Origin of the sequence: Flavihumibacter stibioxidans (assembly GCF_014332695.1) — a bacterium.
Lineage (GTDB): Bacteria > Bacteroidota > Bacteroidia > Chitinophagales > Chitinophagaceae > Flavihumibacter > Flavihumibacter stibioxidans.
In genome coordinates, this window is record NZ_MBUA01000030.1 from 57,672 (window position 1) to 115,342 (window position 57,671).

Here is a 57,671-nt window from a genome sequence, read left to right on the forward strand (position 1 = left end):
CATGATAGCGGTAATACTTTGCGGTGGCGAAAGTAGTCGCATGGGTAGCGACAAGGGCCTGCTGACACTGCAGTCGGACACCTGGGCCCGGACGATAGCCAATCAAATGGCAGCGGCAGTACCGGTACCGGTATATGTATCTGTCAGGCCTGACCAATATGAATTTTACAGGGCTGATTTCCCTGAATCACAGATCATTTCGGACAGCTATAAAATTAAAGTGAAGGGACCGTTAAAGGGCTTGTTGAGTGTGCATGAAAAATTCCCTGGCGAGGACCTGCTGGTAGTCGCCTGCGATATGCCTTTGATGAATGCAGCAACGATCCGGATATTATATGAAGCATACCTGGCCAATCCAGATCACGATGCCTGGATATTTACCAATGATGCGGAACCGGAACCCCTGTGTGCCATTTATGGTGCGGGCGGGTTGTCGCGAATATTCCGGTTGGGCCGTTCCGGTTCGCTTGAAAAACAGAGTATGAAATACGTCATCAGCCTGTTATTCAGCCATGCCATCCCGATAAAACCCGAATGGCTGAAATTTTTTCAAAACTTCAACGCGCCATCTGATTTGAACGAGCTCTGAATGGTTCGCCAGTGATTGATTCAGTCGAAGGCCGGTTTTAGCGACAGTTGAAATCAAAAACAAAGGGTGTTCGATTATGCTGCGAGCCGGCTGATCAAAACCATATATGGATCCTGGCGCAGGAGCCGGACCATCGCATCGTATAGTTCAGGCAGTTCATGCCGGAACCGGATGCTGTCCTCAAAAAACACTTCCACACTTACTGCCCAGAACTCATGATAGTTGGTTGCAGCATATTCGCCCAGGATGGTTTTACGGCCCCTTTGCATTTCCTGGAATACGGGCCTGGCCACTTTTGAGAAGGCATAAAATTCTTTCTTGAAGTGTTTATCCTCGTCGGTTTTGGTAATAAAATTCACATATGCAAGGGCATGGGCCATTTCATGCAATCCCACATTGCTGTTGTCCTGCACACTGCGGATACCTTGCAGGAAATTATCCCAGGAGAGATAAATGCCAGAACTGTCTACATGCCCCATAAACGGAAGGGAATAAAATCCGTAGTGGTAATCATGCTGCAATACATAAATATCATGGAAATAGTTAAGTGAAAAACTCTCCAGTCCAAGGGTTAGCTGCGCGGCTGTAGCGCTGATAAGAACCGGCATTTCATCGGTTTTTTCAACGCCGACATAATGGAATTTTTTGGACCGGAAAATCAGGTAGGTGCGAAACAGCCATTTTTGCTGCACTTCCATATCCACATAATTAAAATAGCGGATATTGGAGGCGATGATCGAACGAAAATAGGTTTCATGCTGCTCGAAACCTTTCCGGCGGCGGTAAAGCAGGAAGTTCTGCAGGCGTCCGTTTAGCAAATCAAACGCGAAAATGGTACAGAACACCAGCAAACAAATGAATACGATTTCCATAAGGGTTTTCTTTTTGGTAAAGAAAATCGAAGCTGTCTTGCTGGTTAAACACAGTTTTGGATGCTCGTCGGTCTTTCGGAGAGGAGATCGGTACGGATTATAGGACGAGGGCGTAGGGGTAGTGATACAATTAACTAATAACAAGATATGAATTACAACTGGTTTTTGAAAGTATTTCGCCAACAAATCCAGTCAAAAAGTAGATTTACTAAAGGCCTTTCGAACTTATACGGGCTTGATTGTCATGATTTCAACAGGGTCCTGGTTGAGCAGGTCACAGAGGGTTCGGTAAAGTTCCGGTTCGGCCGTTTTGAGGAGGATCGGCTTTTCAAAAAAAGTCTCCACTGACACCGCCCAGAATTCATGGAAACTTGTGGCTGCGTACCGGTCCAGCACGCTGTCTCCCCCTGCCCTCATCCTTTTATAAACAGGGCTGGCAACCTTATAATATTCCCTGAACCGGCTCCTGAAAGTCTTGTCCATGCTGGCTTTTCCCATTAATGCGCCATAGGTGAGCGCATGGGCCATCTCATGCAGGCCCAGATTATGGGCATCATCATAATGGCGGTAACCGTGGTAAAAATGCTCCCAGCTCAGGTAAATCCCCTGCAGGCTTACATGGCCCTGGAAAGCCTGCTTGTGCCAGTGTACCTGGTAAGCAGAGCCCGACACATATATTTTATCGAAAAAATCGAGTCTGAAATCATTCAGCCCGAAGGTGAGCTGGATGGCAGCAGAACTGATCAGCAGGGGGATAAAGGGATCGGGGTCGAGGTCTACATACTTGAATTCCTTGTAACGCATAAAATCCATCACCCTGCGCAGGAAACGGGCCTGGTTATGGAGGTTCAGGGATCGGTAATAGGTGTTGTGGATCCTCAGCCAGTCGTGGTGCTGCGCCCATTCGGGCAACAATAGTCCGGTCCCTTCCGGCTCGGGATGTTTGCTATCCCTGATCATCCGCCGGTAGTCGTACCGGAACCTTTCCCAGCTCCAGATGATAAAAACAAGCAGGCTGCTGCCTCCTAATATGGTAATTACTGTAATCATGCTACATTTGCACCTCACCGGAAGACCGAAAATATAAATTCTATATGTATAGATCACATACTTGTGGAGAACTTAGAGAAAGCAATATCGGACAGGAAGTTACCCTTGCAGGCTGGGTGCAGACTGTACGGAAATTTGGCAGTATCACTTTTATTGACCTGCGCGACAGGTATGGCATTACCCAGCTCCTGTTTGGCGAAACCCTGAATAAGGAACTTGACGAGCAGCCCCTTGGCAGAGAATTTGTGATCCAGGTTTCAGGAAACGTGTTGGAAAGGACCAATAAGAATCCAAATATTCCTACCGGCGACATTGAAATTGAAGTAAGTAAATTCAACATACTTAACAAGGCGGTCACGCCCCCTTTTACCATCCAGGATGACACCGATGGCGGCGATGACCTGCGCATGAAGTTCCGGTACCTGGACCTGCGCCGCAATGCGGTAAAGCGCAATATCGAACTGCGTTACGCAGTTAACAGGTCCGCCCGGAACTACCTCCATGAAAATCATTTCATGGACATCGAAACGCCTTTCCTGATCAAAAGTACTCCGGAAGGCGCACGCGATTTCGTAGTGCCATCCCGCATGAACCCCGGACAATTTTATGCTTTACCACAAAGTCCCCAGACCTTTAAGCAATTGCTGATGGTAAGTGGCTACGACCGCTATTACCAGGTGGTGAAATGCTTCCGCGATGAGGACCTGCGCGCCGACCGCCAGCCCGAGTTCACGCAGATCGACTGCGAGATGAGCTTTGTGGCTCAGGAAGACATCCTGCAGATGTTTGAGGGGCTCATCAAGCGGATTTTCAAGGATGTGAAGGGGATTGATTATACAGATGAGGTGGAGCGAATGAGCTGGAACGATGCAATGCTGCGTTATGGCAATGACAAGCCTGATATCCGATTTGGAATGGAGCTGGTAAACCTGAAAACAGTATTTGAAGGTGAAAGCGGCAACCTGGCAGCCCAGGCAATTTTTGAAGCAAGTGGATTTAAAGTATTGACTGAAGCTGAAACCGTGCTGGCTATTTCAGTACCCGGTTGCAGTGAATATACCCGCAAACAAACCGACGAATTAACGGAGTGGGTTAAGCGCCCGCAAATAGGAATGAACGGGCTTATTTTCATCAAATGCAATGCCGACGGAACTTTCAAGAGCAGTGCAGACAAGTTTTTTGACGAGGAGAAACTGAAGAACCTGGCTGCGATCTGCGGGGCAAAAGCGGGGGACCTGATCCTGATACTGGCGGGGCGTGAGGAGCGCACCCGTAAAGCGACCAGTGAGTTGCGCCTTGAAATGGGTGAACGCCTGGGAATGCGCCGCAAGGATGAATTCAAACTGCTGTGGGTACTTGATTTCCCGCTGTTCGAATATGCCGAGGAAGAGAATCGCTGGGTAGCAAGGCACCATCCCTTTACCTCACCCAAGCCCGACCATATTCCAGTTATGATCGGCAATGACCCTGCCATTAAGGATGCTGCGAACTACCTCAGCCACCCTTATGCGAATATTAAGGCGAATGCCTATGATATGGTACTCAACGGAAATGAAATTGGCGGTGGCTCGATCAGGATTTACCAGCGTGAGCTGCAGGAGAAGATGTTTGATGCGCTGGGCATGAGCAAGGAAGAGGCGCAGCATAAGTTTGGTTTCCTGCTGGGTGCGTTTGAATACGGTGCACCCCCGCACGGAGGAATCGCCTTCGGCTTCGACCGCTTGTGCGCCATCCTGGGAGGGTCTGAAAGCATCCGCGATTTCATTGCGTTCCCCAAGAACAACAGTGGTCGTGATGTGATGCTGGATGCCCCGGCTTCCATCGATGACAAGCAGTTGAATGAGCTGAGTATTACCCTAAGCGTCTGACATGCGTCTGACGTTCGTCTGACGTACGTCAGACGCATCAAAAAAAAGTAGCATGAAAACCCTGATGATATACCGGATCATTACCTATCTGTTGTTTGCGGTAGGTGGATTTATGGCCCTGATGCTGCTGACCATGCTCATGGCGGCACTTACCAACCCGGTATTGTTGTTGCCCGTATTCCTGGTGGCCTGTGTGGTAATCTATACCTATAGCAGCTGGCGTTTCCTGACCAGGGGAATAGATGCACATATGTACTGCAAGCCATCCCTGCGAGACCTTATCAAAGTAAATGGCTATGGCACCATGGCTTTTGCCGTGATGACCCTGATCCAGTGCCTTACCCTGATATTGAACCCGGCACTGCTGAATGATATTCTTGAACAGGCCATGTCCATGCAGAAAGCGTCTGTGGAAGGGATGGAGGAAATGATGAGTAAATTCATGCATTTCCTGCTCAGGTTCTTACTGGTATATTGCAGCATTCTGCTATTACATATATTCCAGACATTTAAATTGGTTCGGCAGCATGCTGATGCATTTCAGCAGCCGCCGAACACATGAGACTGACCTTCTCATTTAACACCGAAGTCGTACACTTTCGGATTGTCCACTCCGTTCACACTCATGGACCCTGCCAGCGTATATAAGGCTGTTTTTGCCCGGCCCTGAAGCGATTATCCCACTCAGTTAATGCCTGCACCAGGCCATAAAAAAGCAGGTTGATTATTGCAAGCCCATTGTTTATAATTCATACCATTTGAGCAGGAATATTGTGTACCAACAATCCAATTCCTTATATTTGATCAAAGGGTTGCTTGCTCCAGGTGTGGAGCAGGCAACCCTTTTTTATTTACCTAACCGAAATCTATGATCGATGATTCCGTTTTCAGTAATTATTGCATGATACCCGATTCCTGGGATGAAATGTGCGATGGAACGGGCATCCGGCAACCTTATCAGCAGGTATTCCAGGCGCTGAACCAGCTTTCACCGGCCACGCTGGCCGACAAAGACAAACTGGCCGGAGAGTTATTCCTGAACCAGGGAATCACGTTTACCGTGTACACCGATAACGAGGGTATTGAACGCATCTTCCCCTTTGACATCATTCCCAGGATCATTCCCGGTCATGAGTGGTCGCAGATCGAAGCCGGCATTGCACAAAGGCTGAAAGCGCTGAACATGTTTCTGCGGGATATCTATTCGGAACAGCAGATACTGAAAGACAAGGTAATCCCTTCCTCACTCATTGCCTCCTGCCAGCACTTTACCCGGGAAGTATATGGCATCAGGCCGCCGCACGACCTCCACGTACACATTTCAGGCATTGACCTGATCAGGGGTGGAGACGGCAGTTATTACGTGCTGGAAGACAACCTGAGAACACCGTCGGGCGTATCGTATATGCTGGAAAACAGGGAGGTCACCAAGCGCCTGTTCCCGGATCTGCTTAGCGCCAATAAAGTGAGGATGGTAAACAATTATCCGCTGGAACTTTATAATATCCTGGTATCACTGGCACCCAGGCAAATCACCCATCCAACAGTGGTATTGCTCACACCAGGGATATTCAATTCAGCTTATTACGAACATACATTTCTCGCCAGGACGATGGGCATTCCGTTGGTAGAGGGACGGGACCTGATGGTAGACAACCACAAAGTGTTTATGAAAACAACTTTGGGCTTACAGCAGGTTGATGTTATTTACCGCAGGATTGACGATGATTATATGGATCCGCTGGCATTTCGACCCGACAGCACCCTTGGCATTCCGGGTATTCTGGGGGCCTACAGGAAAGGAAATATTGCCATCGTCAACGCGCTGGGAAATGGCGTGGCCGACGACAAGGCCGTGTATGCCTATGTACCGGATATGATCAGGTATTACCTCAACGAAAATCCTATTCTTCCCAATGTGCCCACCTATCAGCTCGCAGATGGTGATGCCAGGAATTTCACGTTCGACAATGTGCACAAGATGGTGATCAAGCGAACCAATCAATCCGGCGGTTATGGCATGCTGATGGGAAATTCTGCCAGCGATGAAGAAATCTCCCAAATGCTGCAGGCGGTAAGCGAGGACCCGAGAAGTTACATCGCGCAGCCCATCATCAACATATCAACCGTTCCCTGTTTTATCAATAACCAGTTCCAGCCCCGCCATGTTGACCTGCGGCCATTTGCACTCTGCGGGCCAGATGGCATCAAAATCGTTCCCGGTGGACTCACCCGTGTAGCGCTTCGGGAAGGCTCGCTGGTGGTGAACTCATCGCAAGGCGGCGGAAGCAAGGATACCTGGATTCTGAACAACCAATAACATAACACTGACCCACACCCGAAGAATATGCTAAGCAGAATTGCCGATTCACTTTTCTGGCTCAACAGGTACCTTGAAAGAGGAGATGCCATGTTGCGGGCCATGCACATCAATTATACCCTCTGGCTGGACAAGGGAGAATATTCAAATCAAAACTGGAAGATGCTCTCCAATATGTTCAGCTCTGCGGAGGAACAGAAACGAGTGTCACTGGAGCAGGAACCGCTTCGGCTGGTTCAGCACCTTATATATGACACTTCCAACGGCAATGCGATCCGTGCCATGATCATCAAAGCGAGGGAGAACGCCAGAGGCGCACAGGACCATATTACCAAGGAAGTATGGGAACAGGTGAACCAGATATACCACCTGATCAACAACCCCATGCTGGAGCAAAAGCTCATGCGGAATGATGCACTGGCCGTATTGCAGGAGGTTGCCACCCAGTTGCTGCTTTATCATGGAGTATCAGACAGCACCATGCCCAGGAATATGGGCTGGAATTTCATGACGATCGGGAAATTTACGGAACGCTGCATCATCAGCCTTGAACTGGCCGACCGTTTTTTTGCGGAAACGGCTTATGACCTGGACCAGACCAGGGATGTATTATACTGGAGAAACCTGCTGCTTTCGCTTTCAGGATATGAACTCTACCTGAAAACCTACCGGAGCCCGCAGCATAACCTGAATGTGATCGACCAGGTTTTATTCAATAAGGCCTTCAACCGCTCGGCAGCCTATTGCCTCGACAGAATCGGGTTCTACCTGCAGAAAGTCAGTGTGCACAATACAAGCGAGGATTCCCGGGGACTGCTCAAAAATTTTGGCCGCTTGCACAGCAGCATAGAATTTTCGGATATGAATACGATCCGGGAAAAGGGATTACAGCCCTATCTTCAGGAAATCAAAACAGACCTGCTTCAGTTTAACCAGAAATTTAACCAGCTTTTCTTTTCATACGCGTAAGCCATCATATGTCCACATTCAGCATACACCATATTACCAGTTATGAGTACGATCGTGCGGTTACCGAAAGCGTTAATGAAATAAGGATATTCCCCTACCAGTGCGCGGAACAGGAAGTGCTGCAACACGACCTGATCATATCAGGGCAACCTGATCTTCATATTTTTACCGACTACTGGGGAAACCGTGCCGGCCTTTTCAACCTGAACGCATCCCATACAGAACTGGTCATTGAAAGTCGCCTACTGGTGAGGGCCAAGGCTCCTGCGGAGAGGCCCCTGAATTTCAATACCGGATTGGATGCCCTGGAGGGGGAAGTGCCGGATAATATACTTCTCGTTGATCTGGGAAGGCCTGAGAAAATCAGCAACCAGGCAGCGATAGACGAAATTGTGCAACAAATATTTCAACCATGGAAATCTGTGGCGGCTATTGTACAGGATTGTTGCCAGTTTATCTACCGGCACTTTACCTATATTAAGGGAATCACAGATATTGAAACCACTGTGGATGAAATCATTGACCACCGTTCGGGAGTATGCCAGGATTTTGCCCATCTGATGTTACAGGTGTTGCGTACCATGCAAATCCCCAGCCGTTATGTCAGCGGGTATATTTGTCCCAATAAAAATGGCTTAAGGGGTGAAGGTGCCACGCATGCCTGGGTGGAAGCATGGATTCCGGGTTTTGGCTGGGCGGGCATTGATCCCACCAATAATATCTGGGTTTCCAACACCCACATAAAGCTGGCTGTTGGACGAAACTTCAAAGATTGCTCACCTGTAAAGGGAACCTTTAAGGGGCCGGCCCACCAGAAAATGTTTGTATATGTTTCGGTGGGATATGAGGATGGACATCATTTTGAAGAAAAAAGCCTGGTGAAGTTACCAGACACATTTGACCAGCAGGTACTCCTGCAGGAATCAGACCTGAGGGCCATGCAGCAATAAGGAGGGGATGATTTGATTGGGCACATTTTCCTAATTTCACATCCCACAACAGGAACATGCCCACACCACTTGCAGAAAGACTTCGCCCCGTATCGCTCGATGACCTGGCCGGACAGGAACACCTGACCGGGAAAGGCAGCATTCTGCGAAAGGCAATTGACCAGGGCGTGGTTCCTTCCATGATTTTGTGGGGCCCGCCGGGAGTAGGTAAAACCACCATTGCCAATATCATTGCGCATACCCTGGACACACCTTTTTATACTTTAAGCGCCATTTCTTCCGGGGTAAAGGAAGTGAGGGAAGTCATTGAAGCCGCCCGCAGGCAGGATAAAGCCATTTTGTTCATTGACGAAATACACCGGTTCAATAAATCACAGCAGGATGCTCTTCTGGGGGCCGTCGAAAAAGGAACCATTACGCTGATAGGTGCCACAACGGAAAACCCTTCCTTTGAAGTAAACAGTGCCCTCCTGAGCCGATGCCAGGTGTATGTACTGAAACCGCTGGAGGAGAAACACCTGGTCGCATTGCTGCAACATGCCATTGAAAAAGACGAATGGTTAATGCAACAATCGGTCACCTTGAAAGAAACGGAAGCGATGATCAGGATTTCGGGTGGGGATGCCCGTAAGCTGCTCAATCTTCTTGAACTGGTGGTTCAATCTGCGGGTGCAAATCCCCCCATTATCATAACCGACGACCTGGTGATGCTGGTGGCCCAGCAGAAAGTGGCGATGTATGACAAACAGGGCGAGCAACACTACGATATCATTTCCGCCTTTATAAAATCAGTACGGGGCAGCGATCCCAATGGTGCCGTTTATTGGCTGGCAAGGATGCTTGAGGGTGGGGAAGACGTAAAATTTATCGCCCGCCGGATGGTTATCCTGGCAAGTGAAGATATCGGCAATGCCAATCCCAATGCCCTACTGCTGGCGAATGCCGCATTTGATGCCGTTAACAAGATCGGACCTCCCGAATCGAGGATCATCCTGTCGCAATGCGCTGTTTACCTGGCCACATCACCAAAGAGTAATGCCAGCTATCTGGCTATAGATGAGGCTTTGGCCATGGTGAGACAAACAGGCGATCTTCCTGTTCCGATGCACCTTCGCAACGCACCAACACAACTAATGAAGAACCAGGGCTACGCGAAAGGGTACCAGTATTCGCACAATTTTGAAAACAATTTCTCACCACAGGAATACCTTCCCGATGCCATTCGCGGACATGCTTTTTTCAAGCCTGGAAAAAATGCGAGGGAAGAAGATATAAGGAAGTTTTTATTGCAACGCTGGAAAGAAAAATACAATTACTGAAATGAAAAAAACTCTGATTATTGCCAGTTTTATACTGGGTAGCAATTGCGTTCAGTCGCAAACAATGGTGGTACGTGATCCTTCCATTGAACAGATGGTAAAGCAGGTTTCCGCTGATTCACTCCGCGCCTACATCAACCAGCTTGTATCCTACGGAACCCGACATACCATGAGTTCCGTCACAGACCAGAAAACAGGAATCGGCGCCGCCCGCAACTGGGTGCTGAAAAAATTCAATGAATTTGCAAGCCACAGTAACGGAAGGATGACTGCCTTCGTTGACACAACAACGTTAGAGCCTGACGGCCGCCGCATCAACAAGCGGGTGAACCTGGGCAATGCCATGGCCATTCTGAAGGGAACCGATCCGGCTGACAAAAGGATATTCATGATCAGCGGGCATATTGACAGCAGGGTAACGGATGTGATGAACGCCAATGCCGAAGCACCTGGTGCGAATGATGATGGCAGCGGTGTGGCGGCAGTGGTGGAAGCGGCCCGAATCATGAGTCACTCTTCTTTTCCGGCAACCATCATTTTCGTGGCAGTAAGCGGTGAGGAGCAGGGGTTGCTGGGAGCCGGATACCTGGCAGAAAAAGCCAAAAAGGAAAACTGGCAGCTTGAAGCTTTGCTGAATAATGATATCATGGGCAGCAATAACAGCAATGAAACCAATATCATTGACAATACCAGGTTACGTGTATTCAGTGAAGGACTGCCTGCGTTCGAACTCGACAAGCAGGCTGCGGGCATCAGGGGGCTTGGCATGGAAAATGACGGACGCTCACGCCAGCTTGCCCGATATGTAAAAGAAGTGGGTGAAAGATATGTGGATCACCTGGAAATAAAACTGATTTACCGCAACGACCGATTCCTTCGTGGTGGCGACCATACTCCTTTTGTACAAAGAGGATTTGCTGCAGTCCGCCTGACTGAGATGAATGAGAATTTCAATCACCAGCACCAGGACCTGAGAAAGGAGAATGGCATTCAATACGGAGACCTTCCTGAATTTATGGATTTTGAGTACCTCCGCAAGAATACTGCCGTTAACCTGGCTTGCCTGGCGAATCTTGCCAGCTCACCAGCCGCGCCGCAGGAAGTAAAAATAGATGTGAAAAACCTGACAAACTCATCCCTTTTATATTGGAAAGCTCCAGCACATGGAAAAGTGAAAGGTTACTATATATTGATGCGGGAAACCAGCTCCGGACACTGGGAAAAGAAATTCTTCACCACTGAAACATCCCTGCGTCTGCCTTATTCTAAAGACAATTATTTCTTCGCAGTTCAAAGTGTCAGTGAATCAGGAAATGAAAGCCTGGCCATTTCACCGGCTGTTGGCAGATAAAATAACGACGATGAACATTCAATGGGAGTTAAAAAAATTTGCCGATCTGTCGCCTCATGAGTTGTACCAATTGTTGAGGCTGCGGAGCGAAGTATTCGTTGTGGAACAAAATTGTGTATTCCTGGACATGGATAACAAGGACCAGCAGTGCTGGCATTTACTGGGCTGGAAGGGCAACCTTCTGGCCGCTTCCACCAGGCTGGTGCCGCCGGGCTTATCCTATGAAGAGATGTCCATCGGCAGGGTGGTAAGTTCGCCACAGGTCAGGGGTGAAGGAATTGGCCGCGAGCTGATGAAGGAATCCGTCAAAGCCTGCCATCAACTGTTTGGCCATCATCCCATCAGGATCGGGGCCCAGCTTTACCTGGAAAAATTCTACACATTACTCGGTTTTAACACCGATGGGGAAGTTTACCTGGAAGATGGCATTGAACACGTAGAGATGCTAATGCCGGCATAGTAATATCAGCAGGTAGTTTTACGAAGGTTAAAAAAAAGATTACGAAAGCTATACGAGGAAGATATTCTTCATCGTTTCTAACTGTAATCCATGTAACCGTTCGAAAACAAAATCTGATATTCATGAAACAGCATTTACCTCATTTCCTGCGTAAATGTGCCTTATCCATCCTAGCACTAGCAATCACTCAGGCATCTTTCAGCCAGTCTGGAATTTTCACTGAAGTTGAGGCCGGCATTACTTTTGGACCGTCAAATTTCCTTGGAGATCTTGGAGGCACCAGAGGTATAGGAAGGGGATTTCTGAAAGACAATAACTTTCCCATGACCAGGTTCATGGTAGGCGCGCACATTACGGCACACACTTCCCCCCTGCTGGCATTTCGCCTGGCAGCCAATTATGGAACCATCTCCGGAAAAGACGAGATCATTAAAGGCCAGGGAGGATGGGAAGAAGCCAGGAAGTTCCGCAATTCCGATTTCCGTTCCAGGATAATCGAAGGGATGTTGGTTGCTGAAGTATATCCGACAGTTTTCCTGGAATGGGATGTGGAAGATTTATACAGGAAATTCAGGCCCTATGGTGTAATCGGTGTGGGTGTATTCAACTTCAACCCCCAGGGAACGGATCCGCTGACCGGGCAATATGTAAACCTGAAGGACCTGAGCACCGAAGGACAGGGCTTCCCTGAATATGCGGACCGCAAGCCGTACAAACTGACCCAGATGAATATTCCGATGGGACTTGGTGTAAAGTATTTCGTGAGTGAAAGGACCAGTATTGCACTGGAAATAATCCACCGCAAAACCTTTACAGACTACATCGATGATGTGAGCACTACTTACATTGACCCGAATTTATTTGACCAGTATTTTGGAGTTGGATCCCAGAAAGCACAATTAGCCAGGAGGATGGCCAACAAAACAGACCAGAGCGGCAGTGCCAATGCGGGATATGGTCCTGGTGACAAGAGGGGAACATCCAGCAACATGGACTCATACTATTCTTTTGGTTTCAAGCTGAACTTTAAGCTGCAGAGATCTGAGGATGATTACAAACGAATAAAGTGTCCGACTATGCGCTTCTAAACCCTATATTCATTTAATCCGAACCCATGAAGCAAATGTTCAATTACAGACAACTGCTTGTGATCATGGTGATGTTTGTGGGCAGTTTGTCAGCCCGGGCAGGTGAGTCCCACCCAACTTACCGAACAGACAGTATTATTATTCAAAAATTAAACAACGACAAAAGACATACGGTAAATATTTACACAAACGCTTCCAACAAGGTACTCTTCTTTTCTGCCAGTGGCGAGGAAGGACGCACCTACCAATTGTTCCTGTTCCGTGAAAAAGGAAAGCTTGTAAAGCAAGCCAAAATCAGGAACCGTGAAACCACCGTAGTCAGCAAACCAGACAAAGGAAACTATTATTTCGAAGTATTCAGTGATGAGATCCGCATTGAAAGCGGCACCATCCTGGTATTATAATGATCTTTAACTGATGACCAATAAGCGGCAGGGAAATTGATAAAATCCAATTATCCGGTTATTTATTAACACGATCCGTTCCCTATTTCTCAGTACCCTTTCTAAACAGATTTTATTAAGACTACCTGCCACTGCTTATTGGGTTATCAATTATGTTTTGTCTTATCCAGTATCCACAACTGCCGGCGATGAGTAATTGCCGGCAGTTTGTTTTTTGCGGCGGCCGCGTCCGGGGGACCAGCCGTCTGACGTTTGGGATAGATGAATACCGCAATCTTAAACGTTAGACGGCTTTCACGTCCGGGGGACCAGCCGTCTGACGTTTGGGATAGATGAATACCGCAATCTTAAACGTCAGACGGCTTTCGCGTCCGGGGGATCAGCCGTCTGACGTTTGGGATAGATGAATACCGCAATCTTAAACGTCAGACGGCTTTCACGTCCGGGGGACCAGCCGTCTGACGTTTGGGATAGATGAATACCGCAATCTTAAACGTCAGACGGCTTTCACGTCCGGGGGATCAGCCGTCTGACGTTTGGGTTTGGTGAATACCGCAATTCTAAACGTCAGACGGCTTTCACGTCCGGGGGATCAGCCGTCTGACGTTTGGGATAGATGAATACCGCAATCTTAAACGTCAGACGGCTTTCACGTCCGGGGGATCAGCCGTCTGACGTTTGGGTTTGGTGAATACCGCAATTCTAAACGTCAGACGGCTTTCGCGTCAGACGGCTTTCAGCTCGATTTTCAGGAATTTTGCAGTGTGGCTTTCCTTTACGTTCACCATCTCTTCAGGAGTACCTTCAAAGAGCAGGCGTCCGCCACCGTCACCGCCTTCAGGGCCGATATCGATGATATGGTCGGCCACTTTGATTACATCCAGGTTGTGTTCAATCACCAGCACCGTGTTGCCGCGATCAACCAGTTTGTTCAGCACATCCAGCAAATGCTGGATATCCTGGAAATGCAGCCCTGTGGTGGGTTCATCAAGAATATAAAAAGTTTTGCCGGTATCTTTTTTGGAAAGCTCTGTAGCCAGTTTGACCCTTTGGGCTTCTCCCCCGCTCAGCGTCACAGCGCTTTGTCCCAAGGTTATATAACCCAGACCCACTTCCTGTAAGACTTTAATTTTACGGAAGAGATAGGGTACCGCCTGGAAAAACTCAACGGCCTCATCCACTGTCATATCGAGTACATCGCTGATGGATTTCCCTTTGTAACGGATTTCCAGTGTTTCGCGATTGTACCTTTTTCCGTTACATTTTTCACAATGCACATATACATCCGGCAGGAAGTTCATTTCAATGACCCGCATACCACCGCCTTCACAGGCATCACACCGGCCTCCTTTGACGTTGAACGAAAAACGACCAGCCGCATAGCCCCTGATTTTCGCTTCAGGAACAGCAGCAAACAATTGCCTTATCTCAGTAAAGAATCCGCAATAGGTAGCCGGATTGCTTCGAGGCGTACGACCAATGGGTGACTGGTCAATTTCGATCACCTTGTCCACATGCTCCAAGCCCTTTATCGATTTGTATTCAAGCGGTTTCTGTTTGGAATCATAACAATGCTTTGAAAGGATCGGGTAAAGGGTTTCATTGATAAGAGTGGACTTGCCACTGCCACTGACACCGGTAACCAGAATCAGTTTACCAAGAGGGAAACCCACATTCAGGTTTTTCAGGTTATTGCCTTTGGCGCCTTTCAGTTCAAGAGACTTCCCGTTCCCCTTCCTTCTTGCAGCCGGCACATCGATGCGTTTTTCACCGTTCAGGTATTGTGCAGTATCAGAATGGGATGCCAGCACTTCCTGCGGAGTACCCTGCGCAACAATCCGGCCACCAAATTTACCTGCACGGGGACCGATATCCACGAGGTGATCCGCCGCCATCATAATATCCTTATCATGTTCTACCACCAGCACACTGTTTCCGATATCGCGAAGGTTCTGAAGAGCGGTGATCAGGCGGTGATTATCGCGCTGGTGCAAACCGATACTTGGCTCATCCAGCACATAGGTGATTCCCTGCAATTGGGAACCTATCTGGGTTGCCAGCCTGATGCGCTGTGACTCGCCCCCGCTAAGGGTTTTAGAACTCCGGTTGAGGGTCAGGTAAGTAAGGCCGACATCTATCAGGAATTGTAATCGTTCACGGATTTCCTTCAGGATATCCTTTGCGATAATCTGTTGCTTGCCGGACAATCGTTTTTCAATATTGGTAAACCATGCCAGCAGCTTATCGAGGTCATACTCGCTCAGTTCAGAAATATTCTTTCCGTCCACCCTGAACCAGAGGCTTTCCTTTTTCAAACGGGCACCATCACACGAAGAACATGTATTCAGTTCCATAAAACTTTCGGCCCATTCGCGCACCGGTTCCGAACTGCCGGTCCCGAACCATCTTTTCAGCTGCGGTATGATACCTTCAAACTCTTCGGCATACACGCGGTCTGATGTATTGTACTGGTCAAAATCTATATCGGTATCATCGCTGCCATTCTCATTTCCATACAGGATGATATTCAGTGATGCCTCAGGCAGATCTCTCAGGGGTTTTTTCAGGTCAACCTTGTATTTTCGTGCGACCTGCTGCACCTGGCGGAAAACATAGGCATCCCGTTCTTCGCCCAGCGGCGCAATGCCACCGTCTTTAATACTTTTATCCCAGTCGGGAATAACCTTCTCCATGCTGACCTGGTATACCGTACCAAGCCCCTTGCAGGTCGGACAGGCGCCATAGGGAGAATTGAATGAAAATGCGTTGGGCGATGGTTCCTCATAGCTGATGCCGGTATCTTCGCACATCAACTGACGGCTGTACTGTATCACCTGGTTGTTATCGTTGAGCAACAGGAACATCAGCCCCTTACCCACCTGCATGGATTTCTGTATACTCTGGCTCAGCCGCAGTTTCAAATCGGGAGTCACCGCCATCCGGTCAACCACCACTTCGATGTCATGGATCTTATATCTGTCCACCTGCATTTTGGGAACAAGGTCTTTTACCTCGCCATCCACCCTCACCTTGAGATATCCTTTTTTGCGGATGTCCTCAAAAAGTTCACGGTAATGGCCTTTCCGTCCCCGAACCAGCGGAGCCAGCAGGCTGATCTTTTTATGACTATATTTTTCGTAAATATTCTCCACGATCTCCTCTTCGGAAAATTTTGTCATCCGCTTGCCGGTATTGTAAGAGTATGCATCGGAGGCACGCGCGAAGAGCAGGCGGAGAAAATCATATACTTCAGTGATGGTGCCTACCGTTGACCGGGGATTCTTGCTGGTGGTCTTTTGTTCTATGGAAATCACCGGTGAAAGGCCGGTGATCCTGTCGACATCGGGTCTTTCCATATCGCCCACAAACTGCCTTGCATAGGCGCTGAAGCTTTCCATGTAGCGGCGCTGCCCTTCATTATAGATGGTATCAAAAGCAAGGGAGGATTTCCCGCTGCCGCTTACCCCGGTAAATACCACCAGCCTGTTTTTCGGGATGGTGATGTCAATATTTTTCAGGTTATGTTCACGTGCTCCGACCACTTCGATGACATCCGGCGGCAAAACGTCCGCTGCAACGGCTTTTTTCTTCTTCATACTATGACAAATGTAAGAGGTGTCTGACACATGTTAAACACTTGTTATGACATCCATTCCAGCCGGTGTCGAAACCTGCATATTTACAGTCATTTAAACATTTAAACTAACAGGTGTTTACTGCCTGGGACCTTGTGTTTTTGCAGCGACGCGCACTGTTTATTGCAACGACACGCACTGTTAATTGCTGAAGCACGCAGTCTTTTGGCAACCGGATTCAGAATTTCCCGCACCTTCACCAGGATTTCCGGCGTGTCCGACTTCTGTTTAACACATGTCAGACACCTAAAGTTGCCCGGTAAAAGCGGGGGGAGGAAAATATTTTTTTGGCAGTTTAAATTCTTCCACCCTACCTTTGCACCAGTTCTTTAGAGCATCGCTTATCAAGAAAGGCAGAGGGAAATGGCCCGATGAAGCCTTGACAACCTGTTTCGTGTGAACAACACGGAGTAAGGTGCCAAATCCACCCCGCATGGCGGGATAGATAAGTCAGATGAATGGCTTTTGCAGAAATACAACTTCTTCATATAGCTCTTCTGATGATTTATCGGAAGAGCTTTTTTATTTTAAGCCCTTCCGATTCAACTTGGTAGGTGGTGTCGCTGACAACCTGTTTTTCAAACGAAAAAAACTGTTTAACATGCAAGCGACAACACAATTATTGCACAGCATCCCGGTGGATGCACAAACCGGCGCCATTGCCGTTCCGATTTACCAGACCAGCACCTACGTGCAGGAAGCACCCGGTGTCAACAAGGGATTTGATTACAGCAGAACCAACAATCCAACCCGCCAGGAACTGGAAAAAATCATTGCCAAACTGGAAGGTGGCACCGTGGCTGCAGCCTTCGCCAGCGGACTGGCTGCCATCGATGCCGTGATCAAACTGCTGGAAACGGGAGATGAAATCGTAGCCGTGGATGATATCTATGGCGGCGCGTTTCGGCTCTTCGAAAAAGTGTACAAAAAATTCGGCATCAGCGTGACCTATGTAGACACTACCGATCTGGGGGCCATCAACCGGGCCATTACCAGCAAGACCCGCCTGATCTGGCTCGAAAGTCCGACCAACCCAACCCTGAAGGTTTCTGACATCCAGGCCATTGCGGCTATTGCTGACCGTTACAAGATACTCCTGGCCGTTGATAACACTTTCGCCTCACCTGTACTGCAGCAGCCCTTATTAAATGGAGCCGATATCGTGGTACACAGCGCTACCAAATACATTGGCGGACATTGTGATGTTATTGCCGGCCTCGTTGTAACCAGGGACCCGGACCTGGGTGCACAGATCAAATTCTACCAGAATGCATGCGGTGCTGTACTTGGACCCTTCGACAGCTTCCTGCTGATTCGCGGACTGGAAACACTGCATCTCCGCATCGGACAGCACTGCCGTAATGCGGCCACCATTGCGGCTTACCTGCAACAGCATCCTGCGATTGACAAAGTTTATTATCCTGGATTGTTAACACACCCGAATCATGACGTTGCAAAAAAACAGCAAAAGGATTTCGGGGGCGTGGTATCGTTCAGTCTCAGGGATGACACAGAAGCGGCAGCCCGTCAATTTGTAACCAGCACGGAATTATTCCACCTGGCAGAAAGCCTGGGCGGGGTAAAAAGCCTGGTCAGCCACCCGGCCAGCATGACCCATAAGACGATAGATGCAGATAAAAGGAAAGCCGCAGGCGTAACAGACAGCCTGATCAGGCTGAGTGTGGGACTGGAAGATGCGCAGGACCTGATCAATGACATTGAAACAGCGTTGACCATTGTTTCCGCAACCAGTCAAACTGTAAGCAATAAACGAAAACAGAAGAGCACCATTTGTTAACAAGCAAGTAAACACATAGAGATGAGTTATCACAAACAACTGACCATAGGTCTTTTCGGATTCGGAGTAGTAGGAGAAGGATTGTACAAGGTATTGCAGCAAACGCCTTCCCTCAGCGCAACGATCAAAAAAGTATGTATCAAAGATCCAGGCAAGAAGCGGAACGCGCCGGATGCGCTGTTCACCACCGAGCGGGATGACTTGCTGAATGATGAGGAGATCAATGTTATTGTTGAAGTGATCAACGAATCAGAAGCTGCCTTTGAAATTGTAAGCACCGCTCTGCGTAATGGGAAAGCCGTGGTAAGCGCCAGCAAAAAAATGATCGCCGAGCATCTCCCGGAAATACTGGCCTTGCAGCAGGAAACAGGGCAGAGCCTGTTGTACGAAGCAGCAGCCTGCGCTTCCATCCCGGTGATTCGCAACCTGGAAGAATATTATGACAACGATCTTCTGCATGGCATCAAAGCCATCGTGAACGGATCCACTAATTTCATTCTTACCAAAATGTTCGAAGATAAACTGGATTTCCAGCAGGCACTGCTCCTCGCCCAGCAGCTGGGATTCGCGGAATCAGATCCAAAGTTGGATGTGGAGGGATATGATGCCGTGAATAAATGGGCCTTCCTGTTAACGCATGCTTATGGCATCATTGAGCATCCGGACAATCTCCTGTTCACCGGGATCCAGAATATAAATGCCATGGATGCCAAAGTGGCGGCAGAAAAAAACCAGCAGATCAAACTGGTTGCGCAGGCACAGAAGCTCACAAACGGAAAGGTTGCGAGTTTTGTGATCCCGCAGTTTGTACCACAGGACGATCACCTTGCATTTGTGAAAAACGAATACAATGGGGTTGTTATTGAGAGCGGATTTTCCGACAAGCAATTTTTCTATGGTAAAGGTGCGGGCAGTTTTCCAACTGCCTCTGCCGTGCTGAGTGATTTGTCTGCCTTACGCTATGATTACAAGTACGAGTATAAGAAACTATACCATCACGAACCAAACGCATTAACAAACGATTACTACCTGCGCGTGTACGTTAGCTTCACCGACTGGAAATACATACCCCGCGAAAAATTCGAATGGATTGAAGAGTGGCACGCCAGGGAAGAAAGGAAATACCTTGTTGGCGTTCTGGCTGTAAAGGAGCTGATTGAAAACGACTGGTGGAAGACCAACGGCACTTCCCTGATCCTGACACCTGATCCGATCATTGAAGATGTTGCCATCCAGCAACTGAAGAAGAAGAGCCTGGAACTGGCGGGTGTTGCGTTTTAGAAAGGATCAGGAAATAAAAAGTGAGGCGGAAGACAGCCGCTTCACTCTTTCCCTTTACCCCAATCCTTTATTACCCTTTGCGCAGCATGATAACCACACATGCCGTGAACACCGCCACCCGGCGGAGTGGAAGAAGAACAGATATAGATCCCTTTTGAACTCGTCCTGTATGGAGACCAACGAAGCGCGGGTCGTGTAAAAAGTTGTGCGAGGTCCTGCAGCCCGCCGTTGATATCGCCCCCGATATAATTTGCATTATACTCTTCCATGGCCATGGTATTCATTACATGCCGGGCCAAAATACGATCCCGAAATCCCGGTGCAAATCTTTCCACCTGTTTTTCAATGGCATCAGTCATATCTTTTTCGGATCCATTCGGAACATGGCAATAGGCCCATGCAACCTCTTTCCCGGCAGGAGCCCGGCCTGGGTCAAACAGGCTTTGCTGGGCCAGCAATACAAAGGGCTTCTCCGCATGCCGCCCCCGGGAGACCTGCCATTCAGAGAAAGCAATATCTTCCATCGTATTACCCAGATGAACTGTACCAGCATAACGGCAAAGCTCATCCGTAAAAGGTATCGGCCCATCAAGTGCCCAGTCTATCTTGAAAACGCCCATCCCGTAGCGGTATCTTTCCAGCTGCCATTTGTACAGCGGTGAAAACCGATGACCGGCAATCTTCAGAAGCTGGCGGGGGGTAAGATCAAACAACACTGCTTTTGCTGATGGCAACTGCTCCAGACTTTTCACTTCAATACCTGTTTCAATTTTTCCACCCAGTGAGGTAAAATATGCACCCATCGCATCTGCAATGGATTGTGCCCCGCCAACAGGTATCGGCCATCCGGAAGCATGCCCCGCTGCCAGTAATACCATCGCAAATGCCGATGTGGAAAGATTTGACAAGGGCTGCATTCCATGGGCAGCCATCCCTGCCAATAAGGCCCGGGCTTCAGTAGTGTTAAAACCAGCAGCAAGTCTGTTGGCGGATGATAAAGCGGATATGCCAAACCGTAACAAACCAAGCGGGTGGGATGGCCATCTTAACGGGCCCAGCAGGTCGCCGATCAATGCCGGCCAATCGTCAACCAGCGAAGACATCAGGCCAATGTAAGCTTCGGCATCGATGCCCATACCTGCAGCAGTGGCCGTCAGGGAAGGATACAGCGCTATGGTTTTGCCTCCCTCCAGTGGATGTGCTGCACAAACCGGAGGCCGGACAAATTCCAGTCCATACTGCTGCAGCGGAATACCGTTAAAAAACGGGGAGCTTAATACCAGGGGATGGATGGCGGAACAGATATCATGTTTGAATCCGGGCAGGGTAAGTTCGGCTGTGCGCATCCCGCCGCCAATGGTTGGTTTAGCTTCCAGCAAGAGTACCTTCCAGCCAGCCTGCTGCAGGGTGATAGCTGCTGCCAGGCCATTGGGGCCAGATCCCACAACAACTGCATCCACATCTGTAATTACCGGTTTCAATCAGGTTATTGAAGATGATTTAAAATTGTTTCAAAAGCTTTCACTTCCTTCCCCCAATCAACAATGAATTTGGAAAGCTGTGTTGCGGCTCTTTCTCAAGGGAAGTCTCCGGTGAATGCTATTGCATGATTTATAATTAAAGATAATCCGAATTTGTACGAACACAGGATGAATTCAAACAGGTTCTGAACGATGGCGCCGGGATTATCAGGCTCCTTTAGCGCCTTTGAGGAGATAAATAAGCTGCGGAAAATTATTGATATTGTTTTTCTGTAACATGCGCCGGCGATGGGTTTTAACCGTTTCCTCGCTGATGAATAACTGTCCGGCAATTTGTTTGGAAGAAAGCCCCTGTCCCACCAGTTGCGCAATTTCCATTTCGCGACTGGTCAGCTGCAATGAAGTATTCCTCACCGGCAACTGGCTCTTATACAACCGGTGAAAAGCCATCTGCACAGCTACCAGCAACTGCCTGTCGTTAAAAGGTTTGACCACATACATCACAGGATCAACAGCAGCAGCCGATTCAACCGTATTCGTATCGGTGTATGCGGTAAGAAAAATCACCTGGCTGTTGTATAATGTCCTGATTTGTTTTGCCAGCTCAATACCATTGAGTTCACCTTTTATATTAATATCGCAGATGATCACCTGCGGTGCTTTTTCCCGGCAGATCCGCATGGCAGTATCTGCGTCCTTTGCAATACCCGCAATGGCGTAATCTTCCTGTTCCAGCAGCTCTGAAATACTCATGGCGCTGATCAGCTCATCCTCAACAATAAGCACAGATTCGGCATTGTTCATATTATACTTCCATTTCGATGATAAATTCGGTTCCATTATTATTAACAATATTCATTTCGGCATCCAGTTGGGTCACCAGGGTGTGTACCAGTTTCATCCCGAAAGAAGCATTGTTTTCCGCTTCGTTCCCATCACCCATACCACGGCCGTTATCTGCCACACGAAGTATATAACCAGATACGCCATCCTGCCTGAAGGAAACCCAGACCTTAGGATCAGTGTCCGGGCCAAAAGCATGCTTACATGCATTACTCAGTAATTCATTTACGATCAGTCCGATTGGGATAGCACTGTCGATATCGACCATTTTATTATCCAGTTTAACATCAAGGGAAATAAGTCCCTCTTCTGCACCATAACTGGCAGCCACCAATTTTACCAGCGACCTGAGATAGTTTTCCATTTCAACCTCCGTTACATTTTCATGCTGGTAGAGGCTCTTGTGGATCAGCGCCATCGCTTCAATACGGGTGCGGCTCGACATCAGTGATTGCCGGGCATGGTCATCCTCCATCCGGTTGTATTGCAATGCCAGCAGGCTGGAAATCACCTGCAGGTTATTTTTCACCCGGTGATGAAGTTCCTTCATCAGGGTTTCGATCCTTGCATTGCGTTCATTTGCCAGGAGGATCGATTGTTCCAGTTCCATCGCCTTCTTTTCAAGTTCAGCTTTTTGCAGGTCAATTTTCCGGTTGAGCAACAGCAGTTCTGTATTCTGCCGGTTCACCCGTTCCCTTTCATCAATATAACTGGTGCGAAACACCACTATGGTGATGGTAGTAAATAGAGTCGAAAGAAAAATGGTGGCCATATAATCCTGTATCCGCACAAGCGTGGAAGCATATCCAACCACCCAGGCCGGGTTGAAATATTCCAGCAACAACAAAGTCAGGATGGTACCATAAGAAAGGGTAAATACCAGGAACTGGTAACGCGGGTGAACGATCATCAGCATAATGGTCAGGAACATAACCACTAGATAGATGATCGTCCCGGAAGAACCATCATTAAAAAAATATATCCCGCTCATGAACAGCATGGTGAGTATCAGATAACTGATCGTGATCTGTACATTGAAAACTCTTTTAATTCGGGAGAGATAAAATATCACCATCGATGTAAGCCCGCCGAGAAATCCGGGCCAGATGGTAAGCGGGTGCAGACCTAATACCCAGTTACTGGTGGAAGCGATAAAAGCGAATGCCGTGATAAAAAAACTGGTGCTGTTAAACACCTGGTGTTCCAGTTTAAATGAATCCTTATCGCCTGCTATAAACCAAAGCCATTTTTTCATATAATTCAACGCTACCAATCCTGAATATATTAAACAAAACGCAAATCCTTTGAAAACAAAACTGGCGAATACTGGTGGTTGGGAATGGCTAATACTGGCGGAGGGAATCAGGAATCCGGGCTGCTGGAACCTGGACCTCCCCCCGGCCAAACAAACCCAAACTAATCAATCACTTATGATTATCAACAAATTAAGTGATACAATAAATATTTTTCCCATATACCTTGTAAATCCGGTATTTCCACATTAGCTTTGGATTACAAAGTACTTTTTCATGAAAGCAGAACAGGATTATATTCGGGATATAGCGGAGATGCGTTCTATGATGGAGCGTTCCTCCAAATTTCTGTCGCTCTCCGGCTGGGCAGGCATCATGGCAGGTATATATGCCTTATCGGGCGCCTTTATCGCCTACAGGATATTGTATTTTAATCCGGATGAAATCGTTTACGATACCATAAAGAGTGGCAACCTGTCGTTCAGCCTGTTGAAAGTGATGCTGCTGGCCATTACCATCCTGGTGCTTGCCCTGGGAACTGCCATTTTTCTTTCCTATAAAAAGGCTGGAAAAAGAGGCGAAAAACTTTGGAACCCCATTGCGAAGCGACTGCTGATCAATATGGCGGTTCCCCTGACAGCGGGCGGGATCCTGATACTTATCCTGGTCTCAAAAGGACTGATCGGACTGATCGCCCCTTTTACATTGTTATTCTATGGCCTGGCATTGTATAATGCCAGCAAGTTCACTTACGAAGACATAAGGGTATTAGGCCTGGTTGAAATCGCGTTGGGCCTGGTCAGTTCCTTCTATATAGGTTATGGATTAATATTCTGGGCACTGGGATTTGGGGTGGCCCATATTATTTATGGCATCTATATGCATTACAGGTACGAGAGATGAAAATATCCATCAATAGTTTTCACAAAGCATTTGAGAGCAGGATCCGGCTCGGCATCATGTCGGCACTGGCGGTAAATGATATGCTTGATTTCAATACCCTGAAGGAATACCTGGATGTAACCGATGGCAACCTGGCCAGCCATATCAAGGCATTGGAAAAAGAGGGGTTCATTGATGTAAAAAAATCATTCGTCGGGAAAAAACCCAACACAAAATATTTCATGACCAATGAAGGAAAAAAAGCTTTTGACAATCACCTGAAAGCATTGGAAAACCTGATCAGGGGAGTTTCAGAATAGCTGCAGACGCTTTTCCCTGATCACGGACAGATCGGGACAAATTAGCAGCAATTTTTTCCGAATCGCCATGACAGAGTGTAACAATACAGCAATACCGACCATATATACTGCATCCATCGGTGCATGGAAAGCATCTGGAAAAATATACCGGCCAATGCGGTGAGACTGTTCGCATTTAACCTCGCATTATGCCTTGAAACTGTATTGGGACTGGATGGCACATTTTGGGATTAACCATATTAAACGCATATACGCATGAAAGACAAAATACTTGGCAACCTGAACGATCCAGGGCAACTTGAAAGGATGTACCGCTCCAACAAAATGCAATTCAAGCGTGAATTCCTGGCAGTCTATCCGGATCTGAAAGGCAGTCCCCTGGCGGACTACTGGCATGAAAGGCTCAGCTATGAAAGTGACGAGATCAACTGGGGCAGTGGCCGCGAATTACTGATGGTGCTACTGGCTGCGCTGGTTGGCGGTTTGATCGCCAAGCTGCCGGCCATTTTATCCATAAACGAAGAGTTCTTTTATTCCAGGAATATCGGCTTTATAATTTTTCCGTTGCTTACCGCCTATTTCGCCTGGAAAAATAAAATGTCCATGGGCAAAATAGCCTTGGTGGCTGGCGTCAGTATCGCCGGACTGGTATTCATCAATTCTCTTCCGGATGTGAACAAAAGTGATACAACGGTTCTCTCCTGTATTCACCTGCTCCTGGTGCTCTGGTCCTTGCTGGGATTTGCATTTGTGGGGGAAAACCGGAATAATAGCGATGCGCGTCTTGGATTTTTAAAATACAATGGTGACCTGGTCGTTATAACAACCCTCATCGTGATCGCAGGCATTATACTGAGTGGTATTACCATTGGACTTTTCACGATCATCGGGTATGATATCAGGGAATTCTATTTTATGAATATTGTAATCTTCGGGCTTCCGGCAGTTCCGATACTGGGCACCTATCTGACCCAAACCAATCCACAGCTGGTCGGAAAAGTGTCGCCGGTTATTGCCAGAATTTTCAGTCCGCTTGTTTTGTTCATGCTTACAGTTTACCTGGTTGCAATGATTTTCTCGGGCAAGGACCCATATAATGACCGGGAGTTTCTCCTGGTCTTCAATGCACTGCTAATTGGTGTGATGGCGATCATTTTCTTTTCGGTTGCCGAATCATCACGGTCCGCCAAATCCAACCTGGAAATCTGGGTACTGACCCTGCTTTCAGTGATGACCATCATTGTAAACAGCATTGCGTTGTCGGCCATTTTGTTCCGTATTGCTGAATGGGGTATTACACCCAACAGGATGGCGGTGCTGGGGAGCAATGTTTTGATTCTGGCAAACCTGCTTTGGGTAACGATCAGATTATTCAGGGTGGTTTCAAAGAAAGCCGGCATCAATGAGGTAGGGAAAACGATAGCTTATTTCCTGCCGGTTTATTTCATTTGGACAGTTATTGTAACTTTTGTTTTTCCGCTGATTTTCGGGTTTAAATAAGGGATGCGGAAGCTGCTGTACGATAGCATAGTAAGGTGTTAAAACTGACCTGCAAGAATTGGTGTCAGGGACAACAGGCATTTGGGTGCCTTCACCTACAATAAAAAAGAAAACCCGCTCTTATAGCGGGTTTTCTTTTTTATATGTCGGGAAGACAGGATTCGAACCTGCGACCCCCTGGTCCCAAACCAGGTGCGCTACCGGCCTGCGCTACTTCCCGGACCCTGAAACCGGCGATGGTCCGATTAAAGAGGCTGCAAAGGTAGGGTTTCAGGTTATTTCTTCCAATAATTCATGAAAAAAATTATTTGAGCGCTGCACTGCTTTTACTTTCCCTGAAGAACAGGACAAAATAAACCAGCACAGCGGCGGCAATTCCGGCCGGAACCAGCCATACCCCCTGCCAGTTGTGACCGGTCCCTGTAGTATAATGCTCTGCCACAAATCCCGAAAACCAGGTGCCGATAAACATTCCCAGCCCATAAGTGGCGAAAGTGAACAATCCCTGTGCGGCATTCTTGTTCTTCTCCCCTGCCTTCTTCTCTGAATACATATACCCCGTCACAAAAAAGAAATCGTAACAAACCCCATGAAGAATGATGCCGGCAAACAACATCCAGCTATCCGGATTGCCATAACCATAAGCGAAGAGCACATAACGCAGGATCCAGGCAAGGATGCCTATCAACAACATATTCTTGACACCTATCCTGTTGAACAGAAGAGGAATGGCCAGGATAAACAATCCTTCCGACACCTGTCCCAGGATCATTTTACCGGCGGCGTTCTGCATGCCGATTTCGTTCAGGAAAGGATTTGCGAATCCATAGTAAAATGCCAACGGTATGCATACCAGTATGGCCGCAATAAAGAAAACGAGGTAAGGCTTATCCTTCAGCAACACAAAAGCTTCGGAACCAAAAACGCTTGTACCTGTACCGGCCTCCTTCCCTTTGGGTGGCGTATTGGGCAACAGGAAACTGAATAAGCCCAATGCGGCTGACACAACCGCTGCCAGGTGAAAAGTAGTGGCGGATTTTTCGATCTCCATGTTACCCACAAGGGTACCCGCAACGATCCAGCCGATGGTGCCAAAGACCCTGATCCAGGGAAACTGTTTCCCGGGATCGGTCATCTGCGAAAAAGCCACACTGTTCGACAATGCAATGGTGGGCATATAAAGCAGTGAATATATCAGGATGACCCAGTAAAACGCAGTATTGTCCGTGATCTTTGTGGCCAATACCAGCAGCCCGGCACCTAACAGGTGTAATACCCCCATGATCTTCTGCGCGGCAAAAAAACGGTCAGCCACCATGCCAACAAATACAGGCGAAATCATGGTGGCAATGGCCAGGGCACTGAAGGCAGCACCCACATGCACATCTGTGGAGCCGAGGTTCGCTTTCATATAAGTACCCATCGTTACATACCAGGCACTCCAGATAAAATACTGTAAGAACATCATCAGTGCAAGGGATGCGCCCGTCATTTTTTTCATGCCATACTTTTTAAACAGAAATCAATTCCTCAATTTAGAATATGTATTTTATTTTCATTCAAATTATGATATGAGATTTTTATCTGTTTTAATTGCACTGACCACCTTGTCGCTAACGCTGGCTGCCCAGAAAAGATATGCAGGTAAAAAAGCCCAACTGAGCTACCTGAAATCCGATGGTTCACCCGCCAGTGAAAAAGAAGCCCAACTCATGGTGGCGATCACCAAAGTGAATGACACAGCCTGGCGTAAAGACCAGTACCAATCCAATGGACCCATCCAAACCAGCCAGTACTTTAAGACAAAAGAACTTGACCTTGCCCACGGGCCGACTGTCGTTTACCGTCCACATGGATTGGCAGAATCGTTCGGGACTTACCTGGAAGGGAAACAACATGGCGATTGGTATTTTGTAAATGATACCGGCAGGATCTATCTGCAGAAAAGATTTGACCAGGGAAAACTGCTGGAAACCATTGACCTGTTAAACAAGCCTGAAGAAAAGAAGCCCAAAGAAGAAGGGGTGGAATCCAGTTTTGAAGGTGGTATCAGGGGATGGACCAGTTACCTCCAGGAGAACCTGCGTTACCCCAAAAAAGCCATCCAAAATGATATACAGGGCAGGGTCTCCGTTTTCTTCTCTGTAGAAAAAGATGGCACCGTCAGCGATCTTTTCCTTTTCAGGTCGGTTGAATATTCACTCGACCAGGAGACAGCCAGGCTGATAGAAGCCGGACCGAAGTGGATCCCTGCCACCCTCAACAGGGAACCTGTTCGCAGTTTCAAACTCCAACCGGTCACCTACCGCTTTCAATGAGTGTGGATGGATCTGAGTGATACCACCCGAACCGATTTCATATTTCCTCCGGCAGGCAAATTCAACCGAAAGCGGGAATAGGGACTGGAGGGAAAAAACAATTCCGTCATCACGGTGAGGCCTTTATCGGCGAACAATTCGATGGAACTCTGGTCTACCAGCAGGGTTACCTTACGGCCTGGCGTAGCCGAAAATACCGGAGCGCTGTGCCTTCCCGCGAATTCCTTGTGGAATGAGCTGGCTCCTGAGCGGCTCCTGTCGATATAGTATTGGCCTGATGCCTTGTCAAAACCCAATTCCAACTCCTCTCCCACCTCGTTGGAAAACACCAGGTTCCAGGCGGATAAGCCGGTCGCATCCAATTCAATGAGCGCCGGCAATTGGATGGGTGCCGGCGAAGGCAACAACTCAGTTTCAGGGGCCCCGATATTCCGGTACAACCTGGGCTTCCCTTCCAGCCTTTTCAATTCCGGCACCGGCCGGGATGCCAGCAGGAGCTTATCCCCTGCTGCCTGCAGACTAAGTTCCCGGGGAACTGTCATCGCATTGCGCCAGTTCTTGGTAGGCACTTCATTGGCATAGTTCCAGTTGCTCATCCAGCCGATCAATATGCGACGGTCGCCGGTATTGCTCCAGGTGATACCCGCATAATTATCCGGACCAAAATCCATCCAACGTGGATCAGTATGCGAAGCAACAAACCTGCTGCCGTCAAAATCGCCCAGGAAGTATTGCGTACCGGAACCACCATTAGGCGCTCCCGGGTTCAGGTTTACGATCAGTACCCAGATTTTTTTACCGTTATAATCGAATGCAACCAAATCGGGACATTCCCACACACCGCCGTGTGCGCCAAGGTTTTTCCCGAATTCAGATTCGTATTTCCAGTTCTTTAAATCAGGGGAGGAATAAAATTCGATCTGGTCTTTCACGGCCAGGGTCATGATCCACTTTTTACCGGGCTCATACCACAATACCTTGGGGTCACGGAAATCAGTGCTCTCCGGTTTCCGCAAAACGGGGTTGCCGGCATATTTCGTCCAGGTCTTTCCTTCGTCGTTGCTGTAAGCCAGGCTCTGGTACTGGAAATTCTTTCCGCCTGTTTGTGACGGATCAACATGGTGGGTAAAAATGGCCACCAGCGGGCCTTTCCCATCGCGGCCGAATCCGGAGGTGTTATTCCTGTCATACACAGCACTGCCGGAAAAAATAAAACCCAGGGTGTCGGGATACAGTTTAATGGACTGTTCTTCCCAATGAACGAGGTCCTTGCTGGTTGCATGTCCCCAGTGCATTGGCCCCCAGGTGGTGCCCCCGGGATAATGCTGATAGAACAAATGATAAACCCCATTGTGGTACACCATTCCATTGGGATCATTCACCCAATGTTTCTTTGGTGAGAAATGAATCTGCGGACGGTATGGTTCCTGGTGCCATGGCAGGGTATCCTGGGCAAGGCTGGTGGAGTAATGGCTGGTGATTGCCGTCAGTATCGCCAGGTATATCGATATTTTTTTCATGGTGTGTTTTTTTAAAAGTGTCTGACGTTTAGGATTACTGAATTCACCGGACGCAAACGTCAGACACTATTCAAGACACCTAAAGAGTGGAAAGAAAACTTACCACATCACGGATCTCTTTTTTACTGAGGACCTGCTTCATATCCGGCATGCTGGAAGATGCGTTAATCCTTTTCTCCACCAGGTTTTTGGGAATGGTTTCGTTTGGCCCATCCCCTGTTTTGATCACCAGGGATGCCCCATTTTCCTCCATCAGCACACCTGATATCATTTTACCATCCTTCATTTTCAGTGTCACCATCGCAAAGCCCGGTGCCAGCCGGGCACTGGGATTGATCAGGGCCTCCAGCAACTGGGGTCTTGTGAGCCTGGTTGAAACCTCATTCAGTCGGGGACCAGCATTTCCACCATAATCATCAATGGCATGACAGCGGATACACTGCGCCGCCTGGTTTCGGAAAAATATTCCCCTGCCCCTCTCCGGATTGCCGCCATAAAGGCTGCCGGCATAAGCTGCTGAAGACGCATCAGGCGACAGCTTTGCACTAAGTTCGTCATACCTGGTTTTTAATGCCACAGAGCGGGTGCTGTCAATGGCCTCTGACAGTTCAATTAAGATATCCGGTGACAGTTCGCCCTTTGACATCTTATCCAGTTGTTGCCCGAAGACGGCAACCTGTGCAGCTCCGGCAGGCATATTACCCAATGTCAGGAGTGCAGCCTGTTTTTCCTCTGACGACCTGGTATTGATCACATTTGCCAGCAAGTCAACCATCAGGTCTGTGGGTAATGGCGTTTTCCCCAGCAGGTCAATTCCAACAACCCTCACTGATTTTTCCTTATCTGAAAGTGCCTGTTTGATGGCATCAGCCATGTGTTCCGATTTCAGGTTCGACAGCGCTTCCAGTGCAGCGATCCTTACCCCGGAATCAGAATCTTTTTTTAGCAGGGATGCCAGTACCGGATCTGCTTCACGGATCTGAAGCTTGTTCACAGCTTTTGTTGCGGCGAGCCTGATCTGCGCATTTTTATGCTGCATCAGGCTCAGTAAAGGTCCTGATGTTTTCGCCCTTACAGGAGCTGGATCCCTTTCGACCGGCCCTCTCAGCCTCCCGTCTACCCTGTCAAGCACCGATGGTTTTATCCAGGTGCTCAATGCCGCAATTGCCTCCAGCCGCATATTAAGCGGATGGCCCTCCTTTTGCGCATAGACAAGCAGGTTGTGCATGGCCGCTTCCGTTCCCACACGCAGGTTTGCATTGATCATACGCCGGGTTAGCGCTTCATTAGAAAAGACAGTTTTGTTCAGCAAATTGCCAAGGGCCGGCAGGGAAGCCGTAATGGAAAGATCATCATTGATTGCCCTTGCTGCTTCGGTCACAATATATTCGTCCGAATCGGCCAAAAATTCGCTTACTCCCGGATGCCCCATCCTCCGCAAAGCCACTACTGCAGCGATGCGCAAGGCCCTTGAACTATCTTTTGACAAAGCCACCACCGGCCCGGGTTTTCCGATACGTGCAAGTGCCAGGCTGCCGGCATGCCGCAGGTAGGCATCCTCATCATTATTGGCCCGCAGCATGTCTATGATGGGCTGGATGGATGGCTCATAGGCAATTCTCCCCAGGGCTTCCGCTGCAAAAAAACGGGCACGGCTATACGAATCTTTCAGCAATGGCACCAGGGCGGATCCTGCTTCCTTATAACGAATATCGCCCAGCCATTTAGCCACCTGCGCCCTGATTTCATCATCCTTATCCTTCAGGTAAGGTAGCAGGATGGCAGCATGTTTGCTTTGTTTGCGGGCCAGCTGACTGATTCCCCAGACAGCATGCACCCTTGCCAATTGGTTTCCGGTCTGCTGCAGCTGTTGTGAAAAAACAGTCACCGATGCTTCTCCCCTTTTTACCAGTTCAAATTGTGCTTTTAAACGTACCCGCATATCCGCATTACCAAGGTAGCCTGCCAACTGATCAGGCTTAAGATTTTTGAAATCAGCTTCCAGCAATGATTTGGTCAGCTTTCTTTCGGGTAGGGCCGCGCCGGCTTTATCATCCAGTTTCCAGATACGGCCGAAAGGACCGGTTCCCCATCCTTCAATCCAATCTGCCACATACAATGCTCCGTCCGGACCAAAATCAAGTCCAGTAGGCAATACACCACCGACTATTTTTTCTGTTTCGCCCAGTTCAAAACCCGCGCCTTTCTGTTTCAGTGTAAAGCTGTGAATACCGGATCCGGCCGGGGTTCCAACAAATTCCGCAACGAAGAAATGGTTTTTATACCGGGGGCCCAATGCGGTTCCGGGATTGTACACAAATCCAGCCGGGCCACTTACATAGTTGGCAATACAGGGTGTGATATATGCTGCCTGCCCTTCGAAACGGGGCAGGTACATTTTTTCATCCATCCAGACTTTATAGCTATTGTTATTGGGATCATTGTATTTGCCGTATTGCCAGTTTGACCTCCAGCCTGCGTCCGAGCCATTTACGATATAAACCAGTCTTTCCTTTTCACCGGCATGGTCGCCATCATTGTCCTCGCTGACAAGGTTACCATATTCATCGAAAGTGAACTCATGGGTGTTGCGTAACCCCGCTGCAAATATTTCAAAATCGCTGCCATCCGGATTGGAGCGGGCGATTACACCGCTATTAGGGTGCTCCCATTTCTCTCCATCTGGTCCCTTGCCATTGAACCCGATATCACCGATCTGCCAGTAAATCTTACCGTCAGGACCCATTTCCACGCCTGACATTCCATGACCACTGAATCCGACATGCACCCCGTAGCCGGTGGAAATGGACGTTTTTTCATCGGCAATTCCATCACCATTTTTATCCTTCATTCGCCACAGGTCAGGTGCTACGGCCACAAAGAGATCGTCGCCATCGGCCAGCACACCACCTGCAACATCTGTGACCTCATCATGAAAATCATCCACCACCAGTTGTGACTGGTCTGCAACGCCGTCGCCGTTCAGGTCAACCAGCCTGTAAACGTTTTCCTTTTCAACAGTCAGGTCACGCCAGTCACGCGAGCTGTCACCGTTCACATCTGTCAGCCATTCATTGCGGGAGCTGTTTTCCGGCGACAATTCGGTGTGCAGGAATTTTCGTCTGTCCTCTACCGTTTGAAGGCTGATGGAGGCGATTTCCCAGTCGCGATGACCACGGATATCGAACTCTGAATTCACCTGCCGATTGGTTTTGGTATAATAGAGCCTGCCCTGGTCATCAATATCGATGGCAATGGGCGAAATTACCAGGGAGTCGATGCCCCATAAACCAATAGTCAATCCATCAGACAGTTGTGGCTTGATGACTGCTCCCACAGAATCTGAGAACCTGGCAGATATGGCAGGGTCAAATTGTTTGATACGCAGGTCAGTTGTTTCCTGTTTGCAGGAAACCATATTAAATACAAGCGGCAGCAACAGCAACCAGCAGGCTTTTTTCATTTCATGAAGTTTATCAGTAAACAATCCAGGTTTAAAATAGTCATTCCCACACTTATTACAAAAGGATTTTATGCAATAAGGCCTGGATTACCGACGAAAAAAGCCCGCAGCCCCCCCACCCGTCTGACGTGCGTCTGACATACGTCTGACGTACGTCAGACGCGCGTCAGACGCGTTAAATCCCAAGCAACCGGTAAAACTGCTTTAATATGGCAGGGTGACCGGGCCAGGCCGGGGAAGTGGTCAGGTTGCCTTCCGTGATCGCCTCTGAAACCGGTATCTCCCGGTAATTTCCTCCGGCGAGGGTAATTTCCGGACCAACGGCAGGATAGGCCGTAAGGGTTCGTCCCTTCACCACACCGGCGGCAGTAAGGATTTGTATACCATGGCAAATGGCCGCAACAGGTTTTCCCGTATCAAAAAAGTGGCGGGTAAATTCAAGCACTTTGCTGTTCAGCCTGGTGTACTCCGGCGCACGACCACCACAGACATACAAGCCGTCATAATCCGCAGGATTTACCTCATCAAAGTTTTTATTGATGGTGAAATTATGCCCCCTCAATTCCGCATAGGTCTGGAAACCGATAAAATCATGAATGGCGGTGGCAATATATTCACCCGATTTTTTACCCGGACAAACAGCATGCACTTCAAGGCCTAAGGACTGCAGTGCCTGGAAAGGAACCATTACTTCATAGTCTTCCACGAAATCGCCTGTCAGCATTAAAATTTTCTTGCCCATAAGATTTGTTTTAAAATAAAAGATTCACCAATGTAGTAAATCCGGCGGCAAAAAAATATGACCTGAAACCAGCGCTCCCAGACATTTTATGCAGCGGCATTCAACACCTTATCCAGCTGCTTTGAGTCCAGCTGTTTATCCCATCGCGCCACAACGATTGTGGCCACAGCATTACCAACCAGGTTGGTCAGGGCCCGGGCTTCCGACATGAACCTGTCGACACCAAGGATCAGGGTCATACCTGCCACCGGCACTTCCGGAACAACGGCAAGTGTGGCAGCAAGAGTAATAAAACCGGCGCCGGTAACCCCGGCAGCACCTTTGGAACTGAGCATGGCCACTAACAGGAGTACCACCTGGCTCCCTAAAGGCAGGTCAATATTACAAGCCTGTGCAATAAACAGGGCTGCCATGGTCATGTAAATATTCGTACCATCAAGGTTGAATGAATAACCTGTTGGGATTACCAGTCCTACCACCTGTTTTTCACAACCGGCCCTTTCCATTTTCCGCATCAGGGTTGGCAGGGCAGCCTCAGATGAACTGGTTCCGAGTACCAGGAATAGTTCTTCCTTAATATAGCGCAGGAGTTTAAAGATAGAGAAGCCATTGTACCAGGCAACCAGTCCAAGCACCACCACCACGAACAAAACTGAAGTGGCATAAAAAGTAACAACCAATGCTGCCAGGTTAACAATTGAATCGATCCCGTATTTACCAATGGTAAAAGCCATGGCGCCGAAAGCCCCCAGGGGAGCCAGTTTCATCAGTATCTCCACCACCTTGAAAACAGGATGTGTAACGGCATGCAGAAAATCGATCACCATTTTACTTTTTTCTGCAGTAAGGGAAAGCCCCACTCCAAATAATATCGCAGCGAACAATACCTGCAGGATATTGCTGCCCGTAAGTGGACTCATGAGCGTTTGCGGAATGATGTTCAGTACAAAATTAATCAACGTGGAATCATGCGCTGCGGATACGTACTTTTTAATCTCATTGGTATCAAGGGTGGACGGATCAATATTCAATCCATTTCCGGGCTGTACCAGGTTACTGATAATCATTCCCACAATCAGTGCCAGCGTGGAAAAGGTAAGAAAATATAACATGGATTTGCCTGCCACCCGGCCTACCTTATTGAGGTCGCTCATAGATGCAATGCCCACTGAAACCGTCAGGAAAATTACGGGGGCAATGATCATCTTGATCAACTGGATGAATCCATCACCCAGGGGCTTCATTTGTTCACCTAGGGTGGGATAAAAATATCCAAGAGCAACACCAATGGCGATGGCCACCAGTACCTGAACATACAGGATTTTATGAAGAGGCTTTTTATCACCCGGTACACTTTCATTAACCTGATCCTGCTGAATCATAAATTTTAATCAATTTGTTTTAAACCTGCACTTAAAAGACTTACCAATTCAGCCCCTTCAGATGACAATGGTGATACCGTACAAATAAAAATAATAAAAATAATCCCAAATTACCGGCGCAGCAAACTCCCATTCATGTAAGAGCCCAAAACTATGACCCGTCAATTAATAATTTTATACGATTTATATAAGAGGAATCAATTACCATAGCAATGAATAAAGCGATAATCTGTTCTCTTTGTTTACTCGGCTCCATTCACGGTTTTAGCCAGGACACTGCCACGCAGAATATTTTATCTGCCAGGGATGACTCGGCAAAAGTGATCCGGCTTGCAGATTATGCCTATTCCTTCGTTGATTCAGATAAGGAAAAAGCCCGGAGACTATATGATGAACTGATGAGGGTCAGTAAGAAACTGGATTACCCCTATTGGATCGGGATGACCTGGTTCAACCTTGGTTATATGCATTCAAAGGAGGCAAAGGACAGGGAAGCCATCCAGGATTTCAACACAGCGCTGCAATACCTGGAAAAAACAAATCGAATTGACCAGGTTGCCAGCTGCCATCTTAATATAGGAGCCATTTCAGAAAGAATTGGAGACATCGGTCAAAAGATTAACTCCATGATGGAGGCCATCAGACTGCTGGAACCAACAAAGTATAAAGACCTGCTGATGTATGCCTATAACGGGGTGGGTGTTTCCTTTTATAACATGAACGATTTTTACAAGGGAGAAGTCTATTTCAAGAAATCGATTCAGATAGGCCGGGAGATCAAGGATTCCACCTCTATTATCAGTGCGCTGTACGGAGTAGCCAATTGTATCTCCTCTTCCGGAAAGTTTGAAGCAGCAGTACCTTTTGCGAAGGAATCGCTGGAAATTGCCCTGGCCACCAAAAATGATTATAACCTCAGCGTAGCCAACGCCTGCCTGTCGCAGTTGTACAGGAAATGGGGGAAGGGCCTGCTGGCAATTGAGCATGCCAGAAAAAGCTTTGGGCATGCCAAAGCCTGTGATGACAAGCACTATCAGCTCATCGGCCTGATGGATATGGCAGATGGCTATGGGTTATTGAAGGATCACAAAAAACGGATTGAATACCTGAACCAGGCATTGACAATAGCCCGGGAAAGCGGAACGGTTCTCCAGCTGGATGATATCTATAAAGGTTTATCCGAAGCATATGAAGGAGAGGGAAATTACCAGAAAGCGCTTGACTACTACAAGCAATCTATCGTCAACCTCGACAGTACCAACAATTTAGAGAACAGGAAAAATGTGGCGGAACTGGAGATCCGCTACCAGACAGCACAGAAAGAAATTCAATTACAGAAGAGCCGGCAATATACCCTGCTCAGTATTGGCGCAGCCCTGGTAACTTTACTGGTTGCGGGATTGATCTTCCTGCAATACAAAAGCAGGAAAAAATTGCACGAACGTCAACTGCAGTCTTTACAGAAAGACAGCGAAATACAGCAGTTGCACGCCCTTATGCAGGGCGAAGAAAAAGAACGCAGCAGGATCGCAAAAGACTTACACGACGGAGTGGCAGGGATGCTGGCGGCGGCCAAAATGCATCTGGAAAGTGTGGGCTCAGAACAGGAAGCGTTCACAAAGGATACTGAATATGTAAAGGGTATCGGGTTATTGAACGACGCCGCGGTGGAATTACGTAAAACATCACACAACCTGATGCCAGAGGTCTTAATTCAGTACGGGCTTGACCAGGCAATCCGCAGGTATTGCAATAATATCAACAGTGGCAGGACTTTGTCGGTGGAGTACAATTCACTGGGCAAGATCGGCAGGTTCAATAACAGTTTTGAATTGTCTGTTTACCGGATCGTACAGGAACTGCTGAATAATATTGTAAAGCACTCCAGGGCTAAAGAGGCAATTGTTCAGGTAAGCCGGTACGATGGCATTTTGTCAATCACCATTGAGGATAACGGGGTAGGATTCAGTGCAGGAAAGGATCAGCCGGAAGGCATGGGATTAAAGAGCCTGTCGTCCAGGGTAAAGGCAATTAACGGAAAAATGGAACTTGTTTCAGAACCGGGGAGTGGCGTGAGTGCCTATCTGGAATTTGACCTGATGGGGCTGGATAAAAAATAAACGGAACAAATCAGTTGTATTGATCTGTCCCGTTTTCCTGCGGTGAGGGAGGGATTCGAACCCTCGGTACAAGTTTAAGCTCGTACAACGGTTTAGCAAACCGGCCCTTTCGGCCACTCAGGCACCTCACCTACCGACCCTGAAACTGGTTCAAGGGGACGCAAAAATAGGGATTTAACCATTTATCTCCCAAAAAATTGCGGCAAATTTTTACAGTGCTGCGAGCTGAACTTTTTGTTGCAGTTCCATTACATTCTCCCTGAACACATTATCTGTATCCATCAGGTCTTTTACCGTCTGGCAGCTATGGATAACCGTAGTATGGTCGCGGCCGCCAAAGTGTTCGCCAATGGTTTTCAATGAGTTCTTGGTGAAAGACTTGGCCAGGTACATAGTGATCTGGCGAGCCTGCACGATTTCCCGTTTGCGGGTTTTCTGGAGCAGCTTTTCGTAAGGAACATCGAAATAATCACAGACCATTTTCTGGATCGCTTCAATGGTAATTTCCTTGGAAGAGGTCTTCACAAAGTTACGGAGTACTTTCTTGGCCAAATCGAGGTCAATTTCCCTACGATTAAGCGAAGACTGTGCCAAAAGTGATATCAGCGCGCCTTCCAGCTCCCGTACGTTGCTATTAATATTATAGGCCAGGTATTTTACTACTTCACGAGGCATTTCCAGGCCATCATTCTTCATTTTACGCTCCAGTATCTCGATCCGGGTTTCATAATCAGGCACTTGCAGGTCAGCGCTTAATCCCCAGCGGAAACGGCTCAGCAATCTTTCCTGAACCCCCTCGAGGTCTTTTGGCGCCTTGTCTGATGTTAGGATCAGCTGCTTGCCGGACTGGTGCAGGTGGTTGAATATGGCAAAGAATGCATCCTGTGATTTTTCCGCCCGGTTGAAAAACTGAACATCATCGATGATCAGCACGTCTATCAGCTGGTAAAAATGAATGAAATCATTGATGGCATTGTTACGGCTGTGGTCCACAAACTGGTTGATGAACTTTTCTGAGCTCACATACAAAACCACTTTGTTGGGATGAAGCCGTTTTACATCATTTCCGATTGCCTGGGCGAGGTGGGTTTTTCCCAAACCCACTCCCCCATATATAACCAATGGATTGAAAGAGTTGGCGCCGGGTTTCTCCGCTACCGTTTTTCCCGCACGACGGGCCACACGGTTACTATCACCTTCCACATAGGCGTCGAAAGTATAAATAGGATTCAGCTGCGGATCGATCTGCATTTTCTTCAGACCGGGAATCACAAAAGGATTTTTCACCGGGTTATTTATAACCAACGGAAAATCCATCTCGTTATTGGAGTAAGTCTTGTAACCATGGGCGGGAACGTCCATCGTCAAAGGCTTGTTCTTATGATTGCCGCTATCTACCATGATACGATATTCCAGTTGCGCGTCTTTACCAAGGACCCTGCGAAGCGTTTTTGCCAGCAGGTTTACGTAATGTTCTTCCAGGTACTCATAAAAAAACTGGCTGGGTACCTGTATAACGAGTACGGTATTCTTGAGTTCAACGGGTTTAATCGGCTCGAACCATGTTTTGAAATGCTGCCACTCCACGATATCCTTTATGATCTCCAGACAACTATTCCAGACTGTATCTAAGGTTTTGGTCATTTGTGAACGTGCAGTTTTGAATGATATACGTTATAAAAAAAATTAACGTAGGGGGACGAATATCAAATTTTTTCGTTGAAAAAAAAATATTTTATTCACTTGTTTTTTTACCTATCAACACAGTATGCGAAGCATCCAATTTTTTCTTCCGATTCCGCTGGAACTCAAAGTCCAAGCGGCCTAGAACGATTCCACCCCACCCTACCTGGTTCACTATCACATCATCCCCCGATTTATTTTTATACACAACAGGTGCATCAAAAAACGTATGTGTATGACCGCCAATAATGAGGTCGATATGTGCCGACTCCCTGGCCAGGTTTTCATCACTCACCTTATTTTCCCTGTATTTGTATCCAAGGTGCGACAAACAGATAACCATGTCGCATTTCTCCGTATTCTTAAGGTAGTCGGCCCATTGGTTGGCCGAAGCAATAGGGTCAAGGTATTTTGTATTGCCTGCCAGGTTATCCGGCACAAGTCCCTTCATCTCAATACCCACGCCCGTTATACCGATTTTTAATCTCCCTTTCCTGAATACCTGGTAAGGTTTTGACCTGCCCTCCATCGGCGTATCAGTGAAATCATAATTACTGATGAGCAAAGGCAGGTTTCCATGCTTTAATTGTGTGGCGAAGTTTTCAAGTCCCGCATCAAAATCATGGTTTCCCATAGTACAGGCGTCATACCCCATTGCGGCCATCGCCCTGAACTCGGGCTCACCTTTGTAAAAATTAAAATAAGGGGTGCCCTGGAAGATGTCGCCGGCATCTAGCAAAAGTACCTGACCGCCTTCGGCCCTGATCCTGCTGATTTGCTCCGCCCTTGCGGCCACCCCGCCCAGTCCCTGGTTCCTGCTGCCATCCATGGGAAATGGTTCCAGCCTGCTGTGCACATCATTGGTATGCAGAATCGTCAGCCGTTCGGTTGCAGATTCGGCCATCAATTCATTTGAAAGAGCAGAACCAGTTAACAGGGCCCCGGTTGCCAGTGAGGTATTCTTCAAAAAATTTCTTCTATTGAGCATATTGTACCCTGTTTTCAAGTGAGGCATTGATTTTTTCTCCACGCTTTGCAAAGGCGCCCAGGTAGCTGATCAGTGCGTCGCGAACCAGGACTCCCTTATTTTCCTGCGGGATGGATCGCAGCATATCGCAATTATCCCCGCCACTTGCCACATAATCAGAGTTGGCTACTATATAGGTGGCAGAGTAATCCAGCGGCAGTCCGCCCACCTTAACCTCCGTCGCTTTTTTGTCCTTTATTATATAGGATACACCGGAACCGGGCCAGCCGCCTCTTGAAGCCACATTATCAAGCAGCTCCTGCAATACCGAACCTTTCAGCCGCTGAATGATCATTATATTATCAAAAGGCATCAGTTCGTACACCTTGCCAAGAGTTAGCGGGCCTGCGGGCAGTTGATGCAGCCGTATCCCACCGTAATTGATAAAGGCTATATCTACCTTTACTCCATATAATTTCCCGGCTTCTGATTTAACCGCATCCGCCAGGAGATTACCCAGAACGCCCTCGGGCTGTTTCTTTTCCAGGACAACAGCGGTTTCACCTATAACCGTATTCATGCTGGCATTTACACTGTCTGAATAGGGACGAAGCAGTTCGCCAATGGCCGCACTGCGGGGAGCGTCCTGTGTAATACGTAACTTGTCGTACTGCATGGATGCCGGCTGGTAATACCTGTTACAGGCAGTAAAAGCCAGCGCCAGCAACACCGCAGAGGCTTGCAAAACTGATCGAGAAAACTTTGACATATGAATGAACTTAAGGTACAAATATTTTACCAAGGGTAAAACCAATTTGCGGGCCGCAAAGATAAAACAAGTGTTTTTACGCAAATATGAAATCCGGAATATCTTTGCATTGATTTTAGGATAAAAACCTAACCATGCAACAAATAATCAGTTTACAGGTGAGTCCGGCAGAAGCAGCCGACGACCGCGCCATAACGGCATATATAGCCGCAGCCAGTTCAAAAAAGTCATCAGAAGTCAGCGGTTACCATATCCTTAAGCAATCCATAGATGCAAGGGGAAAACAGATCCGGATCAACCTGACACTGAAAGCCTTTATCAATGAGCCTTTCACTGAGCGGGAAGTGCGCCATATCAGTTTCACTGATGTTTCCGGGGCTGCACACCAGGTAATTATTGTAGGCGCCGGGCCCTGCGGACTTTTTGCGGCGCTGCAACTGATAGAACAGGGTATCCGTCCGCTGATTCTTGAAAGGGGAAAGGATGTGCGTGCCCGGAGGCGCGATCTTGCCATGCTCAACAAGGAAGGCATCGTGAACCCCGACAGCAATTATTGTTTCGGCGAAGGTGGTGCAGGCACTTACAGTGACGGCAAATTATATACCCGCTCCAATAAAAGGGGCAGTATTGACCGCATCCTCAACCTTTTTGTACAGTTCGGAGCTGATGAACGGATCCTCTACGAAGCCCACCCACATATCGGCACCAACAAACTGCCGCATATTATGGTGGCCATGAGGCAGCAGATACTCGACAGCGGCGGGCTGTTCCTGTTCGAACAGAAAGTAAATTCTTTTATCATTAAAGATGGTGAAATCAGTGGTGTACTAACTGCCTCGGGCAACCGATTTGAAGGCGATGCCGTGATCCTTGCCACCGGCCATTCAGCGCGCGACATATTTGAACTGCTGCACCGGCAGCAGGTCCTTATAGAAGCCAAGCCATTTGCGCTGGGGGTTCGCATTGAACACCCGCAGGAACTGATCGACAGCATCCAGTACCATTGTCCGGTACGCGGCGAATACCTTCCCCCGGCGTCTTACAGCCTGGTTCAGCAGGTTGGCGGCCGCGGAGTATTCTCTTTCTGCATGTGCCCCGGTGGCATCATCGCACCTGCTGCTACCAGTCCGGGTGAACTGGTGGTTAACGGCTGGAGTCCCTCCAAAAGAAATAATCCCTATGCCAATTCCGGCATGGTGGTGTCCATTGAAGAAAAGGATTACGGGCAGATCGGGGGGCCACTTGCGGCCATGTACTTCCAGCGCAATGTGGAACAAAAGGCATTTGAAGCGGGAGGCGGGAAATTTGTCGCTCCGGCACTTCGCATGACCGATTTCGTTAGTCGGAAGGTTTCCGCCGATTTACCCGGCTGTTCTTACCTCCCCGGGGTACGGTCTGCCCCGCTGTGGGAGGTTTTACCCGGGTTCGTATATAACAGCCTGGCTGAAGGGTTTAAAGCCTTCGGGCAAAAAATGCGGGGTTATTATACCGGTGAGGCGGTAGTGGTGGCAACGGAATCGAGAACATCATCGCCGGTGCGGATTCCGCGCGATCCGGATACCCTTGAACATCCGCAGGTGAAGGGATTATACCCTGCGGGTGAAGGGGCGGGATATGCCGGTGGCATCGTGAGTGCGGCCATGGACGGTGAGCGGATCGCCCGCATCATCGTGCACCGACTAACAGGTGTCCCAGTTGTCTGACGTTTAGCATTACTGAATACCGCGGATCCAAACGTCAGACAGCTTTCCACATCCCAATCACCCCACATTTTACCCAGTCCCCATGAAAAATTTTCAGAACCTGTAATATTCAGGAAATTGACACGTCCAATAGCCGCAGCAGAATAATTTTGACCATCAAAACCTTTATATGTCCTTACTGGAAGTTCGTCACCTCAAAAAATACTATGCCACCCAGAAAGCGGTGGATGATATCAGCTTTTCCATTGATGCCGGCAGCATATTCGGTTTACTGGGGCCCAACGGAGCCGGTAAAACCACCCTGCTGCGGATGATTACGGGGATATTTTATCCCGATGAAGGAGAAATCATCTTTGAAGGGCGGCCTTTCAATGCGGAAAAAGATATTCTAAGGATAGGGTACATGCCCGAAGAACGCGGACTGTACAAGAAAATGAAAATCGGCGACCAGGCGGTTTACCTGGCACAACTGAAAGGCCTGTCCAAAAGCCAGGCCATAGAAAAGGTCAAAGAATGGTTCGAGAAATTTGAAATGCAGAGCTGGTGGAACAAAAAAGTGGAGGACCTCAGTAAGGGAATGGGACAAAAACTGCAATTCGTAACCACCGTACTGCACGAACCTAAACTGATCATACTGGATGAACCCTTCAGCGGCCTGGATCCCGTAAACTCCAATCTGATCAAGGAAGAAATATACAACCTGGCAAAAAAAGGCTGTACCATTATATTCAGCACCCACCGTATGGAACAGGTGGAAGAAATCTGCGACCAGATCGTACTGGTGAACAAGGGGCAAAAAATGCTGGATGGGAAAGTCGGGCAGATCAGGCAACAGTTTAAAGAAAACCTTTACCGTGTGCAAACCGAAGGAAACATACATGTTCCGGTTTCCGGCAACTTCAGTGTACTAAAACAGGGAAGCCATGAATGGACCATTCAACTGCACAATGGAACCAGCACCAACCAGCTTTTGTCTGAATTAATCCAGGCGGGGGTTCCGGTGAATGGTTTCAATGAAATTCTGCCCACCCTGAATGATATTTTTATCAGGCTCGTCAATGGCAGTACGTCTGCCACACGGCAGTTTCAGAATGTAAGCCTTTAAACTTTTATCCAACCAATCATGAACAAGACATTAATCATCATACAAAGGGAATTTCTTTCGCGCGTACAAAAGAAAACCTTCCTGTTGTCAACCATCCTTCTCCCCTTACTGATCTTCGGATTTTACGCACTGATTATTTATTTCAGCGTTAAGGGCGAGGACAACCTGCATATTGCCATCGCTGACCAAACCGGGCAGTTTGAAGGAAAACTCCAGAGCACCGACAATATCCGTTTTAGTTTTGTAAAGGACCAGGATGCTGCCGGTCTGCAGCAGGCAATAAACGATAAAAAATATACCGGCTATATCATCGTTCCTTCGGGATTCAATGCAGCCGGCAAAGACAGCCTCACCTATACCAGCAATGCCAATGTGGGACTGATGACCAAGGAAAAAATTGAAAGCCGGATCAATAAAGCGATTGAGAAAACAAACCTGCAGCACCTGCTGGCACCGGGAGTTACCATGGCGCAGGTTGACAGCACGCGGAGTAATATTTCCCTCCATGTCTCCAAGCAGGGAAGCAAGAGCGGCAGTACCGGTTTCGCCTATGCGCTGGGCTTCATCTGTGGCATCCTGATATATATGGTGTTGTTCATTTATGGATCCATGGTCATGCGCGGGGTGATGGAAGAAAAAACCAACCGCATCGCAGAAGTGATGGTCAGCAGCGTAAAACCATTCCAGCTGATGATTGGTAAAATTGTGGGTATTGGCGCTGTTGGCCTGGTACAGTTCCTGATCTGGGGTGTATTGATCGTCGGGCTGCAGATGCTGCTGCCGCTTTTGTACCCCCAACTGCTGGAACAGGCAGCTCAACAGGGAGGCAACATGCCGGCTATGGGAGGAAATTCACAGCAATTGGGCATGATGAAACAGATCATGGACAACCTCAACAGTGTAAACATGGTCCAGATCCTGGTGCTTTTCATCCTGTATTTCCTGGGTGGATACCTCCTGTATTCATCCATGTTTGCCGCAGTGGGCAGTGCAGTGAATGAAGACCCACAGGACGCCCAGCAACTGATGCTGCCCATCACCATGCCCATCATATTTTCCTTTGTGATCATGACCCAGGCGATCAATAACCCCGATGGTGGCATGGCCCTTTTTGGAAGCCTGTTCCCATTATCCTCTCCCATTGTTATGATGGCAAGACTTCCCTATGGTGTACCTGGCTGGCAGATTGCATTATCCTTATTGCTGCTTGTGCTTGGTTTCCTGGGTACTGCCTGGCTGGCTGCACGGATCTACCGCACCGGTATATTGATGTATGGCAAAAAAGTAACCTGGAAAGAATTGTGGAAATGGGCTATTACTTCATAGGACTGGTAGCGCCGGCGGCGATTGACCAGCAGTTCCGTGAATGGAAAAAATGGATGCTGGATGGATTTGGTTGCAAAGTAGCCATGAAATCGCCGGCGCATATTACCCTGATCCCGCCATTCCAGATGAAGGAATCAGAAGAAGGCGGGATGCGAACTTTTATGGACCGGTTTGCGGAAACACAATTTCCCTTTGACATCCGGCTGGATGGTTTTGGCTCATTTGACAAGCGGGTCATATTTGTGAAAGTGGACCAGAACCAGTTTCTGGGACGTTTGTATGACCGTTTCCAGCATGATTTCCTGTTGGCATATCCTGGCCAGGTAAAACCCGACAAGCGTCCATTTCACCCCCATATGACCATTGCCACCCGTGATATTCCCAGGCAATCTTTCGGAGAGGCCATGGAACATTTTACTCCTATCTCCTTTTCTGCAGTTATCCCTGCCAGTGAGTTGTCATTGCTTTACCTCCGGCCTGGTAGGTGGGATGTGGTTCACCGGGCTGTTTTCGGTGCCTGAACAGTGTTCACCCGTCGGGTGCCACCCGACGGGTGAACACTGTTCAATGTTAAATATTTCCCAACAACAAGTACAACCGAGGCAATTACGAATTTATTCGTATGTTTATACGAACATTTTCGTAATACAAACCAGATACTATGTACAGATTCAATCAGACCTTTCGCAAATGGGGCGCTGCCGCCCTTGTGGTAACACTGGCCGTCCCGGCCATCAGTTGGAACGACAGTCTTATTCATTCCAATGGATTACAGGCAGATATGTATGTGTCAGATACCCTGCCCGGCGGCAGCCTGGAAGATCATATCAACAAGCTGGAAAAAGCCAGGGAAAAGCTGGACGGAAAACTCGCCGAAAAAGACTGGAGCCGGGCGGAAAAAGAAATAGAATCCGCACTGGCGAAAATCAATTCGGCTGAGATCGAAAAACAAATACAGCAGGCACTGGCGGCTTTGCAGGACAACAAGAAACTAATGCAGTCTGAATTAAAACACATGGATGTCGAAATGCAGCAAGTGCAACAGCATTTGCAGGATGTCAAAAAGGAAATTGAAATGTCCCGGGTTCAACTCCAAAAAGACCTTAAGACAAAGATGCCCGATATAAAAAAGGAACTGGAAAAAGCCAAAATCAGCATGGATGAAGCGAAGAAGGAACTGGAATCTTACCGGGAAATGATAACCGAAATGGAAAGAGAGGGGCTCATCCCTGACAAAAACAATTACCGCATCGAATACAGGGATGAAAAGTTATCAATCAACGGGAAGGAACAACCGAAGGAGGTGGCTGACCGGTACCGAAAATACTTTAAGAAAAAACAAATGGTCATCAGCAATGAGAACAATCACTTTAATGCGCAAAGTGAAGAATGATTCTTATAACTACCTTATCAGCTATGAAAAAAATGCCCGGCTTGCTGCCGGGCATTTTCGTATTTTCTGTTTCATAATATTCCATCAATCAACCTCAGTGCGGGATACTCAAAAACCACAGGAGATTCAATTGCGACCTTTTCAAGATACAGGTCAACGTTCAGCCGCTGAATGCTTCCTTCGCTTACGATCACCTGCTCTTTTTTAATGCGTTTATATCCTTTTTTATCAAACCTGATCTCCAACCCTCCGGCAGGCAGTTCGTCGAGTTTAAAATAACCGGAAGCATTGGTCGCCACTTCCTTTTCAACGGTTCTTTTATTGTTTGAAGCAGTTACCATCACACCGGAAACAGGTTTTTTAGTAACCGCATCCACTATGTACCCATGTATAACGGCATCTTCCCCGGGGAGCCTCCCCCCTGTTGCAAATGCCAACTGGGAACATATCATTCCCGTTGTCAGGAAAACCAGGTTGCGAAGAATTCTCATGGATCCTGTTTGACTGTTATAAAAATGGAGTTTCAATGGCTGACTGAAACTCTTCCCATAAATTTCGGACAATTTTCTCTGCCGGCAGAATATCTTTTATCAGGGAACTCACCTGGCCGATCTCCAGTTCACCCTCTTCGAGATCTCCTTCGAACATACCCTTTTTTGCCCTTGCCCTGCCCAGGATCAGTTTCAGTTCAGCTTCCGATGCGCCCCGCTGTTCTGCCTCCCAAACTTCCTTAAAGAATTTGTTCTTTAGCAGCCGAACCGGCACCAATTTTTTCATGCTGAGCTGGGTATCGCCTTCATTGGTATGGATCAAAGCCTGTTTGAAGTTGGGGTGGCTGGAGGCTTCTTCGCAGGCCACAAAACGGGTGCCAACCTGTACAGCTTCGGCGCCCAGTACCATAGCAGCCAGCATCTGGCGGCCGGTACCAATTCCCCCGGCGGCAATCACCGGTATTTTAACAGCTTCCGCTACGGCAGGGATCAGCACCATTGTGGTGGTCTCTTCCCGCCCGTTGTGGCCACCCGCTTCAAAACCTTCTGCCACTACGGCATCACATCCCGCCTCCTCTGCTTTTAAGGCGAACCGGCTGCTGCTCACCACATGCACCACTGTGATTCCCTTCTCCTTAAACATACCGGTCCAGGTTTTTGGATTGCCGGCTGAGGTGAAAACAATTTTAACTCCTTCGTCCACAATGATCTGCATCAGCTTGTCAAGATCCGGATATAACAGTGGCACATTAACGCCAAAAGGCTTGCTGGTAGCCGACCTGCATTTCCTGATATGATCAATAAGCACGTCGGGATACATACTGCCGGCACCCAGTAAACCGAGCCCGCCGGCATTACTAACGGCACTGGCTAAACGCCATCCGCTGGCCCAGATCATACCGGCCTGAATAATCGGATATTGTATCCCAAAGAGATTAGTGATCCGGTTGCTGAAGCTGTTCATTGGATTGTTCGTTGTTTGTGGTTACTGCGAAATGGTCCAACCCCATTCATGAAAATTCAAACATCCCCATCATCTTTTGCCCAGGTCAATTTCGGTATTGTCGCCAATATTCAGGCTGCGGCTTTCACCTCTCACTTCCGTATCGGAACCTATCAGGGACTTGGTGAGCACAATGTCTTTCAGGTCAGAAAATGCGCCGATGATCGAGTCCTTAATTATGGAATCAGTAATGGTAACGCATTCACCGATGGCCACATTCGGCCCTATAATACTATTGGAAATATCACAACCCGCTGCAATACTGACGGGTGGAACTATGATGGTGTTCTCAAACTGGTGTTCGGCGGAAATGGTTTGTCCCATTTTCCGAAGCAAGGTAGCATTGCTTTCAAGGAGGGTTTCCTTTTTACCGCAATCAAACCAGTTCTGCACTTTGTAGGACCTTATGGTTGCCCCTGTACCGATCATACACTCCAGCGCATCGGTCAGGTTGTATTCTCCGTATGAGGTAATGTTCTGCCTGATATTATTTTCAAGGCAATTGAAAAGCATTCCGGTCTCCCGGATCCTGTAAATGCCCACCAGGGCCATATTGGATTTGGGAATCTGCGGTTTCTCCACCACTTTGGTAATCCTGCCATCCTCGTTGATTTCTGCCACGCCAAAATCGCGCGGATCATCCACCCGCTTTACGCCCAGCAGGGAGTGTTCGCTGTTGATGACCGCGTTGACATCATACTCACAGATGCTGTCTCCCAGTACGATGATGATTTCATCTTCCCGGACAAGGTCACGGGTCAGCAGGATGGCATGGCCAATTCCCAGGCGGTCGTTCTGCTGGATGAAATGAGTGGTTAAATGGGGATATTTCTCGTGCACAAAATCCTGGATCTTATCTCCCAGGTACCCTACTATAAAAATAAATTCCTGAACGCCAGCTTCGGACAACTGGTCAACAATGATACCGAGAATTGTTTTGCCTGCCAGGGGAATCAGGGCTTTGGGCTGTGTATATGTATGGGGGCGCAGCTTGGTGCCTGCACCTGCTACTGGAATAATCGCTTTCATCCAAGTTATTTTCAAAGGCCGGAATTAATACAGGCCTTTACTGACCGTGAAAATAGGAAAAATAGGTCCATGACAAAAATCAGTCCCGGAATTGACCCTGGTAATTGTTCCGGAGATCCAATTACCGGAACTTTAGCTCATAAAAAGGAGGTTATTATGGCAAACCTGACTACCAGTAAACTTCAATTATCCAGGCCCTGGTCAGATTGGTTGGACGTAGACCGCTTTTTCAATGACAATTTCCTGAGTGAATTCAACAGGAAAATGCCTGCGGTCAATATTGCCGAAACGGAACAGGCCTTTCAGGTTGAGTTGGTGGCGCCCGGCTTTACAAAAGCGGATTTCACTGTAAATGTTGAAGACAATATGCTGCAGGTAAGTGGTCAGTCTGAGACTGAAACATCGAAGGAAGAGAAGAATTATTCCCGGAAAGAATACCACCGGAATAGTTTCAGCAGGTCATTTACCCTGCCGGAAAATGTTCAGGATGATGCGATTACCGCTGTTTATGAAAACGGCATCCTGAAACTCACCATTCCCAAAAAGGCACCGGAAGTGAAAAAAGAAGGCAAAAAGATCAGTGTCGGATAATTGTTTACTGGTCAGGATTTTTAAAGGTTGCAGTTGGTTTAATAAAAAGGCTATCCCTTCCGGGGTGGCCTTTTGTATTTGAGGGATATTAAAGGAGGATGCCGTATTTTTGCGGCAAATTTTAATACATGCAACACGATACGCTGGTTTTTGACCTGATACGCAAGGAGTTGGAAAGGCAAAGACATGGTATTGAACTGATCGCTTCAGAAAACTTCACTTCCCTGCAGGTGATGCAGGCTATGGGAAGTGTATTAACCAATAAATATGCTGAGGGCTATCCCGGCCGCCGTTATTATGGCGGATGCGAGATTGTTGACCAGACAGAACAGCTGGCCATTGACCGCATCAAACAGGCGTTTGGTTGTGAATATGCCAATGTGCAGCCTCACAGTGGCGCCCAGGCAAATGCGGCCGTGATGCTGGCCATTTTGCAGCCCGGCGACAGGATTCTCGGACTCGACCTCAGCATGGGAGGCCATCTGACCCATGGTTCGGCAGTAAACTTTTCCGGAAAGCTGTATGAACCTCATTTCTACGGGGTGGAGAAAGAAACCGGCCGGGTAGATTACGCCATGCTGGAAAAGGTTGCCCGTGAACAGAAACCCAAACTGATCATCTGCGGTGCATCAGCTTACAGCCGCGACTGGGATTATGCCCGTATCCGCAAAGTTGCCGATGAAGTGGGTGCTTTTGTAATGTGTGATATGGCCCACCCGGCTGGACTGATAGCCAAAGGATTACTGAACTCTCCTTTTGATCACTGTCATTTCGTAACCTCCACCACACATAAAACCCTTCGTGGTCCACGCGGCGGTATCATCCTGATGAAAAAGGATTTTGAAAACCCATTCGGACTGAAGGATGTGAAGGGCAATATCCGCATGATGAGCAACCTGCTCGATATGGCGGTGTTCCCCGGCACCCAGGGTGGCCCGCTGGAACACGTTATTGCGGCGAAGGCAGTGGCTTTCGGGGAATTGCTGAGTGATGAGTTCACCACCTACGCACAACAGGTTGTTACCAATGCCCAGGCGATGTCAAAAGCACTGGTAGACCGTGGTTATAAAATCATCAGCGATGGAACAGACAACCACCTGATGCTGATCGACCTGCGTAATAAGAACATCAGTGGTAAAAAAGCAGAGCAGGTTTTGGGCAGGGCTGATATCACCCTCAATAAAAACATGGTTCCTTTTGATGATAAAAGCGCTTTTGTAACCTCGGGTATCAGGGTGGGCGTACCGGCCATCACCTCCCGCGGCATGAAGGCGGAACATATGGATTTTGTGATCAATTCTATTGACCGTGTGCTGATGAATGCCGATGACGAAACAATAATCGAAGGAGTTCGTAAAGAAGTGAACGAATTCATGTCCCAGTTCCCGCTTTACCCGGAATTGGGTTAAGGCGTCTGACGTGCGTCTGACGTACGTCAGACGCACGTCAGACGCTTAATCGCAAAACATCGTGCGCATCACCTGCTTTTCATTGGGTTATTGCCTGTTGGCAGGAGAAGCTTCCGCGAGCATTTAACTATTTTTACGCCCCCAACGAGATAATCATATGATTCAACGTATACAAACCATCTGGCTGGCCCTGGCAGCCATTAGCGGATTTGCGATGGCTAAAGTACCCCTGTTTACTGCGACCCTGGCAGACCAGACCAAACGTCATTACCTTGCATCAGAAAGCCTGCTTTCTTTTGCCCTTGCTGTGGGTATTGCCAGCATGTCCCTGATTGCGATATTCCTGTTCCGCAACAGGCCGACCCAATTTAAGCTGGCCATTGTTGGCGTGCTTTTATCTGCCGGCGTTACGGGTCTGCAGGTATATTCCGTTGAAAACTTCAAAAAAACCACCGCAATGGTCCAGGGCACTTATCAATGGGGTGGTCTCCTGCCTATTGCGATGATGATCTTCCTGATTTTGGCCGCTGCCGGAATTCGTAAGGATGAAAAACTGATCAAAAGCCTGGATCGTTTGCGGTAACGGGGAAAATGCCCCCAACAGGCAACAGTTTTTTCCAGCTTATTTTCTTACATTTAACCTGACTTACTTCCCATTGCTGACGGAGCTTTTTTCTGTCCCTCAAACTACATATACTTAATCCGGTTTCATCTGTCTTTTTTCACTTTTAATCATAGATGTATGAAACCTTTATTACTGCGGCAATTATCCATCGCCTTGATTGGATCCTTGCTGCTGTCTTCCTGCCAGAAAGAGGACATTAACAATCAGGCATTAACTGAAGCCGATGAAAACCTGCTGCACTCGTGGAGGGGGTATGTTCATACCTACAACGGGCCGGCGGTGCCATTAGGGAATGGTTTTGCCAGATCCTGGTACAAAGTAGGAAAAAAAGGCCTGCCCCTTGAAATTGGTATTGAAATAAGTGCTGCCACACTCGGGGGACTTTCCAATGGCAACTCAAATCCCATTCCGGAGCATGAAACCATTGTGCTGCCTTTACCTGCCAGGGCGCTGCAGACAACCCGGTTCAGGCACATAGGTCTCAACTGGAATCCGAACGGGCATCCGCCTCCGGGCATTTTTGATCCTGCACATTTCGATTTCCATTTTTACCTGATCAGCAACCAGGAAAGGCTGGCGATTCCTGCCTATTCGGTTAACCCTGATGGTTTCAATAATATGCCAACGGGGGATTATCTGCCTGTCGGTTTTGGGTCCCCTCCGGGTCCTGCCGGGGCCGAACCTGCCATGGGAAGACATTTATTACAGCCACATGTATTTGCTCCGGGGTTCCAGTTTGTAAAGGAAATGATCTATGGGTCATTTAACGGCAAGCTCATTTTTGTTGAACCAATGATCACGCTGGACCATCTTTTGAGCGGGGCAGCAAGTACTAACCCTTACGGACAGCCGAAATTTTACAGTGAACCGGGATTTTACCCCACGGTTTATAAAATCTGGAGAGACCAGAAATGTGGTAATCACTTTATTTCCCTGTCTGAGTTCAGGTGGTTTGGTGAGAACTGCCAGAATGGTGCACCACGAGAGAATTGAAAGGTTGGTGTCTGACATGTTTAAGGTGCCTGACGTTTAGGTTCACAGGTGTCTGACGTTTGAGATCGTCGAATTCAGTAATCCTAAACGTCAGACACCTTGCCTGGACGCAAACGTCAGACACCTTTTCCTATAAAAACCTGCCGGTTTTGCTTTCCTTAACTTCTTTCAATCCTTTTGGCACACCGGCATAGACCAGTTGTCCGCCGCCATCACCGGCTTCGGGACCAAGGTCGATGACCCAGTCGGCACTTTTGATCACATCAGTATTGTGCTCAATTACGAGTATGGTATGTCCCTGGTCCACCAGGGCATTAAAGGATGCCAGTAATTTTTTGATGTCGTGAAAATGCAGTCCGGTAGTAGGTTCATCAAAAATGAACAGGATATGTCCCTGTGCGCGTCCCTTTCCCAGAAACGACGCCAGCTTAACCCGCTGGGCCTCACCGCCTGAAAGGGTATCTGATGACTGACCAAGTTTTACGTACCCCAGTCCCACATCACTCAATGCCCTGATCTTATTGATTACATCTTTCTCCGCTGCAAAAAATTCCAGTGCTTCATCCACGCTCATTTCCAGCACGTCGAAGATGTTTTTTTCACGATAGGTCACTTCCAGTACTTCTTCCTTAAACCGCTTACCGCCACACACATCGCAGGTAAGGTGCACATCGGCCAGGAACTGCATTTCAACGATCTGTTCACCCTCTCCCTTGCAGGCGTCACAACGGCCGCCATCCACATTGAAAGAAAAATGCTTTGGCTGGAAGCCCCGCATTTTACTCAATGGCTGCGATGCAAACAGGTCGCGGATCTCATCATATGCCTTAATATAGGTTACGGGGTTACTGCGGGATGATTTACCGATAGGATTCTGGTCAACCAGTTCGATCTGCGAAATAAAATCTATATCACCTTCAATGGATCGATGCATGCCCACCTTATCAGCGGCCTCGCCTTTTATTTTTTGCAGTCCGGGGTAAAGTATCTGCTTGACCAGCGTTGTTTTTCCACTTCCACTCACGCCACTAACGACCGTCAGCACGCCGAGTGGAAATTCAACATCTATATTTTGCAGGTTATGCTGTCGTGCTCCTTTTACTATAACCGACCTTTGCCAGTTGCGCAGGCGTGCAGGCGGATCGATACTGAATTTCCCTGTAAGGTATTTTCCGGTCAGGCTGTTTTTATCTTTGGAGATGGCATCAAAATCTCCGGCAGCCACTACTTCGCCACCCAGGTGACTGGCCAAAGGCCCCATATCAATGATATGATCAGCCTGCCGCATCATTAGTTCATCATGTTCCACCACCACAACCGTATTCCCCAGGTCACGGAGTGATTTCAGCACACTGATAAGTCTCTCGGTATCTCTTGAATGCAATCCAATGGAAGGCTCATCCAGGATGTACAGAGAATTGGTGAGATTACTTCCCAGGCTGCGGGTCAGTTGTATCCGCTGGCTCTCCCCTCCGCTCAGGGAATTGGCCAGTCGAGCGAGCGTGAGGTATCCCAGTCCCACGTCCATTAAAGTACCTATTCTTGTTTCGATTTCAAGTAATATCCTTTTTGCCACCTGGCGATGGTAATCGCTCAGTTCCAGTTCGCGGAACCAGGTCTGCAGATCACGTACCGGCATTTCGCAAAGTTCACCGATATGCCTGCCGCCCACTTTTACATAAAGCGCTTCCTTCCGGAGGCGGTAGCCATTACAATCGGGACAGGTAGTGCGGCCACGATAGCGGGATAACAAGACCCTGTACTGAACCTTATACAGGTTTTGTTCCACTTCCCTGAAAAAATCATCAATACCCTGTGCTGTGGAAACGCCTTTCCACAATTGCCGGTATTGTTCTTTGGTAAGGTCGGCGATGGGCTTATGAATCGGGAAGCCGGTTTGGCGGGAAGCCTTTACAAACTGATCTTTCCACAATCCGAGTTTCTCACCCCTCCAGGGCGCCACGGCGCCTTCGTATACACTTAACCGTTTGTCAGGAATAACCAGGTCCTCATCGATTCCCAGCACCTGGGAAAAGCCTTCGCAGGTTGGGCAGGCGCCAAAGGGATTATTAAAGGAAAACAGGTTGGGAACCGGTTCTTCGAAGGTAATCCCATCCAGCTCAAAGCGGTTGGAAAAAGTGAGCAATTCCTTTTCGTTTACCTGCAAGAACATCTCGCCCTCTCCCTCGTAAAATGCCGTGCCAACAGAATCAGCCATCCGGTGCAGATCATCTTCATCAAATTCTTTAACCACCAGCCTGTCTACCAGCAGGTAAACAGGTTTTTTAGGGGAAGGTTTCCATGCCTTTGCAGCCTGGAAGGATTCGATCAGGTCTTCTATCCGCAGCAATTCCCCATCGTACAAACGACTGAATCCTTTTTGCAGCAAGATTCCGAGCTCTTCCTCCACAGAACGGTTTGTATGCTGACGAAAGGGAACCAGGACGAGCACTTTATCACCTTTGCCCAATGCTTTGATTGCGTTCACCACATCAGATACATCGTCCTTACGTACCTGCCTACCCGAAACCGGCGATATCGTGATACCGGTTCTTGCAAAAAGAAGCCGCAGGTAATCATATATCTCCGTCATACTTCCCACTGTTGAGCGGGGCGTTCTGGTGATCACTTTCTGTTCGATGGCAATAGCGGGACAAAGTCCTTTTATAAAATCGACATCGGGTTTGTTCATCCGCATCAGGAACTGGCGGGCATATGCGCTCAGGCTTTCTGCATAACGTCTTTGTCCTTCCGCAAACAAGGTGTCGATGGTAAGGGAAGATTTTCCGGAACCCGACACGCCGGTCACTACCACCAGTTTGTTGCGTGGTATGGTGACATCAATATTTTTAAGATTGTGCACACGGGCACCTTTGATATATATATCATTGGCCTGACGACTTGATGATTCTTTGGCTGATTTCATAATGGAACTACAAAATTAACAGATAAGGAGGAGAGATGTTTAGAGAGAGATAATGAGTGCGGAAAATGCAGTCCCAAAAAAATAATTTGCCAAAATCTTGTTTATTAGTAAAAATTATTATTTTTAGTTAACAATTACGTCCTATTAGAAAAACCCAAAACTCACGCCTATAGTATATCTACTACTCCGATCGTATTTTTCCCAATCCTTGTAACCAATATCCCATTTAACTCTTAAAAACCGTAGAAGTTTATGAAATCACATTCCATTAAAACGGACAATGAACTCATCCACATGTTCATGGATGGAGACATGAGCGCCCTCGAGAGCCTTATCCTGCGTCACAAAGACAAACTGTACACATCCATTCTTTTCCTGGTAAAAGACAAATACCTGGCGGAGGATATTTTTCAGGATGTGCTGATCAAAATCATTGACACCCTGCGTGTAGGCCGCTACACAGAAGAAGGAAAATTCCTTCCCTGGGCTATGCGTATTGCACACAACCTGTGTGTGGATCATTTCCGTAAAGTAAAACGTTCACCTGCTATCAAGACAAGCGATGACCGTGATATTTTTGAAGTGATCAACTTCACTGAAGATGGTGCAGATGTGAAAATGATGAAGCGTCAGAGTCATGACCGCGTTCGCCAGATGCTGGACCTCCTGCCGGAAGACCAGCGCGAAGTGATCATCCTTCGTCATTATGCAGAACTTAGTTTCAAAGAGATTGCTGCCCTTACCAATTGCAGTATCAACACAGCATTGGGACGCATGCGATATGGTTTGATCAACCTGCGTAAAATGATGACTGAAAAAAATATCGCACTGTAACATTTAATCTTTTTTTAAATCAAAAAAAACGGAATTGATTTTTTGAAACAGTATTATTGCAATTGAAAAAATCGACCCGATTAAAATAATGTCATTCTGTAGCTCCCTCTGACATTTCCAATGTTTCGCTTGCCAGCCAGAAGGCTGTTACAGAATGACGCCAAATTGAAAAAGCCTCCTAATGGGGGCTTTTTTGGTGAATGGTGAATGGTGAATGGTGAAGGGTGAAGGGTGAGTGGTGATTTCCTTTATTCTGGTTAGATTGCCGGCATGAAAAGAATACTGACTTTTATAGTGGCGATGAGCGTAGGTTTCCATGGGGGTTATGCGCAAAAGATGACCATCATGACCTACAATATCCACCATGCAAGGGACATGAAGGGTACAGTGGATATCAGGCAGATTGCCGCAGTGATCAATCAATACAAACCAGACCTGGTTGCACTGCAGGAAGTTGACAGCGTTACCAACCGCAACGGAAAGGTGGACCAGATGAAAGAATTGGGCGAACTAACAGGGATGTACCAGTGCTTTGGAAGCAATTTTTCCTATGATGGCGGCACTTATGGTCTCGGGATCCTGTCGCGTTACCCAATAAAAGCTACTGCCACCTACCGGCTTCCATATTATAAGGATGACCCCAACAGTGAAAGCAGGTTGATGTATATGGCGGAGATTTCCCTGAAGGGTAATAAACCCATTCGTTTCGCCACAGTACACCTCGACCACAAAAGCGAGGATCAGCGGATAATGCAGGTGTCTGACATGTTGCAGAAACTCGAAAAAACGAATTCTGTACCCACCATAATTGCCGGTGATTTCAACGCAGTTCCCGGGGCAAAAAGCATCGGAATAATGAAAGATCGTTTTACCCAACTGCTGGAAACAGACAGTTCCCACACGTTTCCGGCAGACAAGCCGAAATTAAAGATTGATTATATTTTCCTCTCCGCTGGGCACAGGTGGAAAATGATCCGCCAGACAGTTATCGACGAACCCCATGCGTCAGACCACCGGCCGGTGTTGGGGATAATCAGGTTGAGATA

General features: G+C 47.9%; 47 protein-coding genes, 2 tRNA genes and 1 riboswitch (1 of these 50 only partly in view). Of the genes, 29 read left to right on the forward strand and 20 right to left on the reverse strand.

Going from position 1 to position 57,671, the window contains the following annotated elements; all coding sequences use genetic code 11:
* The first annotated feature begins 1 nt into the window (after position 1).
* Positions 2-589: a molybdenum cofactor guanylyltransferase gene (locus tag BC349_RS18360; protein WP_187258256.1), complete on the forward strand. Its 588-nt coding sequence runs from the start codon at positions 2-4 to the stop codon at positions 587-589.
* A 74-nt stretch (positions 590-663) separates the two neighbouring features.
* Here the strand turns inward: BC349_RS18360 and BC349_RS18365 are convergent, their stop codons facing one another.
* Together BC349_RS18365 and BC349_RS18370 are read right to left on the reverse strand one after the other, a co-directional pair.
* Positions 664-1,461, reverse strand: a complete 798-nt coding sequence (locus tag BC349_RS18365; protein WP_187258257.1) for a zinc-dependent peptidase — start codon at positions 1,459-1,461, stop codon at positions 664-666.
* 225 nt (positions 1,462-1,686) lie between these two features.
* Positions 1,687-2,511, reverse strand: a complete 825-nt coding sequence (locus tag BC349_RS18370; protein WP_187258258.1) for a zinc-dependent peptidase — start codon at positions 2,509-2,511, stop codon at positions 1,687-1,689.
* 44 nt (positions 2,512-2,555) lie between these two features.
* Here BC349_RS18370 and aspS point away from each other — a divergent pair, with 44 nt between their 5' ends.
* From aspS to BC349_RS18420, 10 genes are all read left to right on the forward strand, one after another.
* Positions 2,556-4,379 carry an aspartate--tRNA ligase gene (aspS, locus tag BC349_RS18375; RefSeq protein WP_187258259.1) on the forward strand — a complete coding sequence of 608 codons (1,824 nt, stop codon included), beginning with the start codon at positions 2,556-2,558 and terminating at the stop codon, positions 4,377-4,379.
* A 52-nt stretch (positions 4,380-4,431) separates the two neighbouring features.
* Positions 4,432-4,941 carry a hypothetical protein gene (locus BC349_RS18380; RefSeq protein ID WP_187258260.1) on the forward strand — a complete coding sequence of 170 codons (510 nt, stop codon included), beginning with the start codon at positions 4,432-4,434 and terminating at the stop codon, positions 4,939-4,941.
* Between the two features lie 306 nt (positions 4,942-5,247).
* Positions 5,248-6,699, forward strand: coding sequence for a circularly permuted type 2 ATP-grasp protein (locus tag BC349_RS18385; RefSeq protein ID WP_187258261.1), 1,452 nt, complete (start codon positions 5,248-5,250; stop codon positions 6,697-6,699).
* A gap of 27 nt (positions 6,700-6,726) precedes the next feature.
* The gene (locus BC349_RS18390; protein ID WP_187258262.1) at positions 6,727-7,668 is read left to right on the forward strand and encodes an alpha-E domain-containing protein; all 942 of its coding nucleotides are present in this window, start codon (positions 6,727-6,729) and stop codon (positions 7,666-7,668) included.
* A gap of 8 nt (positions 7,669-7,676) precedes the next feature.
* Entirely contained in the window at positions 7,677-8,618 is a 942-nt protein-coding gene (locus BC349_RS18395; RefSeq protein ID WP_187258263.1) for a transglutaminase family protein, read from the forward strand.
* A gap of 56 nt (positions 8,619-8,674) precedes the next feature.
* Positions 8,675-9,937, forward strand: a complete 1,263-nt coding sequence (locus BC349_RS18400; RefSeq protein WP_187258264.1) for a replication-associated recombination protein A — start codon at positions 8,675-8,677, stop codon at positions 9,935-9,937.
* Between the two features lies 1 nt (position 9,938).
* The gene (locus BC349_RS18405; protein WP_187258265.1) at positions 9,939-11,288 is read left to right on the forward strand and encodes a M28 family metallopeptidase; all 1,350 of its coding nucleotides are present in this window, start codon (positions 9,939-9,941) and stop codon (positions 11,286-11,288) included.
* Between the two features lie 10 nt (positions 11,289-11,298).
* On the forward strand, positions 11,299-11,748 hold the full coding sequence (locus BC349_RS18410; RefSeq protein ID WP_187258266.1) for a GNAT family N-acetyltransferase: 450 nt from the start codon (positions 11,299-11,301) through the stop codon (positions 11,746-11,748).
* Positions 11,749-11,870: 122 nt separating this feature from the next.
* Positions 11,871-12,836: a DUF6089 family protein gene (locus BC349_RS18415; protein ID WP_187258267.1), complete on the forward strand. Its 966-nt coding sequence runs from the start codon at positions 11,871-11,873 to the stop codon at positions 12,834-12,836.
* Positions 12,837-12,862: 26 nt separating this feature from the next.
* Positions 12,863-13,240, forward strand: a complete 378-nt coding sequence (locus tag BC349_RS18420; protein WP_187258268.1) for a hypothetical protein — start codon at positions 12,863-12,865, stop codon at positions 13,238-13,240.
* 725 nt (positions 13,241-13,965) lie between these two features.
* Here BC349_RS18420 and uvrA (BC349_RS18425) read toward each other — a convergent pair.
* A complete protein-coding gene (uvrA, locus tag BC349_RS18425; protein WP_187258269.1) occupies positions 13,966-16,836 on the reverse strand; it encodes an excinuclease ABC subunit UvrA in 2,871 nt (956 codons plus the stop codon).
* Between the two features lie 377 nt (positions 16,837-17,213).
* Positions 17,214-17,327: riboswitch (SAM riboswitch) on the forward strand.
* A gap of 149 nt (positions 17,328-17,476) precedes the next feature.
* On the opposite strand from uvrA (BC349_RS18425), the gene BC349_RS18430 reads away from it, so the two are divergent.
* The gene (locus tag BC349_RS18430) at positions 17,477-18,673 is read left to right on the forward strand and encodes a trans-sulfuration enzyme family protein (protein WP_187258270.1); all 1,197 of its coding nucleotides are present in this window, start codon (positions 17,477-17,479) and stop codon (positions 18,671-18,673) included.
* A gap of 21 nt (positions 18,674-18,694) precedes the next feature.
* Positions 18,695-19,954 (forward strand): homoserine dehydrogenase, encoded by a 1,260-nt coding sequence (locus BC349_RS18435; protein WP_187258271.1) that lies wholly within the window; start codon positions 18,695-18,697, stop codon positions 19,952-19,954.
* 41 nt (positions 19,955-19,995) lie between these two features.
* On the opposite strand, the gene BC349_RS18440 is transcribed toward BC349_RS18435, so the two are convergent.
* The 3 genes from BC349_RS18440 to BC349_RS18450 all read right to left on the reverse strand — a co-directional run bounded on the left by BC349_RS18440 (position 19,996) and on the right by BC349_RS18450 (position 23,533).
* The gene (locus BC349_RS18440) at positions 19,996-21,435 is read right to left on the reverse strand and encodes a phytoene desaturase family protein (protein ID WP_187258272.1); all 1,440 of its coding nucleotides are present in this window, start codon (positions 21,433-21,435) and stop codon (positions 19,996-19,998) included.
* A 207-nt stretch (positions 21,436-21,642) separates the two neighbouring features.
* Entirely contained in the window at positions 21,643-22,275 is a 633-nt protein-coding gene (locus BC349_RS18445; protein ID WP_187258273.1) for a response regulator transcription factor, read from the reverse strand.
* Positions 22,241-23,533, reverse strand: a complete 1,293-nt coding sequence (locus tag BC349_RS18450; protein WP_187258274.1) for a sensor histidine kinase — start codon at positions 23,531-23,533, stop codon at positions 22,241-22,243. The genes BC349_RS18445 and BC349_RS18450 overlap by 35 nt, the downstream gene beginning before the upstream one ends.
* 274 nt (positions 23,534-23,807) lie before the next feature.
* Here BC349_RS18450 and BC349_RS18455 point away from each other — a divergent pair, with 274 nt between their 5' ends.
* From BC349_RS18455 to BC349_RS18465, 3 genes are all read left to right on the forward strand, one after another.
* Positions 23,808-24,434 (forward strand): hypothetical protein, encoded by a 627-nt coding sequence (locus tag BC349_RS18455; protein WP_187258275.1) that lies wholly within the window; start codon positions 23,808-23,810, stop codon positions 24,432-24,434.
* Positions 24,431-24,733, forward strand: a complete 303-nt coding sequence (locus BC349_RS18460; protein WP_187258276.1) for a winged helix-turn-helix domain-containing protein — start codon at positions 24,431-24,433, stop codon at positions 24,731-24,733. Before BC349_RS18455 ends, BC349_RS18460 begins: the two co-directional genes overlap by 4 nt.
* 255 nt (positions 24,734-24,988) lie before the next feature.
* Positions 24,989-26,233 (forward strand): hypothetical protein, encoded by a 1,245-nt coding sequence (locus BC349_RS18465; protein ID WP_187258277.1) that lies wholly within the window; start codon positions 24,989-24,991, stop codon positions 26,231-26,233.
* A gap of 146 nt (positions 26,234-26,379) precedes the next feature.
* On the opposite strand, the gene BC349_RS18470 is transcribed toward BC349_RS18465, so the two are convergent.
* Together BC349_RS18470 and BC349_RS18475 are read right to left on the reverse strand one after the other, a co-directional pair.
* Positions 26,380-26,453: transfer RNA gene (locus BC349_RS18470), tRNA-Pro, on the reverse strand.
* Between the two features lie 84 nt (positions 26,454-26,537).
* A complete protein-coding gene (locus BC349_RS18475; RefSeq protein ID WP_187258278.1) occupies positions 26,538-27,734 on the reverse strand; it encodes a nucleoside permease in 1,197 nt (398 codons plus the stop codon).
* 70 nt (positions 27,735-27,804) lie between these two features.
* On the opposite strand from BC349_RS18475, the gene BC349_RS18480 reads away from it, so the two are divergent.
* Positions 27,805-28,551: an energy transducer TonB gene (locus BC349_RS18480; protein ID WP_187258279.1), complete on the forward strand. Its 747-nt coding sequence runs from the start codon at positions 27,805-27,807 to the stop codon at positions 28,549-28,551.
* Here the strand turns inward: BC349_RS18480 and BC349_RS18485 are convergent.
* The 4 genes from BC349_RS18485 to BC349_RS18500 form a co-directional block, all read right to left on the reverse strand.
* The gene (locus BC349_RS18485) at positions 28,545-30,071 is read right to left on the reverse strand and encodes a glycoside hydrolase family 32 protein (RefSeq protein WP_187258280.1); all 1,527 of its coding nucleotides are present in this window, start codon (positions 30,069-30,071) and stop codon (positions 28,545-28,547) included. The two genes, BC349_RS18480 and BC349_RS18485, sit on opposite strands and share 7 nt — an antisense overlap.
* 79 nt (positions 30,072-30,150) lie before the next feature.
* The gene (locus tag BC349_RS18490) at positions 30,151-33,534 is read right to left on the reverse strand and encodes a DUF7133 domain-containing protein (RefSeq protein ID WP_187258281.1); all 3,384 of its coding nucleotides are present in this window, start codon (positions 33,532-33,534) and stop codon (positions 30,151-30,153) included.
* Positions 33,535-33,709: 175 nt separating this feature from the next.
* Positions 33,710-34,276, reverse strand: a complete 567-nt coding sequence (locus BC349_RS18495; RefSeq protein ID WP_187258282.1) for a DJ-1/PfpI family protein — start codon at positions 34,274-34,276, stop codon at positions 33,710-33,712.
* A gap of 86 nt (positions 34,277-34,362) precedes the next feature.
* Complete coding sequence (locus tag BC349_RS18500; protein WP_187258283.1) at positions 34,363-35,658, reverse strand: dicarboxylate/amino acid:cation symporter; 1,296 nt, start codon at positions 35,656-35,658, stop codon at positions 34,363-34,365.
* A 212-nt stretch (positions 35,659-35,870) separates the two neighbouring features.
* Here BC349_RS18500 and BC349_RS18505 point away from each other — a divergent pair, with 212 nt between their 5' ends.
* Positions 35,871-37,778 carry a tetratricopeptide repeat-containing sensor histidine kinase gene (locus BC349_RS18505; RefSeq protein ID WP_187258284.1) on the forward strand — a complete coding sequence of 636 codons (1,908 nt, stop codon included), beginning with the start codon at positions 35,871-35,873 and terminating at the stop codon, positions 37,776-37,778.
* Between the two features lie 40 nt (positions 37,779-37,818).
* Here BC349_RS18505 and BC349_RS18510 read toward each other — a convergent pair.
* The 4 genes from BC349_RS18510 to BC349_RS18525 all read right to left on the reverse strand — a co-directional run bounded on the left by BC349_RS18510 (position 37,819) and on the right by BC349_RS18525 (position 41,197).
* A tRNA-Ser gene (locus tag BC349_RS18510) sits at positions 37,819-37,909 on the reverse strand.
* A gap of 79 nt (positions 37,910-37,988) precedes the next feature.
* Complete coding sequence (gene dnaA, locus BC349_RS18515; protein WP_187258285.1) at positions 37,989-39,422, reverse strand: chromosomal replication initiator protein DnaA; 1,434 nt, start codon at positions 39,420-39,422, stop codon at positions 37,989-37,991.
* Between the two features lie 91 nt (positions 39,423-39,513).
* Positions 39,514-40,449, reverse strand: coding sequence for a metallophosphoesterase (locus BC349_RS18520; RefSeq protein ID WP_187258286.1), 936 nt, complete (start codon positions 40,447-40,449; stop codon positions 39,514-39,516).
* On the reverse strand, positions 40,439-41,197 hold the full coding sequence (locus BC349_RS18525) for a 5'-nucleotidase C-terminal domain-containing protein (RefSeq protein WP_187258287.1): 759 nt from the start codon (positions 41,195-41,197) through the stop codon (positions 40,439-40,441). Before BC349_RS18525 ends, BC349_RS18520 begins: the two co-directional genes overlap by 11 nt.
* A gap of 134 nt (positions 41,198-41,331) precedes the next feature.
* Between BC349_RS18525 and BC349_RS18530 the strand changes: the two genes are divergently transcribed.
* The 5 genes from BC349_RS18530 to BC349_RS18550 all read left to right on the forward strand — a co-directional run bounded on the left by BC349_RS18530 (position 41,332) and on the right by BC349_RS18550 (position 46,724).
* Complete coding sequence (locus tag BC349_RS18530; RefSeq protein WP_187258288.1) at positions 41,332-42,900, forward strand: NAD(P)/FAD-dependent oxidoreductase; 1,569 nt, start codon at positions 41,332-41,334, stop codon at positions 42,898-42,900.
* 169 nt (positions 42,901-43,069) lie between these two features.
* On the forward strand, positions 43,070-44,005 hold the full coding sequence (locus BC349_RS18535) for an ABC transporter ATP-binding protein (protein WP_187258289.1): 936 nt from the start codon (positions 43,070-43,072) through the stop codon (positions 44,003-44,005).
* Positions 44,006-44,023: 18 nt separating this feature from the next.
* Complete coding sequence (locus BC349_RS18540; protein WP_187258290.1) at positions 44,024-45,331, forward strand: ABC transporter permease; 1,308 nt, start codon at positions 44,024-44,026, stop codon at positions 45,329-45,331.
* The gene (locus BC349_RS18545; protein WP_187258291.1) at positions 45,313-45,852 is read left to right on the forward strand and encodes a 2'-5' RNA ligase family protein; all 540 of its coding nucleotides are present in this window, start codon (positions 45,313-45,315) and stop codon (positions 45,850-45,852) included. The genes BC349_RS18540 and BC349_RS18545 overlap by 19 nt, the downstream gene beginning before the upstream one ends.
* A gap of 140 nt (positions 45,853-45,992) precedes the next feature.
* Positions 45,993-46,724, forward strand: a complete 732-nt coding sequence (locus tag BC349_RS18550; RefSeq protein ID WP_187258292.1) for a hypothetical protein — start codon at positions 45,993-45,995, stop codon at positions 46,722-46,724.
* A 71-nt stretch (positions 46,725-46,795) separates the two neighbouring features.
* On the opposite strand, the gene BC349_RS18555 is transcribed toward BC349_RS18550, so the two are convergent.
* The 3 genes from BC349_RS18555 to BC349_RS18565 all read right to left on the reverse strand — a co-directional run bounded on the left by BC349_RS18555 (position 46,796) and on the right by BC349_RS18565 (position 49,247).
* Positions 46,796-47,215, reverse strand: a complete 420-nt coding sequence (locus BC349_RS18555) for a carboxypeptidase-like regulatory domain-containing protein (RefSeq protein WP_187258293.1) — start codon at positions 47,213-47,215, stop codon at positions 46,796-46,798.
* A 16-nt stretch (positions 47,216-47,231) separates the two neighbouring features.
* Complete coding sequence (locus tag BC349_RS18560; RefSeq protein ID WP_187258294.1) at positions 47,232-48,179, reverse strand: NAD(P)H-dependent flavin oxidoreductase; 948 nt, start codon at positions 48,177-48,179, stop codon at positions 47,232-47,234.
* A gap of 69 nt (positions 48,180-48,248) precedes the next feature.
* Positions 48,249-49,247 carry a sugar phosphate nucleotidyltransferase gene (locus BC349_RS18565; RefSeq protein ID WP_187258295.1) on the reverse strand — a complete coding sequence of 333 codons (999 nt, stop codon included), beginning with the start codon at positions 49,245-49,247 and terminating at the stop codon, positions 48,249-48,251.
* Between the two features lie 69 nt (positions 49,248-49,316).
* Between BC349_RS18565 and BC349_RS18570 the strand changes: the two genes are divergently transcribed.
* The 4 genes from BC349_RS18570 to BC349_RS18585 all read left to right on the forward strand — a co-directional run bounded on the left by BC349_RS18570 (position 49,317) and on the right by BC349_RS18585 (position 52,865).
* Entirely contained in the window at positions 49,317-49,838 is a 522-nt protein-coding gene (locus BC349_RS18570; protein ID WP_222840227.1) for an Hsp20/alpha crystallin family protein, read from the forward strand.
* Positions 49,839-49,966: 128 nt separating this feature from the next.
* Complete coding sequence (locus BC349_RS18575) at positions 49,967-51,247, forward strand: serine hydroxymethyltransferase (protein ID WP_187258296.1); 1,281 nt, start codon at positions 49,967-49,969, stop codon at positions 51,245-51,247.
* A 157-nt stretch (positions 51,248-51,404) separates the two neighbouring features.
* Positions 51,405-51,830 carry a DUF4293 domain-containing protein gene (locus BC349_RS18580; protein WP_187258297.1) on the forward strand — a complete coding sequence of 142 codons (426 nt, stop codon included), beginning with the start codon at positions 51,405-51,407 and terminating at the stop codon, positions 51,828-51,830.
* A gap of 159 nt (positions 51,831-51,989) precedes the next feature.
* Entirely contained in the window at positions 51,990-52,865 is an 876-nt protein-coding gene (locus BC349_RS18585; protein ID WP_187258298.1) for a DUF5602 domain-containing protein, read from the forward strand.
* A gap of 130 nt (positions 52,866-52,995) precedes the next feature.
* Here BC349_RS18585 and uvrA (BC349_RS18590) read toward each other — a convergent pair whose 3' ends face one another.
* Positions 52,996-55,791: an excinuclease ABC subunit UvrA gene (gene uvrA, locus BC349_RS18590; protein WP_187258299.1), complete on the reverse strand. Its 2,796-nt coding sequence runs from the start codon at positions 55,789-55,791 to the stop codon at positions 52,996-52,998.
* A gap of 252 nt (positions 55,792-56,043) precedes the next feature.
* Between uvrA (BC349_RS18590) and BC349_RS18595 the strand changes: the two genes are divergently transcribed.
* A complete protein-coding gene (locus BC349_RS18595) occupies positions 56,044-56,625 on the forward strand; it encodes an RNA polymerase sigma factor (RefSeq protein ID WP_187258300.1) in 582 nt (193 codons plus the stop codon).
* Between the two features lie 270 nt (positions 56,626-56,895).
* Positions 56,896-57,671: the 5' portion of an endonuclease/exonuclease/phosphatase family protein gene (locus tag BC349_RS18600; protein ID WP_187258301.1), read on the forward strand. 1 nt of this gene lie beyond the right edge of the window; 776 of the gene's 777 nt are visible here — the first part of the coding sequence; it begins with the start codon at positions 56,896-56,898; its stop codon straddles the right edge of the window (only 2 of its three bases are visible, at positions 57,670-57,671).

Excerpts from the sequence above, each read along its gene's own strand:
- BC349_RS18525 (WP_187258287.1), bottom strand. The coding sequence starts at position 41,197 with ATGTCAAAGTTTTCTCGATCAGTTTTGCAAGCCTCTGCGGTGTTGCTG.
- BC349_RS18395 (WP_187258263.1), top strand. The coding sequence starts at position 7,677 with ATGTCCACATTCAGCATACACCATATTACCAGTTATGAGTACGATCGT.
- BC349_RS18555 (WP_187258293.1), bottom strand. The coding sequence starts at position 47,215 with ATGAGAATTCTTCGCAACCTGGTTTTCCTGACAACGGGAATGATATGT.
- BC349_RS18565 (WP_187258295.1), bottom strand. The coding sequence starts at position 49,247 with ATGAAAGCGATTATTCCAGTAGCAGGTGCAGGCACCAAGCTGCGCCCC.
- BC349_RS18480 (WP_187258279.1), top strand. The coding sequence starts at position 27,805 with ATGAGATTTTTATCTGTTTTAATTGCACTGACCACCTTGTCGCTAACG.
- BC349_RS18390 (WP_187258262.1), top strand. The coding sequence starts at position 6,727 with ATGCTAAGCAGAATTGCCGATTCACTTTTCTGGCTCAACAGGTACCTT.
- BC349_RS18575 (WP_187258296.1), top strand. The coding sequence starts at position 49,967 with ATGCAACACGATACGCTGGTTTTTGACCTGATACGCAAGGAGTTGGAA.
- BC349_RS18415 (WP_187258267.1), top strand. The coding sequence starts at position 11,871 with ATGAAACAGCATTTACCTCATTTCCTGCGTAAATGTGCCTTATCCATC.
- BC349_RS18475 (WP_187258278.1), bottom strand. The coding sequence starts at position 27,734 with ATGAAAAAAATGACGGGCGCATCCCTTGCACTGATGATGTTCTTACAG.
- BC349_RS18595 (WP_187258300.1), top strand. The coding sequence starts at position 56,044 with ATGAAATCACATTCCATTAAAACGGACAATGAACTCATCCACATGTTC.
- BC349_RS18535 (WP_187258289.1), top strand. The coding sequence starts at position 43,070 with ATGTCCTTACTGGAAGTTCGTCACCTCAAAAAATACTATGCCACCCAG.
- BC349_RS18540 (WP_187258290.1), top strand. The coding sequence starts at position 44,024 with ATGAACAAGACATTAATCATCATACAAAGGGAATTTCTTTCGCGCGTA.
- BC349_RS18360 (WP_187258256.1), top strand. The coding sequence starts at position 2 with ATGATAGCGGTAATACTTTGCGGTGGCGAAAGTAGTCGCATGGGTAGC.
- BC349_RS18580 (WP_187258297.1), top strand. The coding sequence starts at position 51,405 with ATGATTCAACGTATACAAACCATCTGGCTGGCCCTGGCAGCCATTAGC.
- BC349_RS18520 (WP_187258286.1), bottom strand. The coding sequence starts at position 40,449 with ATGCTCAATAGAAGAAATTTTTTGAAGAATACCTCACTGGCAACCGGG.
- BC349_RS18570 (WP_222840227.1), top strand. The coding sequence starts at position 49,317 with ATGACAAAAATCAGTCCCGGAATTGACCCTGGTAATTGTTCCGGAGAT.
- BC349_RS18420 (WP_187258268.1), top strand. The coding sequence starts at position 12,863 with ATGAAGCAAATGTTCAATTACAGACAACTGCTTGTGATCATGGTGATG.
- BC349_RS18500 (WP_187258283.1), bottom strand. The coding sequence starts at position 35,658 with ATGATTCAGCAGGATCAGGTTAATGAAAGTGTACCGGGTGATAAAAAG.
- BC349_RS18455 (WP_187258275.1), top strand. The coding sequence starts at position 23,808 with ATGAAAGCAGAACAGGATTATATTCGGGATATAGCGGAGATGCGTTCT.
- dnaA (WP_187258285.1), bottom strand. The coding sequence starts at position 39,422 with ATGACCAAAACCTTAGATACAGTCTGGAATAGTTGTCTGGAGATCATA.
- BC349_RS18405 (WP_187258265.1), top strand. The coding sequence starts at position 9,939 with ATGAAAAAAACTCTGATTATTGCCAGTTTTATACTGGGTAGCAATTGC.
- BC349_RS18490 (WP_187258281.1), bottom strand. The coding sequence starts at position 33,534 with ATGAAAAAAGCCTGCTGGTTGCTGTTGCTGCCGCTTGTATTTAATATG.
- BC349_RS18550 (WP_187258292.1), top strand. The coding sequence starts at position 45,993 with ATGTACAGATTCAATCAGACCTTTCGCAAATGGGGCGCTGCCGCCCTT.
- BC349_RS18560 (WP_187258294.1), bottom strand. The coding sequence starts at position 48,179 with ATGAACAGCTTCAGCAACCGGATCACTAATCTCTTTGGGATACAATAT.
- BC349_RS18410 (WP_187258266.1), top strand. The coding sequence starts at position 11,299 with ATGAACATTCAATGGGAGTTAAAAAAATTTGCCGATCTGTCGCCTCAT.
- BC349_RS18430 (WP_187258270.1), top strand. The coding sequence starts at position 17,477 with ATGCAAGCGACAACACAATTATTGCACAGCATCCCGGTGGATGCACAA.
- BC349_RS18530 (WP_187258288.1), top strand. The coding sequence starts at position 41,332 with ATGCAACAAATAATCAGTTTACAGGTGAGTCCGGCAGAAGCAGCCGAC.
- uvrA (WP_187258269.1), bottom strand. The coding sequence starts at position 16,836 with ATGAAGAAGAAAAAAGCCGTTGCAGCGGACGTTTTGCCGCCGGATGTC.
- BC349_RS18545 (WP_187258291.1), top strand. The coding sequence starts at position 45,313 with ATGGGCTATTACTTCATAGGACTGGTAGCGCCGGCGGCGATTGACCAG.
- BC349_RS18400 (WP_187258264.1), top strand. The coding sequence starts at position 8,675 with ATGCCCACACCACTTGCAGAAAGACTTCGCCCCGTATCGCTCGATGAC.
- BC349_RS18485 (WP_187258280.1), bottom strand. The coding sequence starts at position 30,071 with ATGAAAAAAATATCGATATACCTGGCGATACTGACGGCAATCACCAGC.
- BC349_RS18585 (WP_187258298.1), top strand. The coding sequence starts at position 51,990 with ATGAAACCTTTATTACTGCGGCAATTATCCATCGCCTTGATTGGATCC.
- BC349_RS18505 (WP_187258284.1), top strand. The coding sequence starts at position 35,871 with ATGAATAAAGCGATAATCTGTTCTCTTTGTTTACTCGGCTCCATTCAC.
- aspS (WP_187258259.1), top strand. The coding sequence starts at position 2,556 with ATGTATAGATCACATACTTGTGGAGAACTTAGAGAAAGCAATATCGGA.
- BC349_RS18495 (WP_187258282.1), bottom strand. The coding sequence starts at position 34,276 with ATGGGCAAGAAAATTTTAATGCTGACAGGCGATTTCGTGGAAGACTAT.
- BC349_RS18365 (WP_187258257.1), bottom strand. The coding sequence starts at position 1,461 with ATGGAAATCGTATTCATTTGTTTGCTGGTGTTCTGTACCATTTTCGCG.
- BC349_RS18450 (WP_187258274.1), bottom strand. The coding sequence starts at position 23,533 with ATGAAAAAATGGCTTTGGTTTATAGCAGGCGATAAGGATTCATTTAAA.
- BC349_RS18380 (WP_187258260.1), top strand. The coding sequence starts at position 4,432 with ATGAAAACCCTGATGATATACCGGATCATTACCTATCTGTTGTTTGCG.
- BC349_RS18385 (WP_187258261.1), top strand. The coding sequence starts at position 5,248 with ATGATCGATGATTCCGTTTTCAGTAATTATTGCATGATACCCGATTCC.
- BC349_RS18445 (WP_187258273.1), bottom strand. The coding sequence starts at position 22,275 with ATGGAACCGAATTTATCATCGAAATGGAAGTATAATATGAACAATGCC.
- BC349_RS18435 (WP_187258271.1), top strand. The coding sequence starts at position 18,695 with ATGAGTTATCACAAACAACTGACCATAGGTCTTTTCGGATTCGGAGTA.
- uvrA (WP_187258299.1), bottom strand. The coding sequence starts at position 55,791 with ATGAAATCAGCCAAAGAATCATCAAGTCGTCAGGCCAATGATATATAT.
- BC349_RS18370 (WP_187258258.1), bottom strand. The coding sequence starts at position 2,511 with ATGATTACAGTAATTACCATATTAGGAGGCAGCAGCCTGCTTGTTTTT.
- BC349_RS18465 (WP_187258277.1), top strand. The coding sequence starts at position 24,989 with ATGAAAGACAAAATACTTGGCAACCTGAACGATCCAGGGCAACTTGAA.
- BC349_RS18460 (WP_187258276.1), top strand. The coding sequence starts at position 24,431 with ATGAAAATATCCATCAATAGTTTTCACAAAGCATTTGAGAGCAGGATC.